The organism is Alteromonas sp. ABE4_545, assembly GCF_056161325.1.
On sequence record NZ_JBSWYY010000001.1, the window covers coordinates 459,916 to 517,586 of the forward strand.

Genomic DNA, 57,671 nt, shown 5'->3' on the forward strand with positions numbered 1-57,671 from the left:
AATAAAGGCGGTAATGCCTTTGGCGCCAGCGGCCATATCGGTTTTGGCATAAATCACATAGGTATTGGCGTCGGGCCCATTTGTGATCCACATTTTGTTGCCATTGAGAATAAACACATCGCCTTTGCGCTCGGCACGGAGTTTCATACTTACCACGTCAGAGCCGGCATTTGGCTCACTCATTGCCAATGCACCAATATGTTCTCCCGAAACCAGTTTGGGCAAATATTTTTCTTTCTGTGCGTCGTTGCCGTTTTTGAATATTTGGTTAACGCAGAGATTAGAATGGGCACCATAGCTCAGTGCAATACCCGCCGATGCACGGCTAATTTCTTCCATCGCGACAGTGTGGGCAAGGTAGCCCATATCTACGCCGCCATAGTGCTCAGAAACGGTTATGCCTAAAAGTCCCATTTCTCCAAATTTGTGCCATAATTCATTGGGAAAGCTGTTTTCTTGGTCAGCTTTTTCTGCCAGAGGGGCAATTTCTTGGCGAGCAAACAACGCGATCTGTTCGCGTAGCATGTCGATATCTTCGCCAAGGTCAAAGTTAAGTGTAGGGTAGTAGGTGCTCATAAGCGGTTACCTTGTTGTAATTCGATCAGCTCTTCACGGCAACGTTGCTCCAATTCGTCAAGCTCAGACATCAGCATTTGAATGTCTTCGAGTTGTTGGCGCAGCACCGCGCGTTTTTGCTCGGTGAGGTGAAGCATCGTTTCTAATTGCAAGCTAGAATTCGGATTGGTGTCGTACAGCTCAAACAAGTTTTTCACTTCAGCCAGTGAGAAGCCCAACCTCTTACCACGCATAATAAGCTTTAACCGCACTCTGTCTTTGTTACAGTAAATTCTATTGAGTCCGGTGCGTTTAGGGCTTAACAACTCTTGTTCTTCATAAAAGCGTATTGAACGAGGGGTAATATCAAATTCCTTCGCCAGCTCGCCGATGGTGTAAGTGGGTTCTTGTTGGTCCTTGGCCATACTGGATACCTTGAAGTCTATACCTGTAGTTACTCGGTTAATGGGAAACAGTCTCGGTTCGCTGAGACATGTTTACGTTAACGTAAGTTTGGGTTAACGTTAAGGTAAAGTAACAATTTGGTAACGTCAATGTGAGGTGTTGTTTACATACGCGTGCCAGTTGTTGAAAGTGTGTAGTTTTCTATACACGGCTTAGCAATTACAGCAGTAGATTATTGGACAGAACCACTGATTAGAGGCAAGCAAATATGAGTAATGAATCTGTAGTGATCGTCGCCGCGAAGCGCACACCCATGGGCGGTTTTATGGGGAGCCTGTCTGCACTTCCCGCGACCGAATTGGGTGCCGCAGCCATTAAAGCAGTGAGTGGTGGCATGGATGTCAATGAAATTGATGAAGTGATTATGGGGTGTGTGTTACCGGCGGGCTTAGGCCAGTCTCCTGCGCGTCAAGCTGCAATAAAAGCAGAAATGCCCTTGTCGGCGGGTGTGGTTACGATTAACAAAGTTTGTGGTTCAGGGCTAAAGGCGGTGATGCAAGCGCATGACGCCATCAAAGCGGGGTCGGCCAATGTGATCGTTGCTGGTGGTATGGAGAGTATGAGTAATGCGCCATACTTGCTGCCAAAAGCGCGAGGCGGCTACCGGATGGGCCACGGTAAAGTCATTGATCATATGATGATGGATGGGTTGGAAAATGCCTACGATGGCCAAGCCATGGGTTGCTTTGCACAAGCTACAGCTGATGCTGAAGGGCTAACGCGAGAGATGATGGACGAATTTGCATTATCGTCTCTTTCAAAAGCAAATGAAGCAATTAATACCGGTTCATTTAAAGACGAAACATTTGACGTCACTATAGCGACACGCAAAGGCGATGTGGTTGTTGATACCGACGAAGGGCCGGGTAGCGCGCGACCCGAAAAGATCCCCTCGCTTCGTCCTGCATTCAAGAAAGACGGCACGGTTACCGCTGCCAATTCAAGTTCTATTTCTGATGGCGCTGCCGCGCTATTGGTGATGAGTGAAAGCAAAGCCGCAGAATTAGGTTTAACGCCTCTAGCGAAAGTTGTTGCGCACGCGACTAACTCAATTGCACCAGAAGATTTTACTGTGGCACCTGTTGGCGCTATGGAGAAGGTATTAGCGAAAGCCGGTTGGACCAAAGACGATGTGGACCTTTGGGAAATAAACGAAGCGTTTGCCATGGTCACTATGCTCGCGATAAACAAATTAGGTTTAGATTCATCGAAGGTGAACATTAAGGGCGGCGCTTGTGCATTGGGCCACCCTATTGGTGCTAGCGGAGCGCGGATTTTAGTGACGCTAATCCATGCTCTGAAACAAAAAGGGGTATCTAAAGGGGTTGCCTCTCTTTGTATCGGTGGGGGAGAAGGTGTAGCGCTTGCCGTAGAGGCCCTTTAACGCTGAGCTAAATAAACAGTGAAATAGCAATGACAGCGAATTGAATATTTCGGTTCGCTGTCTGTTATCTCACTGTTTTATATCTAAAATACCACTGATCAAAAATCCAGCAATACATATTTAGTTACAATTAGAGCAAAAATTCGTATAGCGGATTTCGTCTTTTGTGAAAAACCTTCTGTTTTCGCGGTTTTTGATCCCATGAACCTTGTATTTGTATGATAAGTTGTTTACGCAATCTTTACGTGTTTTCTAGTATTTGAGCGGATGGTTGTCTTTGTGCGTGTTCGCTTTTTTATTTTTTGTTTGACCAAATACTTTGTTTGGGTAGATTGTTGATCAGGCATCAATTTTTTTCGTTAAGCGGTAAAACAGCGCCAAAATTGCGTTTTGAGGTTGCTAACGCAGTGAGCATTGTAGATACTGCGCGGAGAATAATGAGAAAAAATACGTGAAATCTGTTGTGCTGAGAACACTTTATCGCCAGTTAGTTAACACTGCTTGCATTTTTTTGCTTGCGGTGACTACGAATGCGTATGCAGCTAAAACAGACACGGTGACGTTTTGTTCACACCCCAACTGGATGCCTTATGAAGCCGTGAGAGATGGCCAACACATTGGACTGGTTGCTGATTATCTCGATATTATTGGCCGACTGGCCAATGTAAAATTCAAAATTGTACCAACAAGTTCGTGGCAACAATCGCTCGAATATGTGCAAACGGGCAAATGCCTTGTACTTTCAATGATACAAGCCACGCCAAATCGAAAGCGTTATTTAACGTTCACAACGCCTTATTTTGCCTCTCCCCATGTTTTGCTGAGTAAACGCAATAGTGTAAATCTTCAAGGTTACGCAGGCATTACTCACGAAATTGTTGGTGTGGTGAAAGACTATCGCCAAGCAGAATACATTGCACGCTACTATCCCAACATCAAAGTTGAATACGTTAATAGTGAAGGGGAAGGGTTGCAGCTTTTAGCTAAAGGCAAAATCGATGTATTGGTGGCGTCAGTATTAAGTGTGAATGCGCTGATTAATAAAATGCAGTTGTCAGACATAGTGATCACAGGGTTTGCTGAACCCAATGAGATGTTTAGCATAGGGGTGAATAAGGCCCATGCCGAGGTGGTTGATAGACTGAATGTATCCATCGGTCGGATCCCAGAATCAGAGAAATTTGAAATTTTTCAGCGTTGGAATCAGTTCAAATCTCACAGCTATACCGATTACCGCTTGTTGGTGTTAATGCTCGCGGGGCTAATTATGATTTTGACCATGCTGATGTGGCGAAAGCGCGTAAGCCGACAATACCACACCGAAATTAAACACCGACAAGAAGAGCTTGAAACACTGCAGTCGGCGTTGTTAGAGAAAAACCGTACCTTAGAGTTTTTGTCTTCTCACGACTCTTTAACTGGCTTGTATAATCGCAATTACATGCTGCATAAAATTGAAGATGAAGTATCGCGTTTTCAACGTTTTCATACACCAGCCACTATGATGTTAATTGATTTGGCGTGCCACTGCGGCCCAGTGATGGCTGAGCGCAAAGAACTCGAATATGTTGATGAAGACATACTGAAAAAAGTCGCAGACACGTGTTTGGGCTGTATTCGAGAAGTGGATGTTGCCGCGCGATGGGCAACCGACCAATTTTTAATTTTATGCCCACAAACACCTATTTCTGCGGCGAGAGTGCTAGCTGACAGACTAAAATTTAGTGTTGAGAATAACCAAGACGCACAGGTTAGCAAGCTTCAAATATGCATTGGCATCGCGTCGCTTCAAGAGCATGAAACCTATACAGAGTGGTACGACAGAGTGTCTCAGGCATTGGGCAATGCAAAACGCTCTAGTTGCAGTGCCGTAATGGTAGCCGAACACTAAGTCACCGAGCATTAAATTGCACGCTGTAAAACTTGATGAGCGTGAGTATAAATAGCGTGTGATCGCCACGCTATTTAGAGGGCTGTTAGTGCTTTGTATTGTACTTTTTATTCAAAGGGCGGCGAGTACTAAGACATCGCTTGCATGATTGGGTCGAGCAGCCACTGGTGGCCTTCGTATTTTACCATCGAACGGTCATACTCTCGTTCAGAGCGCCAATGGCGATTGTTTAACTTGACCGATACCCCGGAATACAAACGCTTGTTGGCGATCAACTTCACGTCTCTTTGATACTGTTCTTTCGCTAACTTCATTTCCTGCGTTTTCGCTTCAATCCATTCCAGCAACGCGGTCTCGCTCTTCAACATTTCCACCGCAGAATCAAACTTGTCGCGAATGTCACTAGGAATAAATTTATCTTTTAGCAGTGCGATTTTCTCTTTGTGACGAGAGTTGTTTATTCTTAAGTTTTGTAACAGTTCATCGAGGGTGTCTTTTCGCGCTTGGAGCTGGTTAAAACCCGGGCTAAAGTCGATGCGTAAAGTACTGCCAGAAACCGCCCCCAATGTACCAGCAACCACTTTTTCTTGGCTGACAATTTCACAGGCAAACAAATTACCCAGTGGGTTGTCTATTTGCCCCACAATGACACCACCGCCACAATTCACTTTGCTGTAGGCCAACTGACGCGTAACGGTTACATTGCCTGCACATTTAATATCAATGCCTTGACCATGCTGTAAATGCACGCTTCCTGACGCAATTAAATGACAACTAAAATCTTGTTGTTGCTCGTGGGTTTTTCCCATTGCGCCTTCGGTAATAATAATATCGCCGCCAGATTCAATATGAGCAGACTCGACAAAGCCGTTAATGGTGACGTCGCCAGAGGCCACAATACGCATTTTTTCTGTCACATCGCCATTGACGAGTACGGCGCCGTCGTAATTAACGTGACCACTTCCTACATTGACACCATTGCAAATAAAGGTGTCGTCTATGTTCATGGTTAGGTCTTTGTATTTGGGCATTCCGGAAATGGCAGCCAATAGCAGGTTGTTATCTTGCGGGCTAACTTCAGTGCCGTTGCCTTGTTTAAAGTCGGTCCATTCGCCTTCTTTCCCTTCGAGCTTGCTGCCTCTAACATCGAAGCCCGAACGCCCTTTAGTAGGCGGCTCGCGGCGCAATACAGGTGTTTTGGCTTTTACGCAAATCACGTCACCTAAATTGCGCATATCAACGCGGTTATCTTCGGTGGTTTGTGGTTTAAGTATGCGATCAAGTGCGTTGGGGACCAAAGGACGAAAACGCGATGAACGTCCGTCTCTTGGAGGAAGACCTTTGGCAATCACGCCTTCGACGCGAGTACCCGGTTGTGCATGTTCAATTTGCGACAACAAAGCACGTATTTTTTTCATCCCTATACCGCGATGAATGTGGTTGTTATGCGCAATTTTTTTAATGGTATTGGCGGTGGGTAATTTACCACCGAAAGGAGCGGTGAGTATACATACAGCCGACATGCTGTCTTCGGCTATACGAAATTCAACCTCGGCATTACGACGTTCGCCAATGCGCTCCATAATGGTCGAATCATCTTTGGTTTTGTAGTAATGGTTCGCGGTGTCACAAGCACTTTTAATGCTACTTTCCGAGATATAAACTTCGCCATAGCCATCGTTTATGATTTGTTCATAAAGCGATTTAGCATTCAGTTCGTTGTCGAGTTTACCCGGGTTAATGGTTAAGTCGACAAAACTGTGGGTATCATCAAAATTTACTTTTACGCCATTCATTACAACATCCATTAGGCCTGACCAATTGTATTTATCGGCCCATACATTGATTTGCTTAACAATTAATGTAAGGGCTTAAATTCATAAGGTCAAAGGTTTTTAGCATAGTCAAAAAGGGCTTTTAAAATAGCCATTTTATCGGCGTTATTTTCATACTCGTAGGCGAGTTGTTCAAGTTGCAGCCCATATTCACCAAGGCTAATGCTGGTACTAATATCACCGTCTTGTAATTTCGCTTGTCGATGGCGCTGCCAACGTTCACTTTCTTGGGCGGTTAATGTGTGCGGATAGTTTCTCGCCCGATAGCGAAACAGCAGGGTTTTTAGCCGTGCATTTTGTGTTTCGTTGGCAAACACATCTAAGGTTTCAGGCGATGCCAGTTGTACTCGTTCACACCAACGCTTGTCGTCATCGGTGAGAAAGCCACCCGAATACAGTGCTTGGTCTGCGTCTAACTCTTTGTCGTCATGGGGAGTATTGTAAAGCGCTACGACATTTTTCAGCGCGTCTGGCTGGGCCATTAGTTGTCGATAATGGGCCAGGCATTGTTCTCTATCAAGCCCTAAGCGCTGTGCGTTTTCGGCCGTCATGGCTTTCGCTGTTGTAATAAATGGTGACTTGTTGATGTGTATCAGTTTAATACCTGGTCGCGTTTCGCCTTCAGCCAAATCAGCTTGCGCTGTATACAAACGTTCGCGCAGAGCCTCTGGGTCGAGCGTTAATATTGGGGTGGGGTCTTTCGCGAGGTCGATACACACAATGGCATTTGGGTTTGTTGGGTGTTTTGCGACAGGCAAAACCCAGCTTGTACAGCCGTTAATAGCAGGAAACATAGCCGACACATGTAGCATAGGTGTCAGTGTTTGTAAGTTTATTTGGTCCATTACCGCGCGTTTATTACGCAGTGAAAATGCGAAATCATACAAGCGAGGTTGTTTGGTTTTAATGAGCTTTGCAAAGGCGATGGTCGCTCTTACATCAGAAAGCGCATCGTGAGCATGGCCGTGTTCGAGACCGTTGGCGGCAGTTAACTCTTCGAGTTTAAAGCTGGGTGTGCCGTCTTCTTTTTCCGGCCACACAATGCCTTCTGGTCTCAGTGCATAACAGGCGCGGGCAAGATCAATAATATCCCAACGGCTGTTGCCATTGCGCCATTCTCTTGCATAAGGGTCGTAAAAATTGCGATAAAATAAAAACCGGCTCACTTCGTCGTCAAAACGAATGCTGTTATAACCAGCAACGCAAGTATTGGGTTGACTCATCGCGGCATGAATTTTTTGTGCGAATTCGGCTTCAATTAGCCCGTCTCGCAAGCTGTGTTGAGGCGTGAGGCCAGTAACAAGGCAGGCTTGTGGGTGAGGCAAGTAGTCGTTAGGTATCTGACTCATGATATTAATGGGCTTACCCACTTCGTTCAGATCCATATCGGTGCGGATTGCCGCAAACTGACATGGAAAATCTTTTTGCGGATTCACCCCCCATGTCTCGTAATCGTGCCAGAGTATCGTATGCTCAGATGTATCTTTTGCCATGAATATGCTTGCCAATGCTTATGCCAAATCAGCGTTATGTTGATGTAAGCTGAAAAATATCGGCAAAGGATTACACGTCAGCACCAATAAATCTATAGCTGGCAAAGTGAGTGGGGAAGATTGCGTCAATTAACCATGATTTGCTAACTGACTGCGTATTAGAGCGCAAAGTTTGTCCATCGTCATTGGCTTTCCAAACATATAACCCTGGCCCAGTTTAACCCCGAGTTCTAACAAGGCCTGACGCTGCATGTCGTTTTCAATACCTTCTGCGACAATGTCAACATTGATATTTTCAGCCATGTCGACAATGTGGGGAATGAGCGTTGAGCGGATTGCTCCACCTTCCATTTCACTGACAAACGAGCGATCAATTTTCAGTGTGTGGCAAGGAAAAGCTCTGAGCTGGTGTAAATTTGAATAGCCAGTGCCGAAATCGTCGATAGCAACTTGAAAGCCCATTTCAATCAGTGTGTTGAGTGTGGCGATAGCACCTTGCTGACTGAGTCGCTCGTCTTCGGTCACTTCTACCACTGGCTGAAAGTGCTGAGGTTTACCGGCTTGGGTTAACTCCAGAATACGGCCAGAATCAATGTCTCTGGCAAAGAAATTAATGTTGAGTTTGAAGTTTTCAACCAGAGCGGCCGCTTTTTCGATATCACGGACAGCCTGATCGTGAATAATACGTGTGAAAGACCAAGTTTTATTCTTATTAATGATGACAGGAATAAACTCGTCCGGAAAAATAGCCCCTTTGTGATCTTGGAAACGAGCCAACACCTCACAACCAATGATCTTACCCGTGCTCAGGTTGACAATGGGTTGGTATAAGCAATAAAAACAGTGTTTATTTAACCCTCTCAGCAGGCGTGATTCCAAAGAACGGTGTTTTTGAAGCAGGAGGTTCAGTATGACGTAGGCAAGGCAAAACGTCATAAAGGATAAAACGACCCAGCTCAACAGTGTGGTCTCGTAGTACAGATAAAAGTTTTGTTTTGTAGCAAAGGTAACAATGCAGTAAGGGACAACATCACTGCAACTCTGTTCTACGATGTGGGGGAGTGCACGGCCTTCGGTGTATCGCTCGTACAGTGAAGGTGTGCCGGCTAAGTGCAGCGTTGTTTTGTCGCTGGTATACACCAATTCCCATTGAATATAATGATTAATTAGGTCTTTTAGAAAACCATTGCTGACAACGGCGTTGTAATCTCCCATGCGAACAATGATCGCTTGGCGTTCATTGTCGAACAAAATCACCCCTTTGTTTATCCACACTTTGGCTTGGCGCGGGCCAATATAGTCAGGCTCTATTTCTTCGTAAGGGAGTGAGAGACGTCCTAGCCCTGTTGTGCATTGCAGTGCATCGTTCTCTAAATAGCCAATGTCTTTAATATAGTCTGAAAGAAACAAGTGTTTGCGCATGGCGAGCATCGCCTCGGGGCTACAACTTTCTATTCCTAAACTGTTGAGTGAAGCGAGGGTGTTGACGATGTCTCGGGACAGAATTTCAATTTGTTGCAAGCCATTAACTTGCTGGTCGAGCAATAATTGCCGGTAATTTTTTTCGAGATAATGAATCGCGAGATAAAGTGGTGCGATACCAATAATAATGCTGATCACTAACAGCATTAATTTTTCTCTTATCCTTGAAACCCTTTGAGACACCCTGACTCCTTGATTTTACTGCGGCATCATTCACCCTGATAATGGGGGCAACGAATAGGTGTTGCACTGTTTCATTATAGCTATTTAGTAAACGAGTACAGTAAATTTTACTAAATTTCATTTATTTATCTGCATAAAGCAGCGTATTGTTAAAACAAGCTGTTACTTATTTGGGTAAACAGACGCATAGGCGATGAAATAAGACCAATGGTGCAGAGCCGGCGGGTCGATTGCGTATAACCTAAACGCTACACAGAACAATAAACATAAAAAGGTGAACGATGAAAAAATTAGCAGGGCTTTTATTGGGCGTGTCTTGTTTAACCAGTATGTTTTCAGCACACGCTGAATCACCGGTGGCGATTGCTATTCACGGTGGCGCGGGCACAATTCTGAAAGCCAATATGACCGACGAACAAGAAGCTGCATACAAGGCAAAGTTGGCTGAGGCGGCACAAACGGGGTATCGCCTATTAAAAGCCGGAGCTAAAGGCGAAGAGGCGGTAATTGCTGCCATTCAGGTGTTAGAAAACTCGCCTTTGTTTAATGCAGGTATAGGGGCTGTTTATACCTTTGACGGTGAGCACGAGCTCGACGCATCAATTATGCATGGCGGTACTATGAATGCGGGTGCCGTCGCAGGTGTAAAAACCATTCGTAGCCCTATTGAAGCGGCCTACCAAGTTATGCAAAAGTCACCCCATGTGATGCTCAGTGGCAAAGGCGCAGAAGCCTTTGCTGAGTCTTTAGGTATGGTGCCGGTCGATAATGATTTGTTTGATACAGAGCGACGATTTAAAGCGCTGGAAAAAGCTAAAAAGCGTATTTTAAGTGCCCATGTGCCTTATGGTGGTCAGCAAGGCAACGAACGTTTTGGTACTGTAGGGGCGGTGGTATTGGATAAAGACGGAAATCTGGTCGCTGGCACCTCAACGGGCGGGATGACGGCAAAGCGTTATGGTCGCATTGGTGATTCGCCAGTGATTGGCGCTGGTACATATGCCGATAATGACAGTTGTGCCGTTTCTGCAACTGGTCACGGCGAGTACTTTATTCGTTATCACGTGGCGGCTGATATTTGTGCGCGTATGAAGTACAAAGGGCTAACATTGCAGCAGGCCGCAGACGAGGTGGTAATGGGCGTTTTAGTTGAAGCGGGTGGCGATGGCGGTGTAATTGCTATCGACGCAAAGGGCAATATTGCCACGCCGTTTAACTCTAAAGGGATGTATAGGGCTAAAATCGACGTAGACGGCAAACTTTCTATCGGTATTTATCAAGACTGGGCTGAATAACTTATCCGGTGTGCAACGCTCGTTGCACACCTATTCTTAAACTTTTGTTCTTTTTCTGTTAATCCATTCGCTGTTTTTTCAAACTAAGACTACGCTAACAATATGGCTTTATTTCCCGTATTCAGGGAAGGTGAGCAGTTAGGGAAGTGAGTCAGGAGCAGGGCGGAGCACGCTGTGAGTGTGTTGTGTGTACGCGTTGCCAACATAACAACATCAAGCTTGTGAGGTTGGAAAACTGAAAACAAGCTGTGGGAGGCATTATGGAATCACTTCAAGTGGCTCGTTATATGAGTCATCACCCAGTAAAGTTACATATTGATATGCCAGTTGCCGAAGCCGTAGAGCGGTTGCTGGATTCACACCAAACCGGAGGCCCTGTGATCGATGCAAATGGGCGCATCGCAGGATTTCTCTCTGAACAAGACTGTATTCGCAACATGATGGAGTCGAGTTACTATCGCGAACAAGTGTGTCGAGTGAAAGACATCATGACAACACCGGTAGAAACCGTTAAGCCTTATACGTCGATTCTTGAGATAGCACAGAAAATGATAACCTTGGTCCCAAAAGTCTATCCGGTGGTGGATGACGACGGTTACCTAGTTGGCTGCATTACTCGTACCGACGTATTAAAGGCTATCGATATGCACTTGCGATCAGGCTATAAGCAAGCGAGTTAGCCCTGCGCAGCTGGTGACATTTTGTTTTTTAAAGAAGAATTTGCCGTGTTAGTCATACAATACTGGAAATGAAACGCGGCTTCTTCTAGGATCGCTGCCTCAACGAAAGGAAGGGCAAGCGGTTTGAGCCAACAAGACACATCATTACCATCGATTAAATCTCTGTATTCTTTGCTAGAGGCTTGTCTACACAAAGACAAGTTTCCGCTACGCCGTATGCTTCGCAAATTGGGGCAAATGAAAGACGCGGCTGAACAACAAAAACAGCATGAAGCCATAGCGGCTCGGGTTGCAGAATCGGTGGCAGCAAAAACAAGACGTCAGGAATTATTGCCTGACGTGGAGTATCCGCCTCTTCCTGTTAGTGAACAAAAAGATTTTATCAAACAAGCGATTGCTAATAATCAGGTTGTTATTGTTGCAGGTGAAACCGGCTCAGGGAAAACCACCCAGTTACCCAAAATTTGTTTAGAGCTGGGCCGTGGTGTCGACGGTATGATTGCTCACACTCAGCCTCGTCGTCTTGCTGCGCGCAGTGTGGCGACCCGTATTGCCGAAGAGTTAAAGTCACCCTTAGGTGAAAAGGTCGGGTTTAAGATCCGTTTTTCCGACCAAGTGAGTGATAACACTTATGTGAAATTAATGACTGACGGTATGCTTTTGGCAGAGATGCAGCAAGACCGCTTTCTCAATCAATATGACACCATTATTATCGATGAGGCACACGAGCGTAGCCTGAACATTGATTTCTTGCTCGGTTATTTAAAGCAGCTTCTGCAGAAACGCCCTGAATTAAAGCTCATCATTACGTCTGCAACCATTGACCCTGAACGCTTCTCTCGACACTTTGGTAATGCGCCAATCATTGAAGTAAGTGGGCGTACTTATCCGGTAGAAGTGCGTTATCACAGTTATGAAGACGCCGACGTTGATCAAACCGATGCCATTATTGCTGCCGTTGATGAACTGAAAAGTGAAGCGCCTGGGGATATTTTAGTATTTTTAAGTGGTGAGCGAGAAATTCGCGATACCCAAGATGCGTTGGAAAAACAGAAATACAAACACACAGAAATCGTGCCCTTGTATGCGCGCTTATCTGCCAGTGAACAAAATCGGATATTCCAGTCTCATAGTGGTCAGCGCATTGTTTTGGCGACCAACGTAGCAGAAACGTCACTCACCGTACCGGGCATAAAATACGTGATCGACCCAGGTACCGCACGTATTTCTCGTTATAGTGCACGCAGTAAAGTGCAACGCTTACCCATAGAGCCCATTTCTCAGGCCTCGGCTAACCAGCGTGCAGGTCGATGCGGGCGGGTATCAGAGGGGATCTGCATTCGCTTGTACAGTGAGGAAGACTATCTATCTCGTCCAGAATTCACTGATCCTGAAATACTGCGTACCAATCTTGCGTCTGTCATCCTGCAGATGCTGGCATTAGGGCTGGGCGATATTGCCAATTTTGACTTTGTGCAGCCGCCAGAAAATCGCAATATCAATGACGGCTTCCGATTGTTAGAAGAAATTCAAGCGGTCAGTAAGCAAAAAGGTAAAACCTCACTCACTCAATTAGGGCGAAAAATTGCCCGTTTACCCATCGACCCGCGCTATGCGCGCATGGTCATTGCCGCGGCTGACAACAACGCTGTGATGGAAGTGATGGTGATTGCTGCTGGCTTGTCGATTCAAGATCCGCGCGAGCGACCTCAGGAAAAGCGTCAGCAAGCCGATGAAAAGCACGCTGTTTTTGCTGACAAAGAATCGGATTTTATTGCCTTGTGGAACTTGTGGCAGGGCTTCCGCGAACAGCAAAATGCGCTCAGTCAAAATCAGTTACGCAAGTGGTGTAAAGCGAACTTTATCAATTATCTTCGCATGCGTGAATGGCAAGACATTGTGAGTCAGTTGAAAAAGTCGGTGGCTGAAATTGGTTTGGGGATCAGTAAACAAGAAGCCGACTATCAAGCGGTACATCAGTCGATTTGTACTGGCTTGTTGTCTCATTTAGGTTTTAAAGACAAAGATAAAGAATATCTCGGGGCGCGTAATACCCGCTTTATGTTGTTCCCCGGTTCAGGTATCACTAAAGCCAGCCCTAAGTGGGTGATGGCGGCTGAATTGGTCGAAACCTCGCGATTATTCGCCAGAATGAACGCCAAAATCGACCCTTTGTGGGTTGAGCCCATTGCTAAGCATCTCACGCGTTCAAATTATTCAGAGCCTCACTGGTCGAAAAAACGTGGCGCTGTGGTGGCGAGTGAAAAAGTTACTTTGTTTGGTTTACCCATAGTGCCGCAGCGCCATGTGGTGTATAGCCAAATCGATCCTGTGGTATCACAACAGTTATTTATTCAACAAGCGTTGGTGTTGGGTGAAACCAAACTGAATTTTGACTTTTTAAAAGACAACCAAGCACTGCTTGAACAAGCCGATGAATGGGAGCAAAAAACACGTCGTCGAGATTTGATGGTCGACGAGCAAACCCTGATCGACTTTTACGCAGCGCGTTTACCTGTGGATGTGAACAACGAAGCAGCATTCAAAAAATACTGTAAGCAAGCGGATAAACGTGAAGCCCTGCGCTTAAAAGAAGAAGATGTATACAAGCAGCAACCTGGCCAAAGCACGGCGAACGCGTTTCCTGATACTTGGAAGCAAGGTAACTTGCGCTTTCCACTGACCTATCACTTTGAACCTAACGCCCCAGACGATGGTGTGACGGTGAATATTCCACTGCCGCTACTGAACCAAGTCGATGATATTGGTTTTGATTGGTCTGTACCTGGGTTACGTCATGAACTCATTGTGGCTTTGATTAAAGGCCTACCGAAAAAGCTCCGTCGGAACTTTGTTCCAGCGCCAGATTACGCCCAAGCGTGTTTAGATGACATGGCCATGACCGACAGCAAGGGGCGACCGGTCAGTTTGTTCGAAGCGGTCACACATAAGCTGCGCAGAATGACCGGTATTACAGTGGAATTGGAAGACTGGCAACAAACCCAACTTGAACGGCACTTGGTGATGCATTTTGCAGTAGTAGATGCTGATAACAATGTGCTTGGCAGTGGTGATGACTTGTCGGCACTGAAAGCGCAATTACAGGGCCGTGTGCAACAAACCTTTGAGCAAGCGGCCACACCTGAGTTGGAGCGCAAAGATATTCAGACATGGGATTTCGATAGCCTCCCAGAAACCTTTACTCAAAAACACGGTGGTTTTGAAGTGCAAGCCTTTCCCGCACTGGTTGTACAAAAAGGCAAAGTGAATATTGAGCTGGTGGATGAAGAAGACAAAGCGAAAAAGCTACATCAACAAGGGGTTAATCAACTACTTAAAATGGCCATGCCTTCTCCATTGAGCTACTTGGAGAAAAAGCTGCCAAATAAAGCTAAGCTCGGTTTGTATTTCAATCCTTTTGGTCAGATTAAAGCGCTGATTGATGATTGTATTATGGCGGGTATCGATGCTTTGGTGACAGAATTTGAAACCAAACAAGGTAAAGCGGTAAGAAGCAAAGCGGATTTTGATGCTTGTTTGGATGTCGTTAGAGCGGATATTAACGATAAGGTGCTGGAAATTGCCCAACAGGTTGAAACAGGGCTAACCTTGGCACATCAATGTCAGAAGCAAATGAAAGGAAACGTGCCTTTGTCTATGGTTGCGGCGCTGGGCGCGGTGAAGCAACACTTGAATGAGTTGGTGTATCCGGGTTTTGTGTCGGTAATAGGCGCAAGCAGGCTCGCAGATTGGAATCGGTATTTAAAAGGGTTGGCGAGACGTTTAGAAAAACTACCGGTTGATCCAAATCGCGATCGATTGCAGCAGGTGCAGATTGATAAAGCGACAGCGGCGTATGAAGCTGTGCTTAAGCGTTACCAGTCTGCCCAGGTTCCGGCAGCCTTGCTAGAAGGGCGTTGGATGATCGAAGAATTACGCGTTTCTTTATTTGCTCAGCAGTTAGGGACGGCTTACCCAATTTCGGTTAAACGTATTCAACAATTTCTGGACGATTTTTAGTTCCTTACATACAAAGACTTAACTGGGAATTGTGGTTGAACGAAAATTGAACGTTGGAGATAACGTCTTCTTAACATTGACATTCGTAAATTGACACCCTATAACGTGAAGAGAAGATGTTGTTCTTGCAGTAAGCACGACGTGTAACAGCGCCAGTGAGTAGGACCAGCAGACCCGAGAGTCACGGATTGCTAGTAATGTGAGTTAGGAGAGGTAAGGATATGTTGGGGTACGACGATAAACGCAATTTCTTTCGTATGATGGTGAATTCTCCATGCCAGATGGAAATTAACGATGAAGAATCAAGCCGTACTATTCAAGCGGTATGTAAAGACATCAGCGCAACAGGTATGTCGCTAGAAGTAGAAGAACCATCAATTGAAGTGGGCACACAAGTGAGCGTGAGTATAGACTCAACCAGTTCACAAATACCGGCACTGGCGGCCTTAGCTAAAGTCGTAAGGTGCGTACCCGAGTCAGAAACCTCGTGTATTGTCGGCGTTGAAATAACAGAAATGAAATAACGAAATAAAAAACTCCGCCAATGCGGAGTTTTTTATTTTTACCTCGCTAAGCGCGCAGGCTTTAGCATACTTCACACACCAAACCTTTAAGGTAATAACCCTCAGGGTAAGTGCCGTTCACAGGGTGATCAGGGGCTTGTGACAAGCGCTCGATAATTTTTATTTCTCTTCCGGCATCAAGGGCCGCATCAGCGACGATTTTTTGAAATAAATCGGCTGGCATTAATCCCGAACAGCTGAAGGTGAGCAAAATACCGCCCGGCTTCACAGCGTGCATGCCATAAAGGTTGATGTCTTTATAACCGCGACTCGCGCGTTTGAGTGAGGCTTTGCTGTCAACGAATTTAGGCGGATCGAGTACGACTACGTCAAACTGGCGCTGTTGTTCGTGAAAATCACGCAACACCTGAAACACATCACCTTTAATCTGGGCAAAGCGTGAGGTGTCAAAGCCGTTTAATTCTCTGTGCTTTTCACCGTAATCGAGAGCATGCTGTGATACATCAACGTTGGTCACGTGCTTGGCTCCACCCTTTAACGCATAGGTGGCAAATGTGCCTGTGTAACTAAAGCAATTTAAAACGTCAGCACCCTCAGTATAGCGGGCTGCTGCAGCTCGGTTATCGCGTTGGTCGAGATAAAATCCGGTCTTATGGCCTTGCTCAATATCGACAAGAATGCGGACGCCGTTTTCCTCAATTTCCACTTCGCGAGGTGGTTCACCGGACAGCGGTTGGGTAAGTGGCTCAAGCCCTTCTTTTTGGCGTACATCTACGTCACTGCGCTCATAAACGCTAACCGTAGGTAAGCATTTGGTCACCGCCCACACAATTTTATTGCGGTGCTTTTCTGCGCCTGCGCTGAGTAGCTGCAGTACGGCTACATTGTTGTATACATCTATGGTGATGCCAGGCAGGCCGTCTGATTCAGCCGCGACAAGACGATAGGCATTGGTGTTGGCTTGTTTGATGACATGCTGACGTAAACGCAGTGCTTGCTCGATACGGCGCACGAAAAAGCCGTTATCAATACTTTCTTGCTGGTCGAATGTCCACATTCTCACTCGTATTTGAGATTCAGGTGAATAAGCCCCACGGCCTAACCATTCACCTTTGGCACTCACTACTTCTACTGTATCACCTAATCGACAACGCCCTTTTACCGTTGCAATAGCCCCCTCAAAGACCCAAGGATGACGACGTTTCAGCGATTTTTCGCGTTCAGGTTTTAATACAACAGTGGCAGACATAGCGATACCCAGTAATTCGAAAGGCGCGAAGTATAGCGGTTTTTAGCTTTGTAGGCGAGGTTGCGCAAATAAATAAGCCGGATTGTTTAAGGGCTATACCAATGGGTTGAAGGTTGGGAAATTGCCCACAAATTAAGTGTAGTAGTGAAAGTGTTTACATCGCAATTTATTCAATCAACACCAAGAAAAGGAATGACTATGCAGTTCGTCAGTCACGCTCAAGAAGCGCTCAGCATCGCTGAATGCGATGCCCCTACACTCAAGGCCGATCAGGTGAGAGTGGCGGTAAAAGCATTTGGCATTAATCGCGCCGACCTACTGCAACGAGCGGGAAAATACCCGCCGCCCGCAGGAGAGAGTGAAATATTGGGCTTGGAAATGGCGGGTGAGATTATTGAGCTTGGTGAGGGCGTAACTCAATGGCAACTTGGAGACCGTGTTTGTGGCCTAGTTGCAGGAGGCGGTTATGCTGAAGAGGTGGCGGTAAATGCCGATCATTTGATGCCGTTGCCGGATAATTTAAGCTGGGCAGAAGGCGCGGGATTGACTGAGGTGTTTATTACGGCATTTCAGGTGGTTGATGAAATTGGTCAATTGCAACGGGGGCAATCTGCGCTGATCCATGGTGGTGCCAGTGGCGTGGGGCTAGCTGCTTTGCAACTTTGCCGAGCGATGGGGGTCACTACCGCTACCACTGCGTCGTCGGAAGAGAAATTGGCTTTGTGTCGAGAGATGGGCGCGGCAATCACCATTAACTACAAAGACCAAGACTTTGCCAATGAATTAAAACAGCAAAAGCAGGGCGCAGATTTAATTTTGGATATGGTAGGCGGAGACTACTTAAATCGAAATTTATCGGTTTTGAATATGGACGGTAAAGTTGTTTATCTTGCAATGCTGGCTGGCCGCTTTGCCGATCAACTCGACCTCGCTAAATTGTTAGCCAAACGTGGGTCAGTGATTGGCAGTACGTTGAGAAATCGCACTGATGCTTATAAAGCACAATTGATTAAACGGTTTACTGAGCAATACCTGCCTTTATTCGAGTCAGGTGAGCTAGTAGTGAATCTCGACAGTGTTTACTCTGTGCATGCCATTAACGAAGCTCACGAGCAAATGGCGAGCAACAATACCAAAGGTAAGTTGGTGGTGACTTGGTTGACACAAACTGGCGGTGAGGCTAGCTAAACAAGCCCAGACTACATTAAAAAAGCCCAGCGAGGCCAAGTTGCTGGGCTGTAGTCTGATCACATTAATAGCGATTTATGCTAATACGGCTTTCAACGCTTTCACACAGGCGTCGGTTTCTTCAGGCGTTCCTACGCTAATACGAGACCAGCTGTCGTAGCCCGGCCAAGTTCTACCTACCACTTTCACTCCTAATGCGCGCATCTTTTTCGAGAACTCGTCATGCGGCATGCCTGTATCTAAATAGATGAAGTTACCCTGTGGGTTTTTCGCGTAGGGACGGCCAAGTGACTCTGCTGCGGCGGTTAATTTAGTGCGCTCAACTTTAATGCGCTGACGCATGGTATTTAAGTTTTCAGTGTCGTCCATGCTCGCCATTCCAGCCACTAGGCCAAGGTAGTTCACGCCACCCATACGTAGCATGCCTCCCATTTTCTTTGCTTGTTCTACGGGCATAATGGCATAACCAAGGCGTTGCCCAGCCATGGCATGTATTTTTGAGAATGTACGACAAATCACCACGTTGTATCCGTCGGCTGCCAGCTTGGTTTGTACATTGGCAGGGTAGGCATCTGACATTTCAATGTAGGCTTCGTCGATAAATACTTGCGCTTTTTGTGAAACGCGCTTGGCGAAAGCGGTGAGTTTTGCGGGATCAAGCACACGGCCGACAGGGTTGTTGGGGTTACAGATGTACACGGCTGTCGTGTCGTCGGTGACGGCAGCTTCAATCGCGTCCAAGTCGAAATCCATATTGGCATCAAGGGGGACGTAAGTCACATCGGCACCCATAAATTCAGCGCCACGGGGTACACCCTCATAAGTCGCCATTGATGTCACCAGTTTGTTCCCATTTTCCGTGATCCATTTGGCATAACCGAAAAGGATAGGAGATGAGCCATTGGTAATGACAACCTGCTCGGCAGACACACCTTCTTGTTTGGCGATTTTCTCGGCTAACACACTCACTGTGGCATCGGTATAACGCCCTAAATAGAACAACTCACTTTGCATGGCTTCAACGGCTTTCGCTGAGGGGCCAAAGGCATTTTCATTGGACGACAAGCGAATGAGACCATCATTGAGGTTTGGCGTAGCAGAAGGGAAGTGGTCTGTTTTCATACCAGCGGCATTCAAGTCTTTCACACTTGAATCCATGCAGGCAGTTAACGCAACGGCACCCGCCCCCAACCCTACATTTTTAAGCCACTGACGACGGGAAGTATTGATTTGAGGAATGTTGCTGATTTCACTTTTCATAGGCCACTCTTTTGATGGTTAATTATACGCTGCTTATAATTTATACGATTTTTACTACACTAGAACTAATTAAAGAGTGATGCAATAGCTGATTTAAATATAACCAAATCAGCGGCTTGGCTAGCTGCGAAAAACAAGCTCAAAAGCATAGTCATGAAAATGCTATATGTTGCTATGAGTGACTAAGACCGGGAACTATGAGGGAATATGTGTGTAGAAGCGTACAAGTGGGGATGAAAAAGGTCGGATGAGATAAAACAAAGACTACGCTTGGTAGCCTTTGTCTTCTTTGAGGTTTTTGCCCGAAGCGGCGTCTCTGGCAAGATCGTCACAACGTTCGTTTTCTGGGTGGCCACTGTGACCCTTTACCCAATGCCAGGTTACATGATGCTTTTGCACGGCTTCGTCTAGACGCTGCCATAAATCAACGTTTTTCACCGGTTTTTTAGCGGAAGTACGCCATCCGTTCTTTTTCCAGCCTTTTATCCACGAGTTTATCCCGTTTTTTACGTACTGACTGTCGGTTGTAATATCGACATTACATGGCTCGGTGAGCGCATTTAGCGCGACGATAGGCGCGAGCAACTCCATACGATTATTGGTGGTTAACGCAAAACCTTCACTCATTTCTTTACGGTGTTTGCCGTACACCATCACGGCCCCATAGCCACCGGGGCCGGGATTACCTAAACACGAACCGTCAGTAAAGATTGCAATATTTTTTTTCGCCACTTTTTCTGCCACTTGGGCTCCTTTTCTCAGATAAACATGGTCTGCACGACCTAGCTTGGTATACTAACTGAAAAATGATTCAAATAAAGAAATGATATGCGTCAGATAGTATTGGATACAGAAACCACAGGTATTGACCCAAAAGAAGGGCATCGCATCATTGAAATTGGTTGTGTTGAAGTGATTGGTCGTAAGTTAACCGGTAATCACTTTCATGTGTATATCAACCCTCAGCGAGAGATTGAACAAGAAGCGATCGAAGTTCACGGTATAACCAATGAGTTTCTCGCAGACAAACCACTTTTCGCCGATGTGGCTCACGATTTTATTGAGTTTATTCGCGGAGCGCAGCTTGTCATCCACAACGCACCGTTCGACGTCGGATTTATGGATCATGAATTTGCGATGCATGCAGGTTCTCGTGGTACGGTAACCTCTGAAATATGTTCGGTACTTGATTCATTAGTACTCGCGCGCCAGATGCATCCGGGACAAAAGAACAACCTTGATGCGTTGTGCCGCCGTTATGGCATCGACAACAGCCACCGTGAATTGCACGGCGCTTTGCTGGATGCGGAAATTCTCGCCGACGTTTATTTGTTGATGACTGGTGGCCAAACAAAGTTAAATTTGGCCGGAAACAGTGCTAACGACGGCGATGAAATGGCGGTTAGACGAATAGCCAGAAATGGAAATAAATTAAAGGTTATCAAGGCGTCAGCCGATGAATTAGTGCAACACGAAGCCCGGTTAGATATTGTTGAAAAAGCCGGTGGACAATGTTTATGGCGCCAAGAGTCATAAACCTCAACTGAGTGAGATCAGGATTTTGCGCTTTGTTACTTTTTGCCTTCTTCTTTCTTTTTGTATGGGAGCGAGCGGCGTCTATGCTCAGGAGTCTGCCCAGTCTGGAGCTGCGGTAGATGAAGAAGACTTTTCACCCATTGAAAATATTGGTGATGAATTTCAAAATAGTATAAAGCTGCTGCAAAATCGTTTTCGTGTCGACCACAATGTCAAAGAACTTACTATGGTGTTCTTCCGTCAGTACGGCTCTGCACCTATTGTGCTGGTGCGTCCTGACGGTTCAAAAATATTTCAAACACAAGTAGAAAATAGCGATTCCAAAGACATATTTTGGTATGACAGTGATAGCTATGATCTGATCCATATTAAAAATCCGGTAGCTGGGCCGTGGCAAGCGGTTGGGCAGATTATCCCGGGTAGTAAAGTGATGGTGCTCAGTGATATTCAACTGCACGCTGACCCTCTACCGCCTATTATCTTTTCTGGTGAAATTCTCAAACAAACGGCCTACTTAACTAATGGCGATAAGCCGATCGAGTTTAAGCAGTTTCGAGACGTCGTTGCCTTGTCGATTGAGTTTAAAAGTACCAACAACCCGAACTATGACAATTTTGGCGCTGGTGATGAGCTGGTAGCCACTTTTGAAGACAATGGGCAGGGTATGGATGAAGCGCCGATGGATGGCACGTTTACGGGGCAGTTCAATTTGTCTGTGCCTGCGGGGGAGTGGCAACCTATCTTTCGCGTTAAAACCCCTATGTACATGCGTGAATTGTCTAGCGATTTACTGCTGCTTTATCCTACGCCGATTAAAATGGAAGTAGAATTAAGCGAGAAGGGCAAGGGTTATCACACGTTATTAATTGATGTTGAAAGAGATTTGGTTGATCTGCATTCATTGTTGGTTGACGGTGAAGTTCGTTTTCCAAATGGCGAGTCACAGAGCTTTTCTATTACTGATATGTCTGACAAGGTGCGTGAGCATGAAATTGTGGCTTACGACTATGGGATTTTCAGGGTCAAAATGACGGCTTATGGTAAAACGGTTGATGGCCGGGATTTCATTATTGATGTGCCTGAGTATAGTTTTTTTGCGCCTGAGCCTGAAGAAGAGGTTGTGGAGGAGGAAGCTGTCCCTGATCTTGAGGCTTCATTAATGGAAGAAATGCCGATGGAGGCCTTGCCTGAGGAAGAGCCTCAGGATGTGGTGATGCTTATTTTACTCATCAATGGCTGTATTGTGGTGGTTGGTGTATCGGTTATTGGTGTGATTTTATTTTTGCGTAAGCGCAAACGTAAGGCGGCTTTAGCGGCTGCTGCTCCGGCGGCTGATACTGTTGATGGTGCGGATGCGTTAGCGTCGGTTGGTTTTATTGGCAAGCTGTTGGGTAAATTTAAAAAGAAAAAGCCTGAGGTGGAAGAGTAGGGTCTTTTGCTTCGTTTCTTCGTAGTTCTTTAGTTCCTAAAGTTGAATTCTTCGTAGTTCACTTGGCAGTGAACAGGTTCGGCTCAGAAACACGCGGTGAATACGTCCCTGTACGCTCGTGTCGCCGCATCCCTGCGGCGAACGGTTTCTGACTCGAACTTGTCCTCTGCTGGTCGCTCTTTCTTTGTGCATCTCGCTTAGTTTCTTCGTAGTCCGGTCGCTTGGCGGTAACAGTGTCCCTCAGAAACGCGCTGTAAACACATCCGTGTGCGCTCGTGTTGCCGCATCCCTGCGGCAAACGGTTTCTGATGGACACAGCCACCGCTTATCGCTCTCTCGTTTACTGTGTATATCCCGCTTTTAATCTTTTAAGGAAAAGAAAAGCTGGCTCTAATCTCTACGGTATTGAGTGGAGACATCCACTTCTGCCCACTGCTGCTCGCTCTATCTTTAGGTATCCGTATTTGTTTCTGCGAATCGCTCGTAAACTTGATCATGATTTCGTCACTTAAGCTATAAATGCATCGATTTGCTGATAAAAGCGGCAAACGATCGCCTTGTCACGATTTTGTCAAAAAAAACCGTTGACTCCTTTAGGGGGACACCGTATCATCTGCGCCGCAGTGAGGGACAGGGTGTTTACCCAAACAATGTAACTCACTGATATAGTTGAAAAAGTGGAGCGGTAGTTCAGTTGGTTAGAATACCGGCCTGTCACGCCGGGGGTCGCGGGTTCGAGTCCCGTCCGCTCCGCCACTTTCAACAATAGGTTACTAAAGGCCGCTGGAGCGGTAGTTCAGTTGGTTAGAATACCGGCCTGTCACGCCGGGGGTCGCGGGTTCGAGTCCCGTCCGCTCCGCCATTTAGTATCCGCCCTTATTGCTTGCTGGAGCGGTAGTTCAGTTGGTTAGAATACCGGCCTGTCACGCCGGGGGTCGCGGGTTCGAGTCCCGTCCGCTCCGCCATTAAGCAATAAACCCATATCCTATGTTGGAGCGGTAGTTCAGTTGGTTAGAATACCGGCCTGTCACGCCGGGGGTCGCGGGTTCGAGTCCCGTCCGCTCCGCCATTTTCCTCAAATGGCATTACATATTTCCAATACATAGTTATTTACATCAATTAACGCTGTATTTGCGTATTTCACGCCGTCTCAATTAAATATTTACGCAGTTTGGTATACACTAGCTTCAACGTACGTTGGCAAGTGGTGAAGCATTCAAGTGCTTGTACCTACTAGATTAATTGAGGATACAATGGACAGCCAACCCATTTTGGTGTGTGACCACATCAGCAAAAGTTATCAAGACGGTGACAACACGGTCGACGTGTTAAAAGACGTGTCATTTTCTCTTGCCGCAGGTGAGCAAGTGGCTATTTTGGGTAGTTCAGGCTCAGGTAAAAGTACCTTATTGCATATTTTAGGTGGCTTAGATACGCCGTCTAAGGGGAAGGTTACCCTAGAGCAACAAGCCATTTTTGAGTTATCTTCCAGCCAGCTAGCAAAATTGCGCAATCAAAAGCTGGGCTTTATTTATCAATTTCATCATTTGCTCGCCGAGTTTACCGCACTTGAAAATACTGCCATGCCTTTGTTAATTGCCGGTATGAATAAAAAATCCGCAATGGCAAAAGCAACCGAATTACTGGAAAAAGTGGGGCTGAGCCACCGTTTAACCCATCAGCCTGCGGCGTTGTCAGGTGGTGAGCGACAACGTGTTGCTATTGCTCGTGCCTTGGTTAACGACCCCTCAATAGTCTTGGCTGATGAGCCTACCGGCAATCTAGACGACACTACGGGTGCGCAAATCTACCAATTGTTATGTGAACTGAGTGATCAGCTTAATACCAGTTTCGTGGTTGTGACCCATGACAGAAGCCTAGCTCAGTCTATGGACAGAGTGTTAACGCTCACGCGTGGTAAATTAATGGCTAACTCATGAGCTTAGGTTATCTTATCGCCCAGCGTTTTCGCCGTGGCAAGCAAAAAAATCGCTACATTTCTTTTATCTCTTTCTCTTCAACCTTGGGCATAGGCTTGGGTTGTTTTGTGCTTATTGTCTTACTGAGCATTATGAATGGGTTTGAGAAAGAGCTTCGCGACCGTCTGCTGGCGGTTATTCCTCACGGAGAGTTACATGCTATTTCACATCGTGGCATCTTTGATTGGGAAAAATACGCGAAGGAGTTTTCTGCTGACCCAAGAGTGAAAAAGGTTCAGCCTTACACCAAGCTCACTGGCATGATTCAACAAGGAAAACAGCTTAAAGCCGTTGAATTAACGGGGATCGATGTTAACTATGCACAAAACGATGCATGGATACAGCAAGTTTCTGACAGTGACTGGCAAGGTTTTCAGGCTGACGAACAAGGTGTACTGCTGGGTCAGGGGATTATAGACAAGCTGGGGTTATCGGTGGGGGATCGTATTGCTATTCTTATCCCTTCGGTAACGGATGATCTGTCATTTAAAGCGCCGAAAACGATGCATCTTACGGTTTCTGGTGCGTTAGCGATTGGCGGTGAAATGGATAATCTGATGGCGATGATGCACTTGTCGACGGCTTCGAAACAAGCTGAAGTGGTGGCTGGGGCGCAGGGGTTACGGTTTACATTTAATGACCCTTTTGATGCTTATCAATTGATCAGAGAATTTGGCTATTCATTTCCTCAAGCGGTTTATATGCCTGATTGGACCTTAACTCAGGGGCATCTTTACGACGACATTCAATTGGTACGCGTGGTGGTATACATTGCGTTAACTTTGGTTATTGCTGTGGCGTGCTTTAATATTGTTTCAACTCTGGTAATGGCGGTGCGTGAGAAGCGTGCGGCGATTGCTATTTTGAAGACGATGGGGGCGCCTGATAAGTTAATTAAACAAATCTTTATGCTACATGGTTTGTTGAATGGTGTTGTTGGGATCTCGGTTGGGACTGTGTGCGCAATTTTAGTGGCGCCGAATGTGGCTTCTATCGTGCAGTTTGTCGAAAACGTGACGGGTCATCATCTATTGTCGGGTGATATTTATTTCATCGATTTTTTGCCTTCTGATATGCATTGGTTTGATGTGGGGATGACGGTGGTGGTGGCGTTGGTGTTGTCGGTTTTGGCGACCTTGTATCCTGCTCATCGTGCGGCGAAGATTTCGCCGGCTAGTGCATTGAATGGGTAGTTTGGTGTCTTCGTAGTTCGTTCGCTTGGCGGTAACAGTGTGCCTCAGAAACACGCTGTGAATACTTCCCTGTACGCTCGTGTCGCCGCATCCCTGCGGCGAACGGTTTCTGATGCACACTGCCACCGCTTGGCGCTCTCTAAATTCCTGAGGGATTCTAGCTTTTGTGCCTTTAATCAAAATTGAAACTGGCTCGGATACAACACTGTAGTAGGGATTATCTTCGGTATAAAACCTTCGGCTGCATGGATGCAGCCGCAGAGCCTATAGGGACATATTTACGGCGTGTTTCTATACCGAAGGTAATCGCTACGGTATTGTGCTGAGACATCCACCCTTGGTTTCTCCATAGTCCCGCTTGTCCACTGCTGGTCGCTCTTTCTTTGGTTCTCTTGCTTTATTTCTTCGTACTATGCTAATGGATGGAAGCTGTCGCACTGGAAAGAGTTTTTGAAATGCCGCAGCGAGAAGCTGCGGCATGAAGGGGAGGGTATTAGCCTTTGTTGTTTTCGAAATGAGCAAAGTCTACGTTTTCGTCTTCAATACCCGCATCCGGGTTATTGTATACTGCTTCGTCTAGTTCTTTCTCACTCTTGGCTACGATACAAGCCACTGTACAGTCACCGGTAATATTGACGGCTGTACGTGTCATATCAAGTAAACGGTCCACACCGATAATTAAGGCAATACCTTCTACAGGTAAGTTTACTTGCTGTAATACCATCGCAAGCATAATTAACCCAACACCCGGTACACCCGCCGTGCCGACCGAGGCCAAAGTGGCGGTTAAAACAACCATTGCATAGTCACCCATTGACAAGTCAACGTTGAAAACCTGCGCTATGAAGACAGTAGCCACGCCCTGCATAATCGCCGTACCATCCATGTTGATTGTTGAGCCTAAAGGTAAGGTAAACGAAGATACAGATTTGCCTACGCCAAGCTTGTGTCGAGCCGTTTCCATAGTGACAGGTAGCGTTGCGCTTGAACTCGCTGTTGTAAATGCAAATACGGCCGCCTCACGCATTTTGCGAACTAGCATGAGGGGGTTCAAACCAGTAAGTGATTTTAGTAGCAGTGGATAGGTAACTAAGCCGTGCACGAACAACACAAATAAAACGAGGAAGAAATATTTCGCCAAGCTCCAAATAGTGTCGAAGCCAATGGTAGCAAAGAGCTTTGCCATCAATACGAACACGCCGTAAGGCGCAAGATTCATGATAATGGTCACAAGGCGCATTACGATGGTGTTGAGGTCTTCAAAAAAAGCACCAACGCGTTTACCTGCTTCACCGCTCATGGCCATTGCAACACCAAATAACACTGAAAACACGATAATTGGCAACATGTTGCCCTGAGCAAGTGCGTTAACAGGGTTGGTAGGGATGAGGTTAACGATTATTTGACTTAAAGATGGTGCTTCTTTTGGTGTAAAAGTCGCATCTGTTGCCATACTGATACTTTCGCCCGGTCCAACGACGGTGGCAAAAAAGATAGCTAGTGTGATCGCGATAGCCGTGGTCATGATGTACAACCCGATAGACTTTACGCCCAACCGGCCAAGTTTACTTGGGTCTGAAAGGCTGGAAGTACCACACACGAGAGAGACAAATACGAGGGGAACTACTAGCATTTTCAAGCTGTTAATGAATAGCTGCCCCAAAGTTGAAAATATACCATCGACTAGAATGCCATACGTGGATACGTCGATTCCAAATAACGAAAAGCGTAAATCTCCGCTATCATCGAATAGCCCTTGAAGAAATAAACCGACGACGATACCGGCGATCATGCCGATAAATATTCGAGCGGTTAAACCGAGTTTATGTGCGGATTGCGACATAGCGTATTCCCCTGGAATTATCATTATTGTTAATTTCGCTACGCTAAGTGTGCCAGATTCCGTGCAGTTTTAAATACTTAAACGACCGATTAATCTGAAATTGAGGTCTAGGAAGACAATTATGAAGACATTTTTGACCTTTCCAGCGCTGTTGTTAAGCCTACTTTTGCTCACTGCGTGCGGTGGTGGAGGTTCGCTTGAGCGTGACGACAGTGATGATGGTGGTAGTTCTGATACCGCATATACCGTTACATTGTCTTTGGTAGATCAAAGTGGAGAGACGAGTACAGAATTAAGTAGTGATAACCCGCTTACCATTCAAGCCACTGTGACTCAAAACGGTCAAGCGATAAGTGGTCAGCTTGTGTCATTCTCACTCTCAATAGAAGGGTTAGCCACGTTTGGCAACGATGCTGGTACAGCGCTAACCAACAGTCAAGGCGTTGCCTCAATAGGGTTGATAGTAGGGGAAAACTCTGGCAGCGCGTTGATCACCGCAAGCCTAGACAGCGGCGAAACTGCCACAGTTGGTTTTACATCGTCTGGCACTACAGCGGCTGTCGCTCAACCCACGTCGTTAGAATTGTTTGCAAGTCAGGCACAGCTCGCGTCGAGTGGTTCAGATGAAATTGAATTACAAGCGATTGTAAAAAACGCGCAAAACATCCTGTTGTCAGGTGTCACTGTGAGTTTTTCTGCTAACGCTAATGCGGCAATTGCAGAAACTCAACCCGTCACTGATGACAATGGTATAGCAGTGGTGTTACTGCGCACCGGTGGTGATTATGAAAATAGAACTATTACCGTTACGGCGAGTGTGTCTGCGACCACTGATTTAACCCAAACACTCGATATTGACGTAGTCGGGACTGAAATTGATATTAACGGTGCCAATTCGGTGATCATAGATGATACCGCGGCGTTAACCATTAATCTTGAAGACTCAGACAACAATGGTATTAGCGGTGAAACCATTACCTTAATAGTTGAAGATGAAAATGATAATGACGTAACGGCTACGACTTTGGATGACGCGGCGCCTACAACGTCTAATGCGGGACGTGCTACTGTTGATTTTACCGCCACTGCATCAGGCACGTATACCATTATCGCATCGGCGCTTAGTGCAATAACGACGTACGAAATATCGGTTCAACAAGACCAGTTCTACTTTGTTGACCCACCTGACGTCGATGATGTGAATGATGATATTCCTTTGAATACCCCAACCACGCTCACGATCCAGTGGTTGCGAGAGTCGTCGCCATTTTCTGGTGGGGCGGTGAGTTTTAGCGCGTCTCGTGGCACGATTACTGTGGCTGACACAACAACCAATAGTAACGGCCAGGCAACATTTACCATTGAGTCGGATAACGCGGGTACAGCCAGTATTTCTGCGGTAGGTACAGGTGGCACAGGTGCACAGGTATCTACACAAATTGAAATTGCTTTTATTGCGGAAGATGCTGCAACCATTATTGTGGATGCGACCCCTGACTCTATTGGGCCGGATGGACAGTCTAGTACCATTTCTGCGGTTGTTCTTGATGCGCTGGGTAACCGAGTTCGCAATAAACTGGTTAATTTCTCTGTTAGCGATGTGTCTAACGGCAATCTAACTGACGCCCAAAGTCGCACGGATAAACGCGGAATTGCCACTACTGTTTATGAATCGAACGCGGTAAGTACCTATCAAAGTGTGCAAATTACTGCCTATGTAAACGACACACCTACAGTGACCGATACCACTGCAATAACGGTTGGCGATCGCCCATTCGATATTTCATTGGGTACCGGTAATTTGATTGAAGCGCCTCAACAGTCGACATATCAAAAAGAATTTGCGGTATTTGTAACAGATGCCGATGCAAACCCAGTTGAGTCGGCTTCTCTTACTTTCTCTGCGACGCCAGTATCGATTACAGATGGTAATGCCTATTACAAAGGAGAGTGGGAATGGAATGCTGAGGCATCGATTTACGTTGCTGTAGTCACTGCTACCTGCCCAAATGAAGATGCGAATGGCAATGGTATTTTAGACGAAGGTGAAGACGACAATGGTGATGGTGAGCTTACGCCTGGTAACGTTGCTTCTCTCGATGCGGATGCCACTACTGATGAAAATGGTCAGGCATTGGTATATTTGAATTATCCCAAGCAATATGGGCCTTGGGTACAATTGAGTATTACCGCTCGCGGTGAGTCTTCAGGTAGTGAGTCTGTAGAAAGTATGAATTACATTCTCGGCGTTTCTACCGAAGATAGACAAACTAACGGTGCCGCGCCGCCCTCTAGCCCGTGGGGAACAGGAACAAGCTGTTTCGATACAAATTAAGTACAGACAACAAAGCCGAGTCATTGACTCGGCTTTGTGCGTTTTAGGTGTTTATGGATATCAGTCTTGCTGGAAAGGGTAAACCGAACCGAGTTTCATAATTTGTGTCAGTTCATCCAATGCAGTACGAGACTCCATAAGTAGCTGAGGGTCGCGTAAATCATCTTCATACAATTCATCGCGGTAGTGTTTTTCTACCCATTTATTCAAGCGCTCAAATTGCATATCGTTAATCAAGGTGTACGGGTTTACCGCATCAAGCTCTTGTTCTGTTAGTGCAACACGTAAACGCAAGCAAGCAGGGCCTCCGCCATTGCGCATACTTTGTTTAACGTCGAAATATTTTACCGCTTTAATCGGTGTGTCACGCTCAACTAATTCACTGAGGTAGCGAGAAACCACTTCATTTTCCTGACATTCCGATGGTGCAATGATGGCCATTTCGTTATTCGGTAATGTGAGAATTTGCGTGTTAAATAAATAGGTTTTTACCGCGTCTGCAACGCTAACTTCTTCGTTTTTAACTTCGATGAAATGCAACTCATCACCGTCGAATTTGCGGCGAATTTCCGCTAAAGCCGACTCTGTGTTGTAGAACGCCTGTTGGTGGTAGAAAAGTACATTTTGGTTACCCACAGCAATAACATCATTGTGGAATACACCTTGGTCGATGACGTCGGGGTTTTGCTGCACATAAACCACTTGCTCGTCGCTCAAGCCATGTAGCCGAGCAATGGCCTGACAAGACTCAAGCGTTTGGCGAGCGGGGTAGCGCTTCGGAGCTGGCGCATTGGGGTTAAAAGCATGACGCCCGTATACAAACATTTCCAGACCAGGCGCACCATAGTTGCTGCACAGGCGAGTGTGGTTCGCCGCACCTTCGTCACCAAAGTGCTCGTTGTCGGGCAAGTGTTGGTGATGGGCAAAATATTTGTCGTTGGCAAAGGTGGCTTTGAGAATGCGCCCAGTGACCTGAGGTTCTAGTGAACGGTGAAACTTGTTGGTCAAGTTAGCCGGTGTGAAGTGCACGCGGCCATCTGCTGTGTCAGCGCTGGGTGATACAGTAGCGGCATTGGCGGTCCACATACTCGATGCAGAGCAACATGCTAAGAATATTTCGCGCGACTGTTTTGCCGCTTGCTCAAGCACGGTCGCGTCGGAACCGGTAAAGCCTAAACGACGCAGTGCAGCTACATCAGGACGTTCCTGTGGGGCAAGGACACCCTGAACCATACCGAGATCGGTGAGGGCCTTCATTTTTGCTAACCCTTGTTTTGCCGCTTGTTTTGGGCTGCTTGCGCTACTGGCATTATTCAGTGATGCTACGTTACCAAACGACAATCCCGCGTAGTTGTGGGTAGGGCCGACTAGACCATCGAAATTCACTTCAAATTGCTTCATGTGTCCTCACTTACGATTTCCGCTCTCGCTTTAAAAAGCATGCCTTTTTATAACCAATGTTTAAATTGCAGGTGTTAACCCTGCGATAAACTTGGCAAAATTCACTGCGGATACAGGTTGAATGAGCGGCATTATACGTGTTTTACTGGCGCTGCCAATTGCATTGGCTAAAATGTGAACAGTTTCTCTGTTGGGAAAAGCGACAATTTAGAATAAGTATGAAGAAGAACTTGTTTTCCATTCACTTTGTCGATATATGTTAAAAAAGCAAAGCGAGGAGCGAAGGCCGCTGTTACCTCGAGTTCTCACTAGGTATAAGATAAAAAATACCTAATAATCAAAGGTTTATTTCAATTATATGGCAAAATCACTGGTCATAGTCGAGTCGCCAGCCAAAGCGAAAACAATAAATAAATATCTCGGTAAAAATTTTATCGTAAAAAGTTCGGTTGGCCACGTTCGCGATCTTCCGACTAAGGCATTAGGTCAGGTCGAAGCGAAAAAAAGCGCGAAAGAATTAAAAACATTACCAGATGCAGAGCGTGAAGAATATTTGCGTAAACACGAGTATAAAAAGCTTGTGGATCGCATGGGTGTCGACCCAGAACAAAACTGGAAGGCGCACTATCAAATTCTGCAAGGTAAAGAAAAAGTTGTAAACGAACTTAAGAAGCTCGCCAAAGATGCCGACACTATCTATCTCGCAACCGATTTGGACCGCGAGGGAGAGGCAATTGCATGGCATTTACAAGAGCTGCTTGGTTCGAAAGGCAAAACCTACCAGCGCGTGGTGTTTAACGAGATTACCAAAAATGCGATTCAGGACGCTTTCTCCGATCCCGGCGAAGTGAACGTTGATCGCGTTAATGCCCAGCAAGCCCGTCGTTTTCTCGACCGTGTTGTGGGCTTTATGGTGTCACCGTTGTTGTGGAAGAAAATTGCTCGTGGGCTATCTGCTGGGCGAGTGCAATCGGTTGCAGTGCGATTGGTTGTTGAACGCGAGCGTGAGATTAAAGCGTTTGTGCCAGAAGAGTTCTGGGATATTCATGCCGACATGACCAACGCGAGCAAAGATCAGCTTCGCATGTTGGTTGCTCGTCACGCTGGTAAAGCATTTAAACCCACGAACAAAGCGCAAGCCGACAAAGCCGTAGCCGACTTAAAAGCCGCGAACTATCTGGTTGATAGTCGTGAGTCTAAGCCTACGCAAAGCCGTCCTTCTGCGCCGTTTATCACATCTACACTGCAACAAGCGGCGAGCACTCGTTTGGGCTTTGGCGTTAAGAAAACCATGATGTTGGCTCAGCGACTATACGAAGCCGGCCACATCACCTATATGCGTACAGACTCTACAAACTTGAGTCAGGAAGCGCTGGATAGCTGTCGTGGTTACATCGAAAGTGAGTTCGGTAGCAAGTATATGCCTGAGTCGCCTAATCGCTATGGCAGCAAAGAGGGCGCACAAGAGGCTCACGAAGCTATCAGACCGTCGAACGTGAATATTAAGGCTGCTAGCCTAGGTGACATGGAAAGAGACGCTCAGCGCCTTTATGAGCTGATTTGGCGTCAGTTTGTTGCTTGCCAGATGACCCCAGCCAAATACGATGCAACAACGATCAAAGTGTCTGCGGGTGATTACGAGTTAACGGCCAAAGGTCGGGTATTGAAATTTGATGGTTGGACCCGTGTTCAACCACAGCTCAAGAAGAGAGGCGAGGAAGAGTTAACCTTGCCAGATGTGAAGCCGGGTGAAAAACTCGATTTGTCAGCATTAGACCTAAAACAGCACTTCACTAAACCTGTGGCGCGCTTCAACGAAGCTTCATTGGTTAAAGAGTTAGAAAAGCGCGGTATTGGTCGACCTTCAACATACGCGAGTATTATCTCAACCATTCAAGATCGCGGTTATGTGCGACTTGAGAACAAGCGTTTTTACGCTGAAAAAATGGGTGAAATCGTCAACGACCGTTTGTTAGAAAATTTCGATGACTTGATCAGCTATGACTTTACAGCAAACATGGAGCAACAGCTCGATGACATTGCTGAAGGTCACAAAAACTGGAAGCATGTACTCGATAATTTCTACACCGATTTTTACGCGAAATTGCTGACGGCAGAAAAAGACCCAGACAACGGCGGTATGCGCCCGAATCAGGCAATACCAGCAGGTATTGAATGTGGTAAATGCGGTCGTGAAATGAACGTGCGTACCGCAAGTACAGGTGTGTTCTTAGGCTGTTCGGGTTATAATTTACCTCCTAAGGAACGCTGTACTAACACCATGAACCTCACTTCTGGTGATGAAGTGGTGAAAGTGGACAACGAAGAAGAACTCGAGACAGAAACCTTGCGTTCTAAACGTCGTTGTGACCTGTGTGGCACAGCGATGGACAGCTACCTGGTTGATGAAGGCCGAAAACTTCACGTTTGTGGTAATGCGCCAGCTTGTCCGGGTACGCAAATTGAAGAAGGTACCTTTAAGATCAAAGGCTATGACGGCCCCATTATCGAATGTGATAAATGCGGTAGCGACATGGAACTGAAAAACGGTCGCTTTGGGAAATACTTCGGCTGTACTAATACCGAATGTAAAAACACCCGTAAGCTGTTGCGCAATGGTGAAGCTGCGCCACCGAAGGAAGATCCGGTAGATTTGCCAGAGTTACCTTGTGAAAAATCAGACGCGCACTTTGTGCTGCGTGACGGGGCTTCTGGCATATTCTTAGCTGCGCATAACTTCCCGAAATCTCGTGAAACACGTGCACCTAAAGTGGAAGAGCTTGTGCGTTTCCGAGACCGAATTTCACCGAAATTCTATTATCTCGCCGATGCGCCAGCTAAAGACCCAGATGGTAACCCGACCGTTGTGCGTTACAGCCGTAAAACTAAACAGCAATACGTGATGTCGGAAGATGCCAATGGTAAAGCAACGGGCTGGTCTGCTTGGTATCAAGATGGCAAGTGGGCTGAACAAGCCAAGAAAGCGAAGAAGTAACGAGTTAGAAAGAGGTAAAAATAATGGCCTTGTCATTACAAGAGCAATTATTAAAAGCAGGCTTGACGGACAAAGCGTCCGCCAAGCAGGCGCGCGCCGATAAGCGCAAGAAGCAAAAGCAGAAAGGCAAGCAGAAGCAGCCTGTGCTGGATGAAAATCAAATTGCCGCGCAACAGGCGGTGGAAGCGAAGAAACAACGCGACCGCGAACTCAATCAGCAGCGTCAAGCTGAGGTTGAGAAAAAAGCCATTGTTGCACAGGTTCGCCAACTGATTACAGTGAATATTCAGCCCAAGGGAAATGGCGATACACTGTTGAACTTTACTGACGACAATGTGGTAAAACGCATGTATGTAAGTGACGAAGTTCACAAGCAAGTATTAGATGCGCGTTTAGCTGTTGTAAAGTATGACGATGATTACGCACTCGTGCCGATGCCCGTTGCGGATAAAATCATACAACGTATTCCCGAAACCGTGGTTTACCGCGCAGATGTAAGGGAAGAAAACAAAGAAAAATCAGAAGAAGATGATTGGTACGCCGATTACGAAATTCCTGACGATTTAACCTGGTAAAACAGCGAAAGTTATTGATTGAAAAGTGCAGTGTCGAAGGTGTTTCGACGCTGCATTTTTGTTTCTGTAGCGATGAAAATTCTTTGTCTTAAAGAGCAAATTTTATCGCCCTGAAATCGCTAGGTGATCCGTTCTTTAACGCGCATAATCCGCCAAAATTTTATACAGAGTTTTGGACGATGACTTTTTCAAATAACCGCCTGTCTGTTTATGAACTAGGCGAATTAGTGCCTACTGAAGGCTTGGCTGCCGATACTGGTACACGCTATCGCGATGCATTGCATATTCAAGTTCCTGGCGGTGAAGCGTGGCTTTTCGATTATGGTGTAATTGTATTTTGGGGAATAGACGAAGATGAACGCTTGGCTCTACTTCACCGATTGCACTTAACCAAAGATCGCGTAACGACCAAACATCAAGAGCATTTCCGTTTTGCAGTAGAAGGGCAGGAGTTGCGTTTGCAGAAAGATTTAATCACTCTGAGTGAAGACAATCCGTTGCAGCGTTTAGCGGTGAGCCATGGCTTGGCTCAATCGATTAAGCTCAATGAGTACGAGCATCGCGCCCAAGAGACTATCGCGACTTATGGGCATTTGCCCAAAGCGCTAGCTGAAACCGGAAAAATTGATTTAAGCCGACGGGATATCGCCAGCATACGCGGCCATCTGTTCAGTACTAAGAGCGATATCTTTTTACATTATGGTTTGCTTGATACGCCGGAATTTTTTTGGGAATTTCCAGAATATGAAAGTGCCTACAATGCGTGTGCAAAATACCTTGATATTCGCACCCGTGTTGAATTGCTATCGAACAAATTAAATGTAATTCATGAATTGTTCGAAATGTTGGCTGATGAATTGAAGCACAAACACTCTTCGTTTTTAGAATGGATCATTATTATTCTTATTGCCTTTGAAATTGTTATGTTTGGGGCGCAAGAAATAACGGCTTGGTTGTTTCACTAACACGCCGCAATTCGTGCTAAATCAACTCGAATTAGAGGCTGTGCAACGCAGCCTCTGTGCGCTGTGTCATGTCTTGATTGATCTTCCAATGCTCAGGGCTCCAACCTTTTAAAAAACGGTGGAAGTCGGCGACGGCGATATTGTATAAACCTTGCCACTCTTCAATAAGGGCGTGGCTAGGCAGGCTAGGGTGATACACCGCTAAGTATGCTGCTAATTGCTCAAAGTAATAATCGAGCAACGAGTCTGTATTCTTCAATAAATCAGTGTCAGACAGAGCGCTACCAAGAAAATAAGCCACGTCGATAACACCTACACCAGCCCCCACATATTGAAAGTCTACTCCTGCTGGCTCGCCAGTAGGAGAGAAGCAAAAATTAGCGACTTTGGCATCACCATGAACCCAAGTTTGGAAATGGGCGGTGCGAAGGCGTTCGTCTAACTGCACCGCCGCACGCTTCAACAGGGTATCTTGCATCGCTTCCCATTCTTCTTGTCGTGTATCCAGGTGCCAGTAGCAACCTTGTGGCCACAATCCTTGTGTATCTCGCTGCAAATGCACGCTGTGAAAATGCGCCAGCCAATCTAACACTGGTTTACACTGCGCTACAGATAACATTGTGTGACGGTGGGTGTATCCCAACGTATTCAAATCAGATAGAACAAGCAGTTTTGCGCCCGTATTGTCGGTTTGAGTGAATACCAATTCAGGTATTGCAAATTGAGGCGTGAGCGCTGACATACGTTGATAAAAATGTGTTTCTACCTCGTAAGAGCGGCATTTCCGTTCATGCCCGATGGTAGATTGCCAACCTTTCGGGTGACGAGACGCTGGATCAGGGCATACAAGCTTTGCGATATAGTGTTGTTGGTCATTGCGATGATAAAAACGGACAATCTGGCCGTAATTGTTCCATAACGCTTGGATGGGCATTACGTCACTGGCATCTACCGGCGCGATTTTTTTTAACCAAGGTAACAGTTTGGGGTGGAGCTGATTAATTGATGAAGGAACGTATGGGGAAGAGGACATAAAAAACGGGCTGTGTTTTCACACAGCCCGTTCATTGTTATACGCTTTCTGGGCGTGTTGTCGGTGCAGAGGCACCAGCATGCTTACATGCCATGGCCGCATATCTACCCGACACGACTAATGCAGGACGCGCATCATCTGCTCGAGCCACCAATGAAATCTCAGCAAAGTCACCTTCAACTTTTGCTGGTGATGCCATTGGGTGAGAAGCACGTACACGACCTAAGCTAGACGCAATTTGGAATGCCGCTTCTGGCGCTTGTGTTGCTACTGGCTCAGACGCTGTTTCAACCGTGTCTGTTACTTCCGTTTTTGTTTCAACGGTAGCTTCAGGGGCTGGCGTGTCAGCAACTGGTTCAGCAGGTACTTCTGCTGGTGCAGCGTCGCTGATTGGCGTGGCTTCTTCAGCAGGTGCTTGCACTTCTTCTGCTACAGTTTCTGCTTCTGGTGAAGCTTCAACTGCTGCTTCTGGCGTCGCTTCCGGCTCAACTTCTTCGCTAACAGTTTCAGTTGCTGTTGCCGTTGTTTCAACAGTCGGCGTTACGGCTTCTGGTTCGCTAGCTTCAGCTGATGATTCAACCGGAGCGGCTGCCGGCGCTGCTTCCAATTCAATTTCAACTTGCTCAGGTGCAGTGTTTTCTAGCGGCGTAGCATCTTCAACCGGCGCAGCGGCTTTCGTTTCAACGTCAGCTTCTTTGGCTGGTGCCGATTGAGCTGGTGCGTCAGTGGCCTCTACAGGAGCATCAAATTGCAATTCGTCCTGTTTGGCTTTCTCGCCGCTCTCTGCTTGTTCTTTCTTACGACGTTGTCCAGCTGCGCGAGCATGACGAGGTGAGCGACGGCTGCGGCTACGGCTGCTGCCATCTTGCTTCTGCTGCTTGTCTTCATCCTGCTCATTGTTAGAAGATGAAGCGTCAGTATCAGTCGCTTTTGGTTCAGCGCTTTGGCTTTCTGTCGACGCTTTTTCCTTGGCAGGAGAAGGCGCTTTTGCGGCTGCAGTTTCAGTTGCATCCACTGTTGTCGCATTTGTTACCACTTCGTCTGCTTTTGCTACAGGCTCGGCTGATTTTTCAGCTTCAGGCTTAGGCTGCTTAGGCTGTTTAGTGGTTTGTTGTTCAGTGGCATTTTCACCATTTTGATCAAGGCGAACACTGCGACGGTTATCACGACGTTTACGACGTTCTCTTACCTTTTTCTGCTTCGGCGCTTGGTTTTGCTGCTCAGCATTTTGGGCTTTGTTGTCGTCGCTTTCTTCTACCGACTCATTTTGTGGTTTTCTAGACTTATTACGACCTTTTGTACGCTTGTCGTCAGACTTGCGATTAGCTTGTTGCTTGTCGTCTTGTTTGGCGTCTTTATTCCCTTGTTGTTCTGCTTTTTTAGCAGCATCAGGTTTACGACGACGGTTACGGGTGTTGCGATTGCGATTATCACCCTGTTGACGACGGCGGTTGTTTTGGTTGTTACGCGAAGACTTTTTCTCTTGTTCCTGCTTCTCTTCTTCTTCAGTTGCGAACAAGCCTTTTAGCCAAGCGGCAATTTTACTCAATAAGCTTGGCGCCGATGCTTCGGCTTTTTCTGCTTTTGGTGCAACAACCGGCGCGGCTTGATCAGGAGCGATAAAACCTTGAAGGGCAGGTTGTTCACGTTTTACAGGCTGCGTAGAGGCTTTGTCGTTTTCAGTTTCGTCTACCTCTGCCAATTCAATGTTGTAACTGGCATCAGTAATCACGTCGTCAGGACGATGACGAATCACCTGATAATGAGGTGTATCCAAGTTTGGATTTGGAATGATAAGCAAATTAACGCCATGGCGTTTCTCGATCACATTCAACGATTTGCGTTTTTCGTTAACCAAATAGGTCGCAACAGAAACAGGCAATTGCGCCTCAATTTGCCCTGTATTGTCTTTTAAGCTCTCTTCTTCAAGAATGCGCAAAATAGACAGCGCTAAAGACTCTGTACCGCGAATAGTGCCGTGACCAGAACAACGAGGGCATACGTTATGCGCCGACTCACCTAGAGAAGGGCGTAACCGTTGACGAGACATTTCTAATAGGCCGAAACGAGAAATGCGTCCAAGTTGCACACGTGCACGGTCAGGACGTACCGCATCTTTCATGCGGTTTTCAACTTCGCGTTGATGGCGTACTGGTGTCATGTCGATAAAATCGATCACGACCAAACCACCTAAATCCCGTAGGCGTAATTGTCGAGCAATTTCGTCGGCAGCTTCTAAGTTAGTGTTAAGCGCCGTTTCTTCGATATCTCCGCCTTTCGTTGCGCGGGCAGAGTTAATATCGATAGAAGTAAGGGCTTCTGTTGGGTCGATTACAATAGAGCCACCAGAAGGCAAACGCACTTCGCGTTGGAACGCCGATTCAATTTGGCTTTCAATTTGGTAGTGGCTGAACAATGGTACATCGCCGCGATAGAGTTTTACTCGGTTAGCAAAATCAGGGCGGACGAGTTGAATGTGCTGTAGCGCTTGTTCGTAAATACTGGTTTTGTCGATGAGGATCTCACCGATGTCACGGCGTAAATAATCACGGATAGCACGAACAATAACGTTACTTTCTTGGTGAATTAAGAATGGTGCGGCACGCTCTTCTGCAACACTGGAAATCGCTTCCCAATGGCGCAATAGAACACGTAAATCCCATTCGAGTTCTTCGTAAGATTTACCAACACCTGCAGTACGTACGATTAAGCCCATACCGTCAGGTAGGTCAAGCTTACTTAACGCTTGTTTTAGGTCTGTGCGTTCATCGCCCTCGATACGACGCGAAATACCGCCTGCTCGTGGGTTATTCGGCATTAATACCAAATAGCTACCGGCAAGTGATAAGAAGGTTGTCAGCGCTGCGCCTTTTTGGCCACGCTCTTCTTTGTCGATTTGAACGATTACTTCTTGGCCTTCGCTGATCACATCTTTGATGTTTGGACGACCTTCGAATTTATAACCTTTAGGGAAGTAAGTACGGGCAATTTCTTTAAGAGGAAGGAAACCGTGGCGCTCAGCACCGTAGTCGACGAAAGCTGCTTCAAGGCTGGGCTCTACGCGGGTAATTTTGCCTTTGTAGATGTTGGCTTTCTTTTGTTCGTGTCCTGGGCTTTCGATGTCCAGATCGTACAGACGTTGCCCGTCTACGAGGGCTACGCGCAACTCTTCTTGCTGAGTTGCATTAATTAGCATTCTTTTCATTGTATCTAACTCTGAGTTTGCAGCCGTTGAGATACAAAATTAAAGTGACATGTGCAAACCCTCACCGCGCAGTCTCTCGACTCGACGGGGAGTTTGTTGTTTTGTCGTATTACCCATTACTGCATTCGCATTCACTATTAAGCAAAGGCGAGCTTCTGCCTAGTTGGGTGTCGGGAACGACAAGCCCCCTTGTTTTACATTCTTTTTTAAAATTGCCACTGATTGGTCTTAAATCAATGGACTCAGTCAATTCAATTCTGTAACTAAAACGGCGAACTTTATTGTTTTGTAAGGCTGCGATCGTGCCTGTCTTCCTGAAGCTTTAGTACTGGCATCAGGGCGGCGTTACAGGTTATGAATTGTAACTTTACCGTCGCAGCAAATTTTCTGACACTAAGTTCACGTGATTTTTCGGTTTTGAAATCCGTTAAAAATCATAAGGATTATCGCATTAAAATCGCAAATTTAGCAAGCGATACACAGATGAACTTAAAGGATTTTTAATTGTTCAAGAAAACGCCTTACAAATCAGTGCATAGCTTGATTAATTTATTTCCGTAAGGTGGCAGGTTACGAACAATTATCGTGGGTTTTCTGGTTATTTTTAGTCGCGGATAAGAAAACTCGTAACAGAACGCAGATAAATAGGGTAGAATCCGCGCCCATGAAAGAAGAAGCCAATACCCCCTATTCACAAGTCACTTTTATTGAGCCCGACCCAGATCAAGCTGGCCAGCGCATCGATAACTTTTTACGCACGCATTTGAAGGGCGTACCTAAAAGTATGATCTATCGTATTTTGCGCAAAGGTGAAGTACGAGTGAACAAAAAACGCGTAAAACCTGAATACAAAATTCAGGTTGGCGATGTTGTACGTGTGCCTCCGGTTCGCGTTTCTGAAAAGCCAGATACGCCGTCACCTAAACTCGAGAAGATTGCCAACCTTGAGTCGCACATTTTATATGAAGACGACCATTTTATGGTGATCAATAAGCCTTCAGGTCTTGCCGTACATGGCGGCAGTGGGCTGAGCTTTGGTATGATTGAGGGCTTGCGTGCGCTTCGCCCAGATGCTCGCTTTATGGAACTGGTTCACCGCTTAGACCGAGATACGTCGGGTTGTATTTTGGTTGCCAAAAAGCGTTCTGCGCTACGCAATATGCATATGCAACTGCGCGAAGGGCAAATGGATAAACGCTATCAAGCGTTGGTTGCAGGTAATTGGCCAGAAAACCGCTTTAAGGTGAAAGCGCCGTTAAAGAAAAACATTTTGCAATCGGGCGAGCGTATGGTGAGTGTTTCCCCCGATGGTAAACCTTCAGAAACGCGCTACCGCGTTTTACGACGTTTTGATAACGCGACACTGGTTGAAGCGTCGCCGATAACTGGGCGTACACATCAAATTCGTGTGCATTGTTTACACGCAGGGCATCCTATTGCATGTGATGATAAATACGGTGACAACGAATTTGACGCGCAAATGCGCAATAAAGGCTGCGGACGTTTGTTCTTGCATGCAGCAAGGTTAACCTTGTTTCATCCGAAAACAGAAAAACCAGTGACGTTTGATGCGCCATTAGATCCAACCTTAATTGCATTAATGGAACAGCTAAATGAAGCCGTATAAATTAGTCATCTTTGATTGGGATGGCACGTTAATGGATTCCGCGGCAAAGATCATCAGCTGTATGCAATGGGCTGCGCGCAATGCCAATTTACCGGTACCTAGCCCGCAAGCGGTGAGCAGTATTATTGGAATCAGTTTAGAGAAAGCGATTCAAATATTGATGGATTTATCACCCGGCCCTGAGTTAGACGCTATGGTAGCTGGGTATAAACAGGCGTATGTGGAATCAGACTCGACACCTTGCCCGTTATTTCCAGGGGTTACTTCAATGTTGGCGAGCTTACAAGCTAACGGCGTACAATTGGCCGTAGCAACGGGAAAAGCCCGCCGCGGTTTGGATAGGGCATGGCGTAACACGGATACCGGTCATTTTTTCTCTGTGTCGCGAACGGCTGATGATGCGGCCTCTAAGCCGTCTTCTGAAATGTTAGAACAGCTACTGTTAGAAACAGGTATTGCGGTAGAAGATGCGGTGATGATTGGCGACACAACTTACGACATGCAAATGGCGGAACATATTGGTATGGACCGTATTGGTGTGAGTTATGGTGTGCATGCACAGGTAGAGTTGGAAAAACATCACCCTGTGGCGATTGTACATAGCGTATTTGAGTTAGACGATTTTCTAAACAAACGGGCGCAATAACGCCCGCTTGTTTTCTTCTTGATTACCAGAACTTGTCCAGTATGTTTTGTATGATGTTCATACTCATGATGTTAGCGATTGCCGCCTGAGCGCGCACCTGCATACGATGGATGGGGTATCCTCGGAAAATCCAAAACTTTCGCGTCGCATTGTAGCGAGTTAAAAATCGTTGCTTGTATGCTGGCAACGGCGTGCTGCCATAACGATTCCACGCTTTGTACACACCAGTCATGTCGGCGTAGCGCATAAATTTTTGTAACCAGACAGGAAAGCGCTGCCAACGCATACTTGACTGGAAATCGATAATCGCAGGCCGACCTTGATCATCAATTAAAATATTCCCCATGTTACGCAAATCTAAATGTACGCGTCCCGCATCGTGCATTGCGCGAATAGTGTGTTCTAACTGGTGAAAAAACGCGGGTTCTAATTTATTGCCGGCATTGCCGTAGTGGTTCAAAGTGTCGCCTTCAATATGGCGATACGCAACACAGCACTCAGACAATTGGTAACACTCAGGCGTAATGCCAGGAATGTGTTTTAGGCTATTTAATGCCTTGTATTCTTGCCGAACAGACAAACGCCCCAACGTTTTTCGTACCAGCCAGTTACGGCTGCCAAAGTCTTTAATTACGAGGTTGTATTCATTATCTTGGTAGTGATATACAACGGCGTTGGCAAATCTTCCCTCGTGGAGAACACGCAGATGCTCGTGTTTAAAAGGGTGGGTAGGAATGGCTGCAGCCAGCGAGTGTATAATGGCTTGCATGGGATTTTCTCAACTCAATGGACTTATCCACTAGTATTATCAAAAGAGATTGTCTAGGCAACTAGTTTGCGCCAATTGAACAGAATAGGGCGGTGACCAACGTAAAGAACGCTCTTTACCGCCAGACTAGTCAACCGCTGTTGCCAACGCGAGTAAGTCGATATCAAAGTCGGCGAGCATGTCGCGCAATAGCATAACGGGTAAACCAATGAGCGTGTTTGGGTCTCGGCTGTGGATGTGCTCAAACAACAATACGCCTAGCCCTTCTGATTTAAAGCTACCAGCGCAATCAAATGGTTGCTCTCGATCGAGGTAAGCGTCGATTTGACTGGGGGATAGGCTGCGAAATTGTACTTCCACTGTTTCGCAGTGGGTTAATGTTCGCTGGTTGTGCTTACACAAAGACAAACCAGTGTAAAACAGCACCTTTTTACCTGAACACAAGGTGAGTTGCTTGAAAGCCTTGTCTTTTGTATGGGGCTTTCCAAGTAATTGCATACCGTCGTCTGTTTCTACACAGGCAACTTGATCACTACCAATCACCACAGCTTGCGGATATTGTTCGGCAATGTGAGCTGCTTTTTGTTCTGCTAGTCGTCTTGCCAACGATTCGGGATGTTCATCAGATAACGGTGTTTCATCGATATTAGGGGCAATACCTGGGATGGTTAACCCTAACGCCTTGAGTTGTGCGCGGCGATAAGAAGACGAAGAGGCAAGAATGATAGACGTTGAAAGCATATTGATTTAACAGAAGTTGTGTCGTTGGCTTAAACATGGCGTGTGAAGTATCGGTTTTCAAGCGTTATGCGAGCAAAACAACCTTAAAATGGGTTTATTCGCTGTTTTATAAAACACTTGATCTTTTTTTGAACACTGATAATTTAATGACTGACATGTCTGTCAGTTTTATAGTGAGACAAGGATTAGCAATGAAAAACGCATTTAACGATGGCTTTTTATTTGGAGCTTCAACATCGGCTTACCAAATTGAAGGGGCAGCAAAAGAAGCCGGAAAAGGCCCTTCAATCTGGGATGAGTTTACGCATAAAAAAGGTAACATTCTCAATGGCGATACAGGTGATGTTGCGTGTGATCATTACCATCGCTACGCTGAAGACATCAGTTTAATGCAATCGCTGAATTTAGACGCCTATCGATTCTCATTGAGTTGGGCGCGCATTATGCCCGAGGGAAAAGGTAAAGTGAATCAAGCTGGGCTCGACTTTTATCGGCGTTTGGTCGACGGCTTGTTAGAGGCCAATATTACGCCCTTTGTGACCTTGTTTCACTGGGACTTACCCCTTGCGCTTTACCGAGAAAATCGCGGTTTTGTGCATCGCGATACCGCCCGCTATTTTGCCGATTATGTCGATGTAGTACTGGATGCATTGGGCGACAGAGTACATAACTGGATAACCATCAATGAGCCTTTTGAGCATGCGGCTTTTGGGCACTTGCTTGGCTCCCATGCTCCGGGGCATCACCGTCTAGGGCATTTTTTGAAAGTGATGCACCATCAATTACTCGGGCATGGTTTAGCAATGGCGCGGATACGTCAGCGCGGTGCACATCACAAAGCGGGGATTACGGTGAGTTTAACGCCTATTTTGCCTAATTCGCCCTCTCCTAAAGATCAATGGGCTGCTGATTTCGGCAATCAATTACTCAACTACATTACACTCGACCCATTATATGGCAAAGGCTATCCCAAAGAGCTACAGCGAAAATTGCGTTGGTTTTGGCCTCAGGTCACTGAAGAAGACCTATCGGTTATCGCCACACCTACAGATTTTATCGGAGTGAATCACTACAATTGCGAATACGCGAGTCACAAATGGTACATTCCTTTTCTCAATAGTTGGATATCTGGGTCAAAACCGGGTATCGAAAGCCAAAATGAGAGCGAGTCTTGTACTGCAATGGGTTGGGAAGTTAACCCCAAAGGCATGGAAACCGTGTTAGGTTGGTTGCAGCAAGATTATGGTAACCCACCAGTTTATATTACTGAAAATGGCGCGGCCTATACCGATTCAAAAATAAATGGGCGAGTGAGCGACCCATTGCGTCAGCAATACTTGGCTCGCCATATTGATAGTGTGGCAAAGATGAAACGAGACGGTGCGGATATTCGAGGGTATTTTGCTTGGTCGTTGCTTGATAATTTTGAGTGGGCCACAGGGTTTAACCGTCGTTTTGGTTTGATTCATGTTGACTACGCTACCCAGCAGCGCGTTATTAAGCAAAGTGGTCAATGGTACAGTGAATTTATTGCTGGGTGTCGACAAAGACAGGGAGAAAAGCGTGCATAAACGGGATGTCGTGACCTTACTTTTACTCGTGCTCATGTCATTTTTCTTGATGTGCGACATGTTTATTACCCCCGCCATTGTTGCGCCATTAAGTACGCAATACGGGGTTTCTGATGTTGAATTAAGTTGGGTAAGCTCTCTGTTTATCTTGCTTGGGGCGATTGTTGGCGTTGTTATTGGGCAACGGGCCGATAGGGCTAATCGCAAGCATTTGTTGATTGCTATTATTTTAATCGGTGAAATTCCGTGTTTTTTAACAGGCTTGTATTGGTTTACCGATACCTTCACCGGCTTTGTTATTTTGCGCACTCTGTGTGGCATAGGTATTGGTGGCATTTACCCGCTCACATTTTCATTGGTGAGTGACTATTTTACCTCTCGACATCGCGCTAAGGCCTGTGCAGCCGTTGATCTTGCGTGGGGCATTGGTACAGTGATTGGGCCGTTATTGGCGACCTTTGCCATGACCACAGAGTACGGATGGCGATTGGCGTTCCTTTTGGCTGCTGCGCCCAATTTTCCTTTAGTGCTCTTATTTGCACTGATTGCACGAGAGCCTGCACGAGGCCATGCAGATATGCGAGAAATTGATCATCTCGGCGAGACCCAGTATCAGACAACGCAAACAGGAGGGGCTAAGTGGGCCGACTTTCGTTTGCTCATGCGTGTGCCTACTAATCGGCTCATGTTTTTACAAGGTATTCCCGGCTCGATACCATGGGGATTGTTTCCCTTTTGGTTAATCATTATTTTTACCCAAACTAATGGTTTTAGTCATGAACAAAGCGTGGTGATTTGGGAAGTGTTTGGGCTGTCGGCTGGGCTCGGAGGGTTCATGTGGGCGCTGGTCGGTGACAAAGTGTTTCATTGGCGAGCAGCATATTTACCGGCAATGTGTGCCAGTGGTATTTTCATTGGCATTATACCTTGTGCGTTAATTTTTAATGGTGTGTTCACCTCATTTACTGCATGTACCTTAATGGCGTTGTTATCAGGTGTGCTTATTTCGGTACCGTCATCGAATTGTAAAGCGATACTGATGAATGTGAATCGCCCGGAACATCGCGGGCGGGTGTTTGCGTTATATAATTTGTGCGACAATATTGGCAAAGGGCTTGGGCCGGCTTTTGGTGGTGTGGTGTTAAGTGCCACTGCAAGCTATGCCACTATGGCTAATTCGGCTATTGCACTGTGGCTGTTGTGCGGTTGTTTATTTTCTCTAATGGTGTTTACCTTGGGAAAAGACAGACAAGCCTGCATGCAGCATTTACACGCTACTTCACAACCAGTTACTTGAGAATGCCGTATTCATGAGCACGAGTTATCACAATCCTACCTTTGACAATATTCCCCAAGCCAAACGAGATAAAGTCTTAGCCGTGGCAGCTGCTGCGTTAGCTTCAGAGGGGCTGGCCAGTGCAAGAATGAAAGATATCGCCAAAGCCGCTGGTGTGTCTTATGGTTCATTGTACAATTATTTTCCTACCCGAGATGCGATGATCCGCTGCATTATTCTTGAGGGAAAAGCATTGCAAGAAGCCTTGTTAGCGAACATTGCAGCGTCTGCGGCCAGTTTTTTTGACGATTTAGCAAACATGATTGAACAAGTACAAGCCATGTCTATTGCTCATAAGTCTTTGATCGCCATTTGGTTAGAGTTAAGTCAATCGTGTCATGCACGTTTTGTCGATGACATTGTTGAACTTGAAAACGCCGGTATTGTGTTTTGGAAAGCGCGGTTAGCTAAAGCAATAGAGAAGGGGGAGGTTACCCCTGCCATAGGTATTGCAGCTGCGGCACACATTATTGACAGTTTGATCAGCAGCTTGCTGGCCACCCATGTTAGCCCTATTCAAGCACAGCGCAATGACGCTTTATATCCTGACTTGGTGGAGCACGAACATCGAGACACCGCCATTCGAACCCAACTTATCGACACACTAACTTTGATGCTAGCGCGTCGATGAGGAGTTATTTACTCGTTGGCGCGTAAGACATAAATAAACGCATTACCACCTTTTCTGTCAGTGTTGCACCGAGTAGCATGCGCAAAGGCGCAAATACTTTGGCCGCCCAAGTGGTGCGATATACGCTCTTGGGTTTGGCGATAGTTGCCGCTGTGATCATTGCCTCAATGGTACTATTGGCGTCAGGGGCTTTGGCGTAACTGTCGTGCATATAACCTTTGAATGCCGCCATGATTTGTGGGTTCTTGGTGTTAGCGGCACGCTGGTCAAATTCATTAAAGGCAACGTCTTCAAAGCCCGTTTTCACTGGCCCTGGTTCTATTTGTATCACTTGAATACCTTGCGCTTTTGTTTCCATGCGTAATGCTTCGGCAAAGGCTTTTATTGCGTGTTTGCTGGCGGCATACCAACCACTCGCTGGGGTAGTTAAATAACTGGCAAGTGAGGCTGTGAAGAGTATACGACCGCGTTGTTTTTCACGCATGTGAGGCAAAACCGCTTGGGTAACACAGGCTGCACCAAATAAATTTACGTCGAATTGGCGACGTGCATCGTCTATCGACACATCTTCGATACAACCGTATACCCCAAAACCCGCGTTGTTCATCACTACATCGATTTGTCCGTGCTGGTCGATGATATGTTGTATACCTTGCTGTACTGAGAGAGGGTCACAAATATCCATTTTCATGGTGTGACCACCACGTTCTTCTATCTGCGCCATAGGGGCTGTGCGCCTTGCTACGGCATACACTACAAAGCCTTGCTCTATCATGCGCAATGCGGCGAGGTAGCCGAAGCCTGAAGAAGCGCCGACAATAAGGGCAACAGGTTGCATGGGTACTATCCTAAAGTTGGTTTTTAATTATCCGTAAAATGGCGTTGATCAGCGCAGGGCCTTCAGCTTCAATATCATCGCCCAAATACATAGTGAGACGTTTTTGGTAATAGGCTGAGCTGAAAGAAAACTGAAACATCACCAGCAAATTGTCGATGCAATAAGCGAGCACCCGAGTGTTTGTATCGGGGCGAATCTCGCCGCTCAGTTTTGCGTGTTCAATGGCATCAATTAAAAACAGCGCCACCTTATCTTCAAATGTCTCGCTGAGCTCCATGGCCATTTCTGCCATAGACTGGCTGGTCACATCCATATAGATTTGACTGAGCAACGGATACTTCAACGCATTCTCTCGGGTGAGTTCAAACAAACGAGAGAGAATGTGAAAAAAGTCGTCATCGGTATTAATCGATGTCAGAATTTTATCTAACAAGCTGTATTGTTGGCTGACGATAGTGAGAAATAAATCTTTCTTTGAGCCGAAGTAGGAGTACATCGCACCTATACTGATCCCTGCTTGCTTAGCCACAATATTGATATTTGTGCCTTTATAACCATTGGCGGCAAATACTTTAATCGCCTCTTGGATCACTTTGTCTTGCCGTTGTTTGGAGGTTTTGGCAAAGGCTTGTTTATAAAATGTCTCTTCTACTTGCGTACTCAAGAACCGCTCCTACTTGTTTAATGCTTCCGGGTTTGCCTCAGCCACTACTTTAAAGGCTTCCTCGGCTACGTCGAGGGTAAATTTAATATCATCTTCGCTAATGGCGCAATTCATAAACAAATTGTGATGATTAGTAAAAAATACCCCGCGTTTTACACATTCTGCCACCCATTGTTGATGCAATATCAGGTTACTGTCGTTGGCAATGCGCATGTACCACATGGAGGGTTCACCGCTGATTACCAGGTCAAACCCAAAATGGGTGCCGATTTCTTTCAGCCCTTGGGTTAGTAACCGACCTTGACTAAGCATTTGGCTGTCACCCGATAGGGCTTTTAATTTGTTAATGGTGGCGATCCCAGCGGCAAACGGCACTGCGGATAACCAATAGCTGCCGGTGTAGAACAAACTGGATATCGCATCGCGCAGTGAGTCAGCACCACATAGCGCAGAAAAGTTATAGCCATTGCCTAGCGCCTTACAAAAACAAATTAAGTCGGCTTTAAAGCCGTAATAGTGATCAGAGCCTCTGACGTCTAATCGAAATCCACAACGCACGTCATCTATTGCTAAAACGATACCGTGTTCGGTACACAGCTGACGTACCTTTTGCCAGTAGTCGGGGTCGGGTAATTGGTTGTCAACAAACGCAGGGTGCCAGTAGGGCGTTGACATAAAACAGGCAATTTGCCCTTTGTTTTCTTCAACAACGGCTTTTAACTGGGCAAAGTTGTTCCATTCAACATAGATATTGTTCGCTACGTCTTCTTCAACAATGCCTGGTGCGCCCATTTTTTGCGTCCAAGGTGCAACACCGTGATAGTTACCTTTGATTAATATGGTTTTGTTTCGACCCGTTGCGGCTTTGGCTACCATTAACGCTAAACTTGTCACATCGCCGCCATTTTTGGCAAAAAAAGCCCAGTCAGCGCAGCTAACGGTGTCGACTAAGGTTTCTGCCATATCGATCATATTGGTGAATGGCATTGTTGCACAGTCACCTAATGCGCGTTGGTTTTGTGCTGCCAGTTCTACGTCAGGGTCGTTGTAACCGAGTACGTTTGGACCGTATGCACACATGTAATCTACATAGCGATTGTTGTCTTGATCCCAGAAATACGCGCCTTCTGTCCGTGAGACGTATTTGGGGTACGCACTTGGAGGGATTGCGCACCCTCCAGTGGGGCCTAAGTGACCATAAATACCTGCGGGAATAACTTTTAACGCACGTGCAAAAGCGCGTTCAGATGCTGTGTAATCATGGATTTTCATTAGGTATTCTCGTTTAAGTAAAAGTTAGTGCGAAACAAGAGTTTGTCGAGACCGTCGAGGAGAGGTAAAAAACCGCTGAGTCGCAATGCCTCTGTCGCAATTGCGCTGAAAGAGTCGGTCTCGCCGCTCAAAACACGTTGCGCAGCATTGAGATCTTCGAATTCCATCTTTGCGTCGAAATGCTCTGTGTCACCAGAGTTCAGAGTGAGAGCATGATTTTTTACGGCAATATGAAAAGCACTGCCATTGCGTACGCTTAACAACATAATGCCATCGGGTAGGCTGTTAATTGTTTGTGCGACTTTAGGGTCGTGATTGCCAATTTGCACAGCCGCATTTAATGCCACATTGAGCGTCAGCTCAGTGTTTATGGTTTTGTATTCTGTCGTTTGGCACTCTGGCAGGTCTGTGGGTTTGAGGAAATACGCCAATCGGTCGGTCAGCGCGGTAAATGGTTTAGTTAGAAAACCTAGTTTGGTAAAACCACGTAAAATGAGTGGGTTAGCCTTGTTTTCTAGCATGCGATTAAAGTGATCATAGGACCGAAAATACAATACGATCGAAGCAGAATCTTGATGCTTGTTGGTGTGCTCTATACCGTTTGGGGTAAATTTGAGCATGAGTTCTGGGCCATGTCTTATTGTAAATTTCATGACCAATGGCTTACTTGGCATGAAGGTAAGGCTCAGTTTGTCGAACTTGGTCAGGGTAGGCAAGCTGCCTAATATGCCAAATAAATTGATATGAGCCAGTGTTTTAGCCTCTTTCATCTTTATCACTCACTTGAATATAATCCTTAATCGAGCGGTCGCTCGTTTTTCTGTATTTTTTATAACCATCAATCCATTGTTGTGTCAAAGGCTTTTGTTATTTTTTTTCTAAATAGTGATTTAAATCTGCAATAAAATTTTCGAGAACTAGGTAAATTTATCGTTAAAACAATGCTTTTTACGTGGTTTTATGAAGTTTTTATCAACTTTTTTTGAAAATATTAAAAATATTGCTTGAAATATGAACAGCGACTCGGTAAACCAATAAATAGTGTTGGAGCGAGCACTCGCTCAGTTATGTGGTGAAACGTAAAAAGGGATGAAAAAAATGAGAAAGCATCAACAAGACAAGCGGTTCGTTTTACGGCCGCTAACATTGGCAGTGATGTCAGGCTTTGCGTTCAATTCAGCTGGCGTGTTTGCTCAACAAAGCGAAGAAAGCGAGTCTCAGTCGAAAGAAGTGATCACTGTGACGGCGCAAAAACGCAGTCAGAGTGTGATGGAAGTGCCGTTGGCGGTCGACGCCATTGGGGCAGAGCTTTTAAAAGATACGGGGTCAGTGGCGTTAGGAGACATTGCAACCTACACGCCAGGCTTTTCGTTTAGCAGGAACGACGTGGTTCAGGCCACCGCGACAATGCGGGGGATTTCCAGTAGTAACATCAGCACAGGTGGTGATCCATCGGTAGCCATATTTTTCGATGATGTGTACTTACCGCGCGCAGCTCAAAGTGTGATGTTCTCCGATTTACAACGCATTGAAGTGTTGAAGGGACCACAAGGTACGCTATTTGGCAAGAATGCCGCAGCGGGTGTGGTGAGCTTGTTCCCCAATCAACCGGATGGAGAATTAGAAGGCTTTTTCAATGTGCGCCTGGGCAACTACCAACTTCAACGTTATGAAGGCATGGTTAATATCCCGTTGAGTGACGACGTGTATTTGCGCGTAAATGCGATCAGTAACCAGCGTGATTCATACATCGACAACATGTATCAGGATTATTCAGGTGAAGAGCTAGGCAACCGTGATCAACAAGCGGCCAGAGCGGCATTGAAATGGGTGATTTCAGATAATACGGATCTGCAAATATCCTATGACTGGGATAACCTAGACCAAGGCTACGCTGCACAAATAGGGGTGAGCGAATACGCATACAATCAAAATCCTGGTTCTCGTAAAATGGCAAGCGACGTTGAAGACGGGCATGAATCTCGTGATATGAGTGCAGTGACCATGAAGTTAAATCATACGTTTAATGATGCATGGTCTGGGAAGTGGGTGAGCAGCTACCGCGAGTGGGAGGTGTCGGGTCGTGATGACACTGATGGCACTGCTGACAGCACCCGTTATGTTGATACCATCAACGTGGAAGATTCCGATATTTTCTACAACGAGCTACAACTTAATTATCAAAACGATAAAGTCAGCTTTGTTGCTGGGGTAACCTACAGTGAAGAAAGTGTGTATCAGCGAACCACTGTGAATCTCACGACAGACACAGTCACGCGCTTGATCACTGAAGGGTTGAACGACTCTATTATCGGCGCGCTGCAAGCATATGATTATCCAGATGAAATGATTGCAGCAATGGGATTACCGGTTGATCACATTTGGGAGCCGAATGATTGGGCAACCTTATTAAGTGTGATGTCTAGTGTAGACCCAAGTGTGGGCGAATTACTGAGCGCGTTAGGCACATCGGCATTCGCGCCTGAATTGCCGGCGATTATCTCTGCCACTGGAGATATTACCTATGACACACTGGCCGCTGGGCTAGGTGAGAGTGCGCTATTAGGGCCGAGTTATGCAGGGCAACTCTGGGGCGAGAATATTGAGAATGACGGCGAGTTTAAAAGCTACGGTATCTATTCTGATGTCGACTATCAGATCACCGAACAATGGGGCATTGCTTTTGGCTTGCGTTATAGCATCGACAAAAAACAATTTAGCTGGCAAATAACCGAAAACACGTTAGCGGGTCTCAGTTTACCTACCATGATCGATAATTTGTTTCCGCTAATCGATGATTTGCAAGCTGATAAAGAGTGGAAAAAACTCACCGGTCGGGTGTTAACTCACTATGCCATAGATGAAGACCAACTGTTGTACTTGTCTTATTCTACCGGTTACAAAGCCGGGGGATTCGATTCACTTGACCCCACTACCGCAGCGGACCCATTTGATCCAGAAGATATCACTAACTTGGAATTAGGCTACAAGGCCGACTTATACGATGTATTCCGCGTGCAACTGAGTGTGTACGACATGAGTATTGATGGGCGACAATTGAGTGTAAACAGTCAGCTTGAAGGGTCGGCTGGTTTAGTACCCATTATTATCAACGGCGAGCAGGATATTCTGGGCGCGGAGTTGTTACTTGATTGGCAAGCGACTGACACCATGAAGTTCTCACTGATTACTGAGTACCGTGATACCGACTCAACGTGGGAACCCTACTATAACTACATGGGTGAGTTACAAACTGATTCAAATACCGCCACGTCTGCTACTACTTACACGATAACCGCCGATTGGTTGCCGGATTACACAATGTTTGGTGGCGAGTTCAAAGTACACTTAGATTATTACTTTGAAGAAAACACCGCTGAGGACGATGTGGACTTATTGCCCATTGCCTATTCGATCCCGGGCTTTTTTGACGATACCAAACGACTCAACACTCGGGTAAGTTGGACAAGCGCGTCAGGCGAGTGGGAGTTGGCGTTATGGGGCAACAACCTGTTAGACAATACGACGTATTACAACTTGGGTGGGTTTGCTGCTGAAATACTCGGCACGCCAACATTACGCGTGAGCGACCCTAGAACATTTGGTATCGACGTACGATACCGTTACTAACCCAAAAGGGGGCAGCATATGCTTAATTGGAATCAGCATTTGCGCAAAACCAGCAGTAACGGTTTAACGCGTATTATTGTAGGTATTTGGTGTTGTGGTGCGGTTTTCAGCGCCCACGCGGATCCCTACTGGGGAGAGTTTAGCGCCGACGCCTGTACGCAAATTATGCCGGGAAAGCGCCAATACTCGGCTATTTTACACGACATTCCGTGGGGACAGAGCTGGGAAGACACCTGTGCGTCAATGGGGGCGACGATTAATGGCGAAACCTTCGATAGTCCCACTCGGTGTGTGAATAACGGCTTGAATATGTGGGGCGAGTTTGACGTGTCTGACAACGCCTGCGAGGCCAATTGGGCGGCATTGGTGGGTACGGATTATTATACCCATCAGGACGACGGTTGTGTGGCTAGTGGTGAACATGCGGGCAAGCGTAAATACTCTTCTCGTTTGTGGAATGTGGCCGGAATGAGTTGGGAAGAAGCTTGTGCTGCAATGCCCATGACTCTTGCAGGTCAGACATTCGACACGCCTGACGCTTGTGTAAACGAAGGTGCAATGGGGATATGGGGCGAATGGTATGTAGCAGATTCTCAATGTGAGGCTACTGGATACACGTATACCCGAGGCGCAGAAGACGGGCTTGCCGATACCACAACGCCATTAACAGGCTATGTAGATTTACATGCGCATTTAATGGCTCACCTCGGTTTTGGTGGCATTATTTTTCATGGCGAACCCTATGGTAATGTGGCGGATGCATTAGCGGATTGTCCAAGTGGAGACGATGACGCTCACGCTGAAGGCCACGGCCGTGTGGAAGCCATTTTACAAGACGACTTGGTGGATATCGCCTCTGCAGCTCTCGGGTCTGCGACGCACGACAATAACGGGTACAGTGAGTTTAGCTTTTGGCCCGCCTATAATAGTTACACTCACCAAACCATGTATTACGAATGGTTAAAACGCGCGTATGAAGGCGGATTACGAGCCATGGTGGTACTGGCGGTTAACGGTGATTATATGTTTGGCGCTACTGACAATGGACTACCGGATATTATTAAAGGTATTTCGATTGCGGAAAACCCCATTTATGATCTCGACGACATGGCGACCTTGGTAAGGCAAACTCAAGCCGTGTACGCAATGGAGGAATGGGTAGACAACCAATACGGCGGGCCGGGGCAAGGGTGGTTTCGGATCGTGACATCGCCAGCACAAGCGCAAAGCGTAATTGCCGCAGGAAAGTTAGCCGTTATTCTCGGGTCTGAGGTGGATTACCTTATCGGTTGTACCCCCACATCTTGTGACCCCACTACCATAGAGTCGGGCGTGAACGCACTTTATGACTTAGGAATTCGGTACGTTTTTCCCGTGCACCTTAAAACCAATGGTTTCGGTGGTGCTGCCTTGTATAACATCTTGGCGAGTGGAGACAGTTACGATTGCAAACACTACGGACAAGATTGCAATGTCGAAGGGTTAACCAGCACTGGCTCAGTGATGTTAAATGCACTGATGAACAAGGGAATGATGGTCGATGTGGGTCATATGTCAGCGAAAACCTTCTCCAGCGCGTTAGATATTTTTGAGCAAGCGAATTATCCAGGCGTCGCCGTAGGGCACACAGGTTTGTACGATATGGCTAACGGAGCAAATCGTCACGAAGGCAATATCTCTGGCACTGACCTGCAGCGTATTACGGCTCTTGGTGGTATGGTCGGGCTCATATTAGGGCAGGGCAATCGAGAGGAAACAGCTGAGTGGCGGGGCGATGCGTCGTACATTGCTCATGCATGTGGTGGTACGAGCCAGACGTTTGCACAATCATACTTATATATGCAGTCGTTGTTAGGCAGTGGGGTTAATCAAGGTCAGCTTACTATTGGTTCTGACTTTAATGGCTTTGCTCATTTACCTGGGCCGCGATTTGGAGAAGACGCATGTGCTGGTGGCGTTAACAGCGCTATTGTGCAACCCGACAGTTCCAAGGTCAGTTATCCATTTGCGCCAGACACAGCATTAATTACGCCTGCGACACAAAATCAGAGTGTGACCTTTACCTCGCCGTATCAGCTAGGAACGCGAACCTTTGATTACAATACCCAAGGCTTGTCTCATATTGGGTTAATGCCCGAATTTTTTGAGGATTTACGTCAACAAGGCGTGAAACGGTCAGAGTTAGAATCTGTCTATCGCTCGGCGGGGTATTTTACGCAAATGTGGCAGGCAGCTTCACAGTACAGCGGGGCACAATAATCAGTGTATAGCTGGGCAATGCACCATTCGTGGATAAATGGCGTTTTTCAGTCATTAAACCTTTGACAGAAATGGCGGTACGCTATAATATGCGCGCCCTATGCAGAAAGTGAAACTCCCGCAACAGGTTGATCCTGTCAAAAGTGCAATGAAACGCTCCGATTATCGGGGTGTTGTTGCGTCTAAAGATTTGGCTCGCCTTAGCGGTTCAGTCGTCGCTTGCGACGAATATGTTGACGCGGAACTACAGTTCGAAAAAGACGCGCAGGGTCTTACTGTATTTCACGGCCAGCTTGAAACTAATGTAACACTTATCTGTCAGAGGTGTAATGAACCTTTCGAGGTGAACCTCCAAGCATCATTTTGTTTTAGTCCAGTGCAGGGACAACAAGATGCCGAGGCATTACCCGAAGCTTACGATCCGGTAGAGGTCAACGACCACGGAGAGATCGATTTATTTCAATTATTTGAAGACGAGCTAATACTGTCGTTGCCAATTGTGCCCTTTCATGCAGAGGAAGCGTGCAATGTCAGCAGTGATGATATGCAGTTCGGTGAAATCGAACCGGAACAAGAGCGACCAAACCCTTTCGCGGTTTTGAAAGAACTTAAGCGAGACCAGGAGTAAATTATGGCAGTACAACAAAATCGTAAAACGCGTAGCAAGCGCGGTATGCGTCGTTCACACGATGCATTGACAGGCGCGACTTTGTCTGTCGATTCAACGTCGGGCGAAACTCACCGTCGTCACCACGTGACTGCTGACGGTTACTACAAAGGCAAAAAAGTCGTCGGTGCTTAATAGCCCGGTTTGACAGTTTGTCTATGCTAACCATCGCGTTAGATATCATGGGGGGCGATCATGGTCCCCCTGTTATCCTTTCTGCCTGTCTCAAGGCAATTCGTAAACACACCGATTTCAATTTTGTCCTCTGCGGGCATCGTGATGTTATTCATCCAGCTATTGCAAGCTTAAGCGCGGAAGAGCGTGCGCGGGTGAGTGTTGAGCATTGCGAACAAGTGGTTGAAATGGGGGAAGCCCCAACCAGTGCTTTACGTACTAAAAAACATTCTTCAATGCGCCGTGTACTTGAATTAGTAGAACAGCGTGAAGCCGATGCGTGTGTGAGCGCAGGCAATACGGGTGCATTGCTTACGTTAGCTTATTATGTACTAAAAACCTTGCCGGGTATCGACCGTCCGGGGTTAGTGTCTGCAATGCCCACTGCGAGCCACCACAAGGTGTTTTTGCTCGACCTAGGCGCAAACGTTAACTGTACCTCTGAAATATTATTCCAGTATGGAGTGATGGGGTCAGTGTTGGCGCAAGAAATTGCTGGTATTCCATCTCCAAGAGTGGCTTTGCTCAATGTGGGTGAAGAAGATATTAAAGGCAATGCGCAGGTTAAATACGCCGACCAGTTGTTTAAAGATGCCAAAGGCCTTAATTACATCGGCTACGTGGAAGGCGATGATATTTTTACCGATTATGCTGACGTAGTGGTAACCGACGGATTTACCGGCAATGTGGCGTTAAAATCGTCAGAAGGCCTCGCCAAGTTGGTGATCAATGAAGTTAAACGTCAATCGCAGCTAAACATTTATACCCGTTTAATGGCGCGATTCGCCTTACCATTACTGAAAACTATCTATAATCGCGTGAACCCCGACCAGTATAATGGTGCCAGTCTGAT

The 57,671-nt window shown here is 46.4% G+C and carries 43 protein-coding genes and 4 tRNA genes (2 of these 47 only partly in view); 29 read left to right on the top strand and 18 right to left on the bottom strand.

Going from position 1 to position 57,671, the window contains the following annotated elements; genetic code table 11:
* On the bottom strand, positions 1–576 hold the start of the coding sequence (locus tag ACXAH6_RS02105) for an isovaleryl-CoA dehydrogenase (RefSeq protein ID WP_474874969.1). The gene continues 594 nt to the left of window position 1, outside the view; the window shows 576 of its 1,170 coding nt (coding positions 1–576); it begins with the start codon at positions 574–576; its stop codon lies beyond the left edge, outside the window.
* On the bottom strand, positions 573–980 hold the full coding sequence (locus ACXAH6_RS02110) for a MerR family transcriptional regulator (RefSeq protein ID WP_474874970.1): 408 nt from the start codon (positions 978–980) through the stop codon (positions 573–575). Before ACXAH6_RS02110 ends, ACXAH6_RS02105 begins: the two co-directional genes overlap by 4 nt.
* Before the next feature lie 248 nt (positions 981–1,228).
* Here ACXAH6_RS02110 and ACXAH6_RS02115 point away from each other — a divergent pair, with 248 nt between their 5' ends.
* A complete protein-coding gene (locus tag ACXAH6_RS02115) occupies positions 1,229–2,404 on the top strand; it encodes a thiolase family protein (protein WP_474874971.1) in 1,176 nt (391 codons plus the stop codon).
* Between the two features lie 451 nt (positions 2,405–2,855).
* Positions 2,856–4,295, top strand: a complete 1,440-nt coding sequence (locus ACXAH6_RS02120) for a transporter substrate-binding domain-containing diguanylate cyclase (protein WP_474874972.1) — start codon at positions 2,856–2,858, stop codon at positions 4,293–4,295.
* Between the two features lie 128 nt (positions 4,296–4,423).
* Here the strand turns inward: ACXAH6_RS02120 and ACXAH6_RS02125 are convergent, their stop codons facing one another.
* The 3 genes from ACXAH6_RS02125 to ACXAH6_RS02135 all read right to left on the bottom strand — a co-directional run bounded on the left by ACXAH6_RS02125 (position 4,424) and on the right by ACXAH6_RS02135 (position 9,288).
* A complete protein-coding gene (locus tag ACXAH6_RS02125) occupies positions 4,424–6,091 on the bottom strand; it encodes a DUF342 domain-containing protein (protein WP_474874973.1) in 1,668 nt (555 codons plus the stop codon).
* Positions 6,092–6,180: 89 nt separating this feature from the next.
* A complete protein-coding gene (gene sbcB, locus ACXAH6_RS02130) occupies positions 6,181–7,623 on the bottom strand; it encodes an exodeoxyribonuclease I (protein WP_474874974.1) in 1,443 nt (480 codons plus the stop codon).
* Between the two features lie 129 nt (positions 7,624–7,752).
* Positions 7,753–9,288 (bottom strand): EAL domain-containing protein, encoded by a 1,536-nt coding sequence (locus tag ACXAH6_RS02135; protein WP_474874975.1) that lies wholly within the window; start codon positions 9,286–9,288, stop codon positions 7,753–7,755.
* A gap of 329 nt (positions 9,289–9,617) precedes the next feature.
* Here ACXAH6_RS02135 and ACXAH6_RS02140 point away from each other — a divergent pair, with 329 nt between their 5' ends.
* The 4 genes from ACXAH6_RS02140 (at position 9,618) to ACXAH6_RS02155 (ending at position 15,807) form a co-directional block, all read left to right on the top strand.
* On the top strand, positions 9,618–10,583 hold the full coding sequence (locus ACXAH6_RS02140; RefSeq protein ID WP_474875040.1) for an isoaspartyl peptidase/L-asparaginase family protein: 966 nt from the start codon (positions 9,618–9,620) through the stop codon (positions 10,581–10,583).
* A gap of 260 nt (positions 10,584–10,843) precedes the next feature.
* Complete coding sequence (locus tag ACXAH6_RS02145) at positions 10,844–11,263, top strand: CBS domain-containing protein (protein WP_474874976.1); 420 nt, start codon at positions 10,844–10,846, stop codon at positions 11,261–11,263.
* 123 nt (positions 11,264–11,386) lie between these two features.
* Positions 11,387–15,283, top strand: a complete 3,897-nt coding sequence (gene hrpA / locus ACXAH6_RS02150) for an ATP-dependent RNA helicase HrpA (RefSeq protein WP_474874977.1) — start codon at positions 11,387–11,389, stop codon at positions 15,281–15,283.
* 221 nt (positions 15,284–15,504) lie between these two features.
* Complete coding sequence (locus tag ACXAH6_RS02155) at positions 15,505–15,807, top strand: PilZ domain-containing protein (protein WP_474874978.1); 303 nt, start codon at positions 15,505–15,507, stop codon at positions 15,805–15,807.
* A 61-nt stretch (positions 15,808–15,868) separates the two neighbouring features.
* Here ACXAH6_RS02155 and ACXAH6_RS02160 read toward each other — a convergent pair whose 3' ends face one another.
* Positions 15,869–17,056: a class I SAM-dependent rRNA methyltransferase gene (locus ACXAH6_RS02160; protein ID WP_474874979.1), complete on the bottom strand. Its 1,188-nt coding sequence runs from the start codon at positions 17,054–17,056 to the stop codon at positions 15,869–15,871.
* Positions 17,057–17,254: 198 nt separating this feature from the next.
* On the opposite strand from ACXAH6_RS02160, the gene ACXAH6_RS02165 reads away from it, so the two are divergent.
* Positions 17,255–18,244, top strand: a complete 990-nt coding sequence (locus ACXAH6_RS02165; RefSeq protein WP_474874980.1) for an NAD(P)H-quinone oxidoreductase — start codon at positions 17,255–17,257, stop codon at positions 18,242–18,244.
* Between the two features lie 75 nt (positions 18,245–18,319).
* On the opposite strand, the gene ACXAH6_RS02170 is transcribed toward ACXAH6_RS02165, so the two are convergent.
* Positions 18,320–19,504 (bottom strand): pyridoxal phosphate-dependent aminotransferase, encoded by a 1,185-nt coding sequence (locus tag ACXAH6_RS02170; RefSeq protein ID WP_474874981.1) that lies wholly within the window; start codon positions 19,502–19,504, stop codon positions 18,320–18,322.
* A 264-nt stretch (positions 19,505–19,768) separates the two neighbouring features.
* The gene (gene rnhA / locus ACXAH6_RS02175; RefSeq protein ID WP_474875041.1) at positions 19,769–20,236 is read right to left on the bottom strand and encodes a ribonuclease HI; all 468 of its coding nucleotides are present in this window, start codon (positions 20,234–20,236) and stop codon (positions 19,769–19,771) included.
* A 96-nt stretch (positions 20,237–20,332) separates the two neighbouring features.
* Here rnhA and dnaQ point away from each other — a divergent pair, with 96 nt between their 5' ends.
* The 8 genes from dnaQ (at position 20,333) to lolE (ending at position 25,641) form a co-directional block, all read left to right on the top strand.
* A complete protein-coding gene (gene dnaQ, locus ACXAH6_RS02180; RefSeq protein ID WP_474874982.1) occupies positions 20,333–21,040 on the top strand; it encodes a DNA polymerase III subunit epsilon in 708 nt (235 codons plus the stop codon).
* Positions 20,994–22,469, top strand: coding sequence for a TIGR03503 family protein (locus ACXAH6_RS02185; protein ID WP_474874983.1), 1,476 nt, complete (start codon positions 20,994–20,996; stop codon positions 22,467–22,469). Before dnaQ ends, ACXAH6_RS02185 begins: the two co-directional genes overlap by 47 nt.
* Before the next feature lie 679 nt (positions 22,470–23,148).
* Positions 23,149–23,225 (top strand) — tRNA-Asp (locus ACXAH6_RS02190).
* A 29-nt stretch (positions 23,226–23,254) separates the two neighbouring features.
* Positions 23,255–23,331 (top strand) — tRNA-Asp (locus ACXAH6_RS02195).
* A gap of 26 nt (positions 23,332–23,357) precedes the next feature.
* Positions 23,358–23,434 (top strand) — tRNA-Asp (locus ACXAH6_RS02200).
* A 27-nt stretch (positions 23,435–23,461) separates the two neighbouring features.
* A tRNA-Asp gene (locus ACXAH6_RS02205) sits at positions 23,462–23,538 on the top strand.
* Between the two features lie 184 nt (positions 23,539–23,722).
* The gene (gene lolD, locus ACXAH6_RS02210) at positions 23,723–24,409 is read left to right on the top strand and encodes a lipoprotein-releasing ABC transporter ATP-binding protein LolD (RefSeq protein ID WP_474874984.1); all 687 of its coding nucleotides are present in this window, start codon (positions 23,723–23,725) and stop codon (positions 24,407–24,409) included.
* The gene (gene lolE, locus ACXAH6_RS02215; protein WP_474874985.1) at positions 24,406–25,641 is read left to right on the top strand and encodes a lipoprotein-releasing ABC transporter permease subunit LolE; all 1,236 of its coding nucleotides are present in this window, start codon (positions 24,406–24,408) and stop codon (positions 25,639–25,641) included. The genes lolD and lolE overlap by 4 nt, the downstream gene beginning before the upstream one ends.
* Before the next feature lie 493 nt (positions 25,642–26,134).
* On the opposite strand, the gene ACXAH6_RS02220 is transcribed toward lolE, so the two are convergent.
* Positions 26,135–27,484, bottom strand: a complete 1,350-nt coding sequence (locus ACXAH6_RS02220) for a dicarboxylate/amino acid:cation symporter (RefSeq protein WP_474874986.1) — start codon at positions 27,482–27,484, stop codon at positions 26,135–26,137.
* A 121-nt stretch (positions 27,485–27,605) separates the two neighbouring features.
* Here ACXAH6_RS02220 and ACXAH6_RS02225 point away from each other — a divergent pair, with 121 nt between their 5' ends.
* Entirely contained in the window at positions 27,606–29,819 is a 2,214-nt protein-coding gene (locus tag ACXAH6_RS02225) for an Ig-like domain-containing protein (RefSeq protein ID WP_474874987.1), read from the top strand.
* 60 nt (positions 29,820–29,879) lie between these two features.
* On the opposite strand, the gene astB is transcribed toward ACXAH6_RS02225, so the two are convergent.
* The gene (gene astB / locus ACXAH6_RS02230) at positions 29,880–31,220 is read right to left on the bottom strand and encodes an N-succinylarginine dihydrolase (RefSeq protein ID WP_474874988.1); all 1,341 of its coding nucleotides are present in this window, start codon (positions 31,218–31,220) and stop codon (positions 29,880–29,882) included.
* Between the two features lie 358 nt (positions 31,221–31,578).
* Between astB and topA the strand changes: the two genes are divergently transcribed.
* The 3 genes from topA (at position 31,579) to ACXAH6_RS02245 (ending at position 35,755) form a co-directional block, all read left to right on the top strand.
* Positions 31,579–34,215: a type I DNA topoisomerase gene (topA, locus tag ACXAH6_RS02235; protein WP_474874989.1), complete on the top strand. Its 2,637-nt coding sequence runs from the start codon at positions 31,579–31,581 to the stop codon at positions 34,213–34,215.
* A gap of 23 nt (positions 34,216–34,238) precedes the next feature.
* Positions 34,239–34,790 (top strand): DUF2058 domain-containing protein, encoded by a 552-nt coding sequence (locus tag ACXAH6_RS02240; protein ID WP_474874990.1) that lies wholly within the window; start codon positions 34,239–34,241, stop codon positions 34,788–34,790.
* A 179-nt stretch (positions 34,791–34,969) separates the two neighbouring features.
* On the top strand, positions 34,970–35,755 hold the full coding sequence (locus ACXAH6_RS02245; RefSeq protein WP_474874991.1) for an RMD1 family protein: 786 nt from the start codon (positions 34,970–34,972) through the stop codon (positions 35,753–35,755).
* Between the two features lie 31 nt (positions 35,756–35,786).
* On the opposite strand, the gene ACXAH6_RS02250 is transcribed toward ACXAH6_RS02245, so the two are convergent.
* Both ACXAH6_RS02250 and rne read right to left on the bottom strand, forming a co-directional pair.
* Entirely contained in the window at positions 35,787–36,788 is a 1,002-nt protein-coding gene (locus ACXAH6_RS02250) for a phosphotransferase (protein ID WP_474874992.1), read from the bottom strand.
* A gap of 37 nt (positions 36,789–36,825) precedes the next feature.
* Positions 36,826–39,993 (bottom strand): ribonuclease E, encoded by a 3,168-nt coding sequence (rne, locus tag ACXAH6_RS02255; RefSeq protein WP_474874993.1) that lies wholly within the window; start codon positions 39,991–39,993, stop codon positions 36,826–36,828.
* A gap of 664 nt (positions 39,994–40,657) precedes the next feature.
* On the opposite strand from rne, the gene rluC reads away from it, so the two are divergent.
* Both rluC and ACXAH6_RS02265 read left to right on the top strand, forming a co-directional pair.
* On the top strand, positions 40,658–41,620 hold the full coding sequence (gene rluC / locus ACXAH6_RS02260) for a 23S rRNA pseudouridine(955/2504/2580) synthase RluC (RefSeq protein WP_474874994.1): 963 nt from the start codon (positions 40,658–40,660) through the stop codon (positions 41,618–41,620).
* A complete protein-coding gene (locus ACXAH6_RS02265) occupies positions 41,607–42,266 on the top strand; it encodes an HAD-IA family hydrolase (RefSeq protein WP_474874995.1) in 660 nt (219 codons plus the stop codon). Before rluC ends, ACXAH6_RS02265 begins: the two co-directional genes overlap by 14 nt.
* A gap of 22 nt (positions 42,267–42,288) precedes the next feature.
* On the opposite strand, the gene ACXAH6_RS02270 is transcribed toward ACXAH6_RS02265, so the two are convergent.
* Entirely contained in the window at positions 42,289–43,035 is a 747-nt protein-coding gene (locus tag ACXAH6_RS02270; RefSeq protein ID WP_474874996.1) for an RIO1 family regulatory kinase/ATPase domain-containing protein, read from the bottom strand.
* Positions 43,036–43,161: 126 nt separating this feature from the next.
* Entirely contained in the window at positions 43,162–43,776 is a 615-nt protein-coding gene (locus tag ACXAH6_RS02275; protein WP_474874997.1) for a Maf family protein, read from the bottom strand.
* Between the two features lie 191 nt (positions 43,777–43,967).
* Here ACXAH6_RS02275 and ACXAH6_RS02280 point away from each other — a divergent pair, with 191 nt between their 5' ends.
* From ACXAH6_RS02280 to ACXAH6_RS02290, 3 genes are read left to right on the top strand one after another with little or no spacing between them, the layout of a single operon-like run.
* Positions 43,968–45,347: a GH1 family beta-glucosidase gene (locus tag ACXAH6_RS02280; protein WP_474874998.1), complete on the top strand. Its 1,380-nt coding sequence runs from the start codon at positions 43,968–43,970 to the stop codon at positions 45,345–45,347.
* Positions 45,244–46,644: an MFS transporter gene (locus ACXAH6_RS02285; RefSeq protein ID WP_474874999.1), complete on the top strand. Its 1,401-nt coding sequence runs from the start codon at positions 45,244–45,246 to the stop codon at positions 46,642–46,644. The genes ACXAH6_RS02280 and ACXAH6_RS02285 overlap by 104 nt, the downstream gene beginning before the upstream one ends.
* A 13-nt stretch (positions 46,645–46,657) precedes the next feature.
* Complete coding sequence (locus ACXAH6_RS02290; RefSeq protein WP_474875000.1) at positions 46,658–47,314, top strand: TetR/AcrR family transcriptional regulator; 657 nt, start codon at positions 46,658–46,660, stop codon at positions 47,312–47,314.
* A 4-nt stretch (positions 47,315–47,318) separates the two neighbouring features.
* On the opposite strand, the gene ACXAH6_RS02295 is transcribed toward ACXAH6_RS02290, so the two are convergent.
* The 4 genes from ACXAH6_RS02295 to ACXAH6_RS02310 are packed head-to-tail and all read right to left on the bottom strand — an operon-like array spanning position 47,319 to position 50,858.
* Positions 47,319–48,152: an SDR family NAD(P)-dependent oxidoreductase gene (locus ACXAH6_RS02295; protein WP_474875001.1), complete on the bottom strand. Its 834-nt coding sequence runs from the start codon at positions 48,150–48,152 to the stop codon at positions 47,319–47,321.
* Between the two features lie 10 nt (positions 48,153–48,162).
* Positions 48,163–48,816, bottom strand: a complete 654-nt coding sequence (locus ACXAH6_RS02300; RefSeq protein ID WP_474875002.1) for a TetR/AcrR family transcriptional regulator — start codon at positions 48,814–48,816, stop codon at positions 48,163–48,165.
* A gap of 9 nt (positions 48,817–48,825) precedes the next feature.
* Positions 48,826–50,088, bottom strand: coding sequence for an aminotransferase class III-fold pyridoxal phosphate-dependent enzyme (locus ACXAH6_RS02305; protein ID WP_474875003.1), 1,263 nt, complete (start codon positions 50,086–50,088; stop codon positions 48,826–48,828).
* Positions 50,088–50,858: a hypothetical protein gene (locus ACXAH6_RS02310; protein ID WP_474875004.1), complete on the bottom strand. Its 771-nt coding sequence runs from the start codon at positions 50,856–50,858 to the stop codon at positions 50,088–50,090. The genes ACXAH6_RS02305 and ACXAH6_RS02310 overlap by 1 nt, the downstream gene beginning before the upstream one ends.
* Before the next feature lie 328 nt (positions 50,859–51,186).
* Here ACXAH6_RS02310 and ACXAH6_RS02315 point away from each other — a divergent pair, with 328 nt between their 5' ends.
* The 5 genes from ACXAH6_RS02315 to plsX form a co-directional block, all read left to right on the top strand.
* Positions 51,187–53,718 (top strand): TonB-dependent receptor, encoded by a 2,532-nt coding sequence (locus tag ACXAH6_RS02315; RefSeq protein ID WP_474875005.1) that lies wholly within the window; start codon positions 51,187–51,189, stop codon positions 53,716–53,718.
* A gap of 18 nt (positions 53,719–53,736) precedes the next feature.
* On the top strand, positions 53,737–55,977 hold the full coding sequence (locus tag ACXAH6_RS02320; protein ID WP_474875006.1) for a membrane dipeptidase: 2,241 nt from the start codon (positions 53,737–53,739) through the stop codon (positions 55,975–55,977).
* Positions 55,978–56,077: 100 nt separating this feature from the next.
* Positions 56,078–56,605: a 23S rRNA accumulation protein YceD gene (yceD, locus tag ACXAH6_RS02325; protein WP_474875007.1), complete on the top strand. Its 528-nt coding sequence runs from the start codon at positions 56,078–56,080 to the stop codon at positions 56,603–56,605.
* A gap of 3 nt (positions 56,606–56,608) precedes the next feature.
* Positions 56,609–56,779, top strand: a complete 171-nt coding sequence (gene rpmF / locus ACXAH6_RS02330) for a 50S ribosomal protein L32 (protein WP_474875008.1) — start codon at positions 56,609–56,611, stop codon at positions 56,777–56,779.
* Positions 56,780–56,802: 23 nt separating this feature from the next.
* Positions 56,803–57,671 carry the 5' portion of a phosphate acyltransferase PlsX gene (gene plsX, locus ACXAH6_RS02335; protein WP_474875009.1) on the top strand. The gene runs 151 nt beyond the window's last position, so only the first 869 of its 1,020 coding nucleotides appear in the window; the start codon lies at positions 56,803–56,805; the stop codon falls past the right edge of the window.

Excerpts from the sequence above, each read along its gene's own strand:
- ACXAH6_RS02270 (WP_474874996.1), bottom strand. The coding sequence starts at position 43,035 with ATGCAAGCCATTATACACTCGCTGGCTGCAGCCATTCCTACCCACCCT.
- ACXAH6_RS02320 (WP_474875006.1), top strand. The coding sequence starts at position 53,737 with ATGCTTAATTGGAATCAGCATTTGCGCAAAACCAGCAGTAACGGTTTA.
- dnaQ (WP_474874982.1), top strand. The coding sequence starts at position 20,333 with ATGCGTCAGATAGTATTGGATACAGAAACCACAGGTATTGACCCAAAA.
- ACXAH6_RS02275 (WP_474874997.1), bottom strand. The coding sequence starts at position 43,776 with ATGCTTTCAACGTCTATCATTCTTGCCTCTTCGTCTTCTTATCGCCGC.
- ACXAH6_RS02250 (WP_474874992.1), bottom strand. The coding sequence starts at position 36,788 with ATGTCCTCTTCCCCATACGTTCCTTCATCAATTAATCAGCTCCACCCC.
- rpmF (WP_474875008.1), top strand. The coding sequence starts at position 56,609 with ATGGCAGTACAACAAAATCGTAAAACGCGTAGCAAGCGCGGTATGCGT.
- ACXAH6_RS02225 (WP_474874987.1), top strand. The coding sequence starts at position 27,606 with ATGAAGACATTTTTGACCTTTCCAGCGCTGTTGTTAAGCCTACTTTTG.
- ACXAH6_RS02295 (WP_474875001.1), bottom strand. The coding sequence starts at position 48,152 with ATGCAACCTGTTGCCCTTATTGTCGGCGCTTCTTCAGGCTTCGGCTAC.
- ACXAH6_RS02285 (WP_474874999.1), top strand. The coding sequence starts at position 45,244 with ATGTTGACTACGCTACCCAGCAGCGCGTTATTAAGCAAAGTGGTCAAT.
- yceD (WP_474875007.1), top strand. The coding sequence starts at position 56,078 with ATGCAGAAAGTGAAACTCCCGCAACAGGTTGATCCTGTCAAAAGTGCA.
- ACXAH6_RS02305 (WP_474875003.1), bottom strand. The coding sequence starts at position 50,088 with ATGAAAATCCATGATTACACAGCATCTGAACGCGCTTTTGCACGTGCG.
- ACXAH6_RS02115 (WP_474874971.1), top strand. The coding sequence starts at position 1,229 with ATGAGTAATGAATCTGTAGTGATCGTCGCCGCGAAGCGCACACCCATG.
- astB (WP_474874988.1), bottom strand. The coding sequence starts at position 31,220 with ATGAAGCAATTTGAAGTGAATTTCGATGGTCTAGTCGGCCCTACCCAC.
- ACXAH6_RS02245 (WP_474874991.1), top strand. The coding sequence starts at position 34,970 with ATGACTTTTTCAAATAACCGCCTGTCTGTTTATGAACTAGGCGAATTA.
- ACXAH6_RS02155 (WP_474874978.1), top strand. The coding sequence starts at position 15,505 with ATGTTGGGGTACGACGATAAACGCAATTTCTTTCGTATGATGGTGAAT.
- lolD (WP_474874984.1), top strand. The coding sequence starts at position 23,723 with ATGGACAGCCAACCCATTTTGGTGTGTGACCACATCAGCAAAAGTTAT.
- ACXAH6_RS02310 (WP_474875004.1), bottom strand. The coding sequence starts at position 50,858 with ATGAAAGAGGCTAAAACACTGGCTCATATCAATTTATTTGGCATATTA.
- rne (WP_474874993.1), bottom strand. The coding sequence starts at position 39,993 with ATGAAAAGAATGCTAATTAATGCAACTCAGCAAGAAGAGTTGCGCGTA.
- ACXAH6_RS02145 (WP_474874976.1), top strand. The coding sequence starts at position 10,844 with ATGGAATCACTTCAAGTGGCTCGTTATATGAGTCATCACCCAGTAAAG.
- ACXAH6_RS02220 (WP_474874986.1), bottom strand. The coding sequence starts at position 27,484 with ATGTCGCAATCCGCACATAAACTCGGTTTAACCGCTCGAATATTTATC.
- ACXAH6_RS02280 (WP_474874998.1), top strand. The coding sequence starts at position 43,968 with ATGAAAAACGCATTTAACGATGGCTTTTTATTTGGAGCTTCAACATCG.
- ACXAH6_RS02170 (WP_474874981.1), bottom strand. The coding sequence starts at position 19,504 with ATGAAAAGTGAAATCAGCAACATTCCTCAAATCAATACTTCCCGTCGT.
- ACXAH6_RS02160 (WP_474874979.1), bottom strand. The coding sequence starts at position 17,056 with ATGTCTGCCACTGTTGTATTAAAACCTGAACGCGAAAAATCGCTGAAA.
- lolE (WP_474874985.1), top strand. The coding sequence starts at position 24,406 with ATGAGCTTAGGTTATCTTATCGCCCAGCGTTTTCGCCGTGGCAAGCAA.
- ACXAH6_RS02265 (WP_474874995.1), top strand. The coding sequence starts at position 41,607 with ATGAAGCCGTATAAATTAGTCATCTTTGATTGGGATGGCACGTTAATG.
- ACXAH6_RS02125 (WP_474874973.1), bottom strand. The coding sequence starts at position 6,091 with ATGAATGGCGTAAAAGTAAATTTTGATGATACCCACAGTTTTGTCGAC.
- ACXAH6_RS02290 (WP_474875000.1), top strand. The coding sequence starts at position 46,658 with ATGAGCACGAGTTATCACAATCCTACCTTTGACAATATTCCCCAAGCC.
- ACXAH6_RS02110 (WP_474874970.1), bottom strand. The coding sequence starts at position 980 with ATGGCCAAGGACCAACAAGAACCCACTTACACCATCGGCGAGCTGGCG.
- rluC (WP_474874994.1), top strand. The coding sequence starts at position 40,658 with ATGAAAGAAGAAGCCAATACCCCCTATTCACAAGTCACTTTTATTGAG.
- sbcB (WP_474874974.1), bottom strand. The coding sequence starts at position 7,623 with ATGGCAAAAGATACATCTGAGCATACGATACTCTGGCACGATTACGAG.
- ACXAH6_RS02140 (WP_474875040.1), top strand. The coding sequence starts at position 9,618 with ATGTTTTCAGCACACGCTGAATCACCGGTGGCGATTGCTATTCACGGT.
- ACXAH6_RS02165 (WP_474874980.1), top strand. The coding sequence starts at position 17,255 with ATGCAGTTCGTCAGTCACGCTCAAGAAGCGCTCAGCATCGCTGAATGC.
- ACXAH6_RS02315 (WP_474875005.1), top strand. The coding sequence starts at position 51,187 with ATGAGAAAGCATCAACAAGACAAGCGGTTCGTTTTACGGCCGCTAACA.
- topA (WP_474874989.1), top strand. The coding sequence starts at position 31,579 with ATGGCAAAATCACTGGTCATAGTCGAGTCGCCAGCCAAAGCGAAAACA.
- ACXAH6_RS02240 (WP_474874990.1), top strand. The coding sequence starts at position 34,239 with ATGGCCTTGTCATTACAAGAGCAATTATTAAAAGCAGGCTTGACGGAC.